Here is a 57671-nt window from a genome sequence, read left to right on the forward strand (position 1 = left end):
TGGTGGGTCGTGCAGGATTCGAACCTGCGACCAATTGATTAAAAGTCAACTGCTCTACCAACTGAGCTAACGACCCAATTTCCCTGCCGCTTTAACATCTTGCAAGATGTCTTGGCAACGGCGGCATATATTACTAATTTATCTTGGCAGCGCAACCTAAATTTTTTACTGATACGTTCAACTGCTTGTTCTTCACGCGAATGAGCCCAGAAATCGGTCAAATCGACTAACTTCTGGGCTCATTTTTCTGACTGTTAACCGCCTACGCGACTTTTCGCCTGTTTGGCCGCCGCACTGGTTGGGTATTGTTTAATCACCTGCTGGAACACGGCTTTGGCTTTATCGGCCTGCCCTTTCTCCTGCATGATGATACCCACCTTGTACATGGCGTCCGGCGCCTTCGGTGATTTAGCGTAATTCTTCACCACCACCGCAAAATAGTAGGCCGCGTCGTCTTTTTTACCCTTGTTGTAGAACAACTGACCCAGCCAATAGTTGGCGTTGGGCTGATAGGTAGACTTCGGGTACTGTTTTACGAAGGACTGAAAGGCAGAAATCGCCTGGTCATACTGTTTTTTTTCCAGCGCCAGAGAAACAGCGGCGTTGTAGTCGCTGTTCTCATCACCGCCGCTCGGCGTTGCAGACGCGGCTGCAGGCGCGCTGCTGCCCGCATCGGAAGATGCGCCTGCGGCTGCCCCACCGGCAGCGCCCGCGGCCGCAGAGGCGCTCTGAGCGCCACCCTGGCTGAGGCTATCCATCTGCTGATAGATTTGCTTCTGGCGTTCAACCACCTGATTCAACTGATACTGACTTTCCTGGATTTGCCCACGGAGAGAATCAATGTCGCGTTGGTTATCAGAGAGTTGTTGCTGGAGTTGGTTTAAAAGCTGGCCTTGAGCATTGCTGATGCGCTCAAGCGAGGTGACGCGGTCTTCGACCGAGCCGGAGCCGACATTACTGATTGGCGCTTGGGCAGTAGCGGCCCAGGGGGCCGCTACGCCAACCAGTAACGACAGACTCAACAGGTGACGTCTGAAGTTACTGTTCATGCGATTCTCTTAGTAAACCAGAACGGCACGACGGTTTTTAGCATAAGCCGCTTCGTCGTGGCCCAGTACTGCTGGTTTTTCTTTACCGTAAGAAACGATAGAGATCTGGTCAGCGGAAACGCCTTTACCCTGCAGGTACATTTTAACGGCGTTAGCACGGCGCTCACCCAGAGCAATGTTGTATTCCGGCGTGCCGCGTTCGTCAGCGTGGCCTTCAACGGTCACTTTGTAAGACGGGTTGTTACGCAGGAATGCAGCGTGCGCGTCCAGCATCTGAGCGAATTCGGAGCTAACGTCATACTTGTCCAGGCCGAAGTAAACGATGTTGTTCTTCTGCAGTTCTTGCATCTGCAGACGAGCTTGTTCTTCGGAAGACAGGTTGCTGCTGCCGTTTTCCATACCAGTGCCAGCGCCCATACCAGATTGGTCGTTGTTCGCGCTTTTGTTAGAACTACAAGCTGCTACAGCCAGAACTGGCAGTGCCAGCAGAAGCCCTTTCAGCACTTTGTTCAGTTGCATTTCTTTGATCCTTTTATAGTTTGCCATACATATTTACACATGCATCACAGATACGGCGACCAGGCAGGGAATTTGACCTGTCCATCAGTTGCCGGAAGACGCGCTTTGAAACGCCCATCAGTTGACACCAACTGCAGCACGGAGCCCATACCTTGCGTGGAGCTATAGATCACCATGGTGCCGTTTGGCGCAATACTAGGCGTTTCATCCAGGAAGGTGCCGGTCAAAACCTGAACGGCGCCCGATCCAAGATCTTGTTTGGCGATGTGTTGTGCACCACTGTTGGTGCTCACCATCACCAGGAATTTACCGTCGGAGCTGACTTCAGAATCCTGGTTCTGAGAGCCTTCCCACGTCAGACGCTGTGCGGCACCGCCGCTGGCGCTGATTTTATAAATCTGCGGACGCCCGCCCTGGTCGGAGGTAAACGCCAGCGACTGGCCATCCGGGAACCAGGTCGGTTCGGTGTTGTTGTTGCGACCATCGGTCAGCTGCGTGATTTGGCCGGAGCCGAGGTTCATCACGTACAGGTTCAGGCTGCCGCTCTTGGACAGCGCGAACGCCAGCCTGCTGCCGTCCGGAGAGAACGCCGGCGCACCGTTGTGGCGCGGGAACGAGGCGATCTGGCGGATAGCGCCGTTAGCCAGGGTCTGTACCACCAGCGCGGAACGGCCGCTCTCGAAGGTCACGTAAGCCAGTTTGCTGCCGTCCGGCGACCAGGCCGGCGACATCAGCGGCTCAGGCGAACGGTGCACCGTGAACTGGTTGTAACCGTCGTAATCCGCTACGCGCAGCTCATACGGGAATTTCCCCCCGTTGGTCTGCACGACGTAGGCGATACGGGTACGGAACGCGCCCTTGATGCCGGTCAGCTTCTCGAACACTTCGTCGCTGGCGGTATGGGCAGAATAACGCAACCACTGTTTGGTCACTTTATACTGGTTCTGCGCCAATACGGTGCCCGGCGAACCCGAGGTGTCCACCAGCTGGTAGGAGATCAGGTAGCTGCCGTCGGCGCCAGGCTGAACCTGGCCGACAACCACGGCGTCGATGCCCAATGCAGTCCAGGCCGCCGGCGTCACTTCAGACGCGGAGGTCGGTTGCTGCGGCATGCGCGCCACGTCGATCGGGTTGAATTTGCCGCTGTTGCGCAGATCCGCGCCGACAATCTTGCCGATATCTTCCGGCGGCGTGCCTGGGCCCGCCCACTTAAACGGCACCACGCCAATCGGGCGAGCGGAGTCGACCCCTTGGGTGATTTCAATGCGAACTTCCGCGTGCAACACGGACGCCCACAGAATTAAAAAACCTAGCGCTACTCGAAATGCCTGCTTCATCTCATCTCCCTTATCCAGGCGGGATGCCTGCGATAAATTAGCAGAATTTTAACAAACCAACTTACGTAAAACTACATAATCCCTGTTGGTTACCTTAGTACATCCCTGTGATCTTACTCAGTCAATCAACCGTTATTGCGGCTTGAATTCAAGGATAGAATTCTTAAAGTGCTGATAAACGGCATCGCTCGGCGGCTTCGGTATATGCGCCAACTTGGCGGCAGACACCGCTGCCTGACACAGAGCAGGATCGCCCCCCGCCGGTTGTACACTTATCAGCAGGCCGTCCGGCGCCAGCTTGATACGCAGGTCGCAGGTTTTGCCGGCGAACGAACTGGCGTCATAGAACTTGCTCTGAATCGCCCCTTGGATCTGCCCCATATAACCGCTGATATCCGCCCCGCTGGCCCCAGCCGCTTTGGCATTGCCCTGCCCGGCCGGTTTACCGTCACCTTTCGATTTAGCACCGCCGCCTTTCGGCGCGTTCTTGCCGTCCGCCAGACCGCCAAAGATATCGTCGACTTCCGCCGATTGCTTCGCAGCCTCGGCGGCGGCCTTCTTCTTGGCGTCCGCAGCGGCTTTCTTGGCAGCGGCTGCTTTCTCGGCAGCAGCTTTCTTCTCCGCTTCAGCGGCGGCCTTCTTCTCGGCTTCCGCTGCGGCTTTCTTCTCGGCTTCAGCGGCCGCTTTCTTCTCCGCGGCCTCAGCGGCTTTTTGCTCTGCGGCGGCAGCCGCGGCTTTCTTCGCCTCTTCCGCCTGTTTCTTGGCGGCGGCAGCGGCGGCCGCTTCTTTCTTGGCTTCCGCTTCGGCTTTCTTCTGCGCGTCCGCCTGTGCCTTGGCGACCTTGTCCGCTTCGGCCTTCGCCTTGGCGGCGGCGACTTCGGCGACCTTCTGTTGCTCTTTGGCCTTGGCTGCGGCGGCTTCCGCCGCTTTTTGCTGCTCGGCGGCCTGTTTCTGCTGCTCCGCTGCCTTCTGCTGTTGCTCAGCCTGCGCCTTGGCGTCCTGCGCAGCTTTCTCCTGCGCCGCCAAACGCTCTTTCTCCAGCTCCTTCAGGCGCTGCTGCTGCTCCGCCTGCTTCTGCTGAAGCTCTTCGGCCTGTTGCTCCGCCTTTTTCTGGCGCTGCTTCTCGGCACGCTGCGCATCGTTGCTCTGCTGCTGCTGGCGGTTGTACTGTTCCACCACCGCGCCAGGATCGACCATCACTGCGCCCACCACGGTGCCATCACCGCCACCGCCGGCGCCCATGTCGACCTTTTCCTGCAGCGATCCCCAAATCAGCAGGGCAATCAATATGAAGTGCAGAACGACCGAAACAATAACGGCGCGGTTCAGCTTATCGTTTTGCTCAGTTGCCTTTACCAAAATAGATTCCCAAAAACTGGTGTTGCTTATACGGGGTTCCTGGGCCACAGCGCAGGAACCGGGTTGCCGTTCGCCTTACGGTCAGATCGGCTGGGTCATCAGCCCCACGGAAGCCACGCCCGCCTGATGGAGAATATTCAATGCCTTGATAATCTCATCGTAAGGGACTTCCTTCGCACCGCCGATCAAAAAGACCGTTTTCGGGTTAGCCGCCAAACGCGACTTGGCTTCGGCCGCGACTTGTTCAGGCGGCAGCAGCTCCATACGGTTGTGATCCACCACCAGGGTGTATTGACCTACGCCGGAAACCTCAAGGATCACCGGCGGATTGTCATCGCTGGACACCGTTTTGGAATCGGTGGCGTCCGGCAGGTCAACCTCCACGCTCTGCGTGATGATTGGCGCGGTTGCCATAAAGATCAGCAGCAGCACCAGCAACACGTCGAGCAGCGGAACGATGTTAATTTCGGACTTCAGCTCGCGCCGACTACGTCCACGTACTCTCGCCATGCTACCTCCTACTTATTTGCTGTCGCTGGAGAAGGCCTGACGATGCAGAATAGCGGTGAACTCTTCCATAAAGTTGTCGTAATTCTGCTCAAGCTTGTTGACGCGCTGGTTGAGACGGTTGTAGGCCATTACCGCCGGGATAGCGGCGAACAGACCGATCGCGGTGGCGATCAGCGCTTCGGCGATACCCGGCGCTACCATCTGCAGCGTGGCTTGTTTCACCGCGCCCAGCGCGATAAAGGCGTGCATGATCCCCCACACGGTGCCGAACAGGCCGATGTACGGGCTGATCGAACCGACGGTGCCGAGGAACGGAATATGGGTTTCCAGCGTTTCCAGCTCGCGGTTCATCGAAATGCGCATCGCGCGCGACGCCCCTTCGATCACCGACTCCGGCGCATGGTTGTTGGCGCGGTGCAGGCGAGCGAACTCTTTGAAGCCGGAATGGAAGATCTGCTCGGAACCGGTCAGGCTATCGCGACGCGCCTGACTTTCCTGGTACAGACGGGAAAGCTCGATACCGGACCAGAATTTGTCTTCAAAGGCTTCGGCGTCACGCGTCGCCGCATTGAGGATGCGGGTGCGCTGAATGATGATCGCCCAAGAGGCTACCGAGAAGCATATCAAAATCAACATGATAAGCTTAACCAGCAGGCTCGCCTTCAAGAATAAATCTAGGATGTTCATGTCAGTCACTGCTTAAACTCCGCGACAATAGACTTAGGAAGCGCTCTTGGCTTCATTTGGTGTGGATCAATACAGGCAATCAGGACATCTGCCTGGCTCAGTAGGGCCCCGTCAGAATTGACAATGCGTTGAGCAAACGTGAGAGAAGCCCCGCGCAGAGAGGTGATTTCACTCTGGACTTCCAGTTGCTCGTCGAGACGAGCCGGAGCCAGATAATCCACCGTCATGCGCCGGACGACAAAAGCGACTTGTTCACTGAGCAGCTGCTGTTGATGAAAGTTGTGCTGACGCAGCATCTCTGTGCGCGCTCTTTCAAAAAAGGCGACGTAGCGGGCGTGATAGACCACACCACTGGCATCGGTATCCTCGTAGTAAACGCGAACCGGCCATCGAAACAACGTATTACTCACTCTACTTCCCAGCAATGCAATTTAACGCTGCTACTATACGCAAGACGGATCGGGTTGGGAATGGGTTACAAGATGGGAATGAAAATAATTATGGGCCGTGAGGGCCCATAACAAGGGGACATCGGGGAGATTATAAAGAAACGTAAAGTAATCCTGCGAACAAGATCACAATGGCGGGAAGCGGTGCGAAAAAAGCGCGCCAGACGCTGCGCTGTGGGCGGAATCCGAAACCGTGGATCACCCCGGCGCACACCGCCCAAATCAGCAACAGCCCTTCCCAAATCTCCAGCGAGCTGGTTTTGGCGGCGAAACGCGTCGGATCCCAGAACACGCACCCCGCCAAAATCAACGCCAGCACCAGGGAAAGGGCCCGGATCGGGCCCTTGTCGGTGACAGCGTACAGCTTGTCAATCACGGACGAGCTCATCACTTACCGTCTTGCTGAGCTTTGGTCGCTTCGCTCTGCTCAAGCGCCAGCGCCGTGATGATGCCGAAGGCGCAGGCAAGAAGCGTTCCGAGAATCCAGGCAAAATACCACATGGTTTAGCTCCTTATCCTTAGTACAGCGAGTGCTTGTTGTTTTCGATGTAGTTCTTGTCGAGGCGACCGAACATTTTGTAGTACGACCAGCTGGTGTACGCCAAAACGATAGGCACGAAGATCGCCGCCACGACGGTCATCACTTTCAGCGTCAACAGGCTCGAGGTCGCGTCCCACATGGTCAGGCTGACGTTAGGCACGGTGCTCGACGGCATCACGAACGGGAACATGGTGACCCCCGCGGTGAGGATGACGCAGGCGATGGTCAACGACGAGGTGACGAACGCCAGCGCGCCCTTCTCCAGACGCGAGAACAGGATGGTGAACAACGGCAGCACCACGCCCAGCGCAGGCAAGGCCCACAGCAGCGGATACTTGTTGAAGTTGATCAGCCAGGCACCGGCCTGATGCGCCACTTCTTTACGCATCGGGTTGGATTCCGCCAGGGTGTCCAGCGCCGACGTCACGACGAAGCCGTCGATGCCTTTCACCAGCCATACGCCCGCCAACAGGAAGCACACCGCCATGATCAGCGTCGCGATCTGTGCCGCAGCGCGTGAACGCAGGTGGATCTCGCCGGTGGTGCGCATTTGCAGGTAGGTCGCGCCCTGGGTGACCAGCATGGTCAGGCTGACCACGCCCGCCAACAGACCGAACGGGTTCAGCAGTTGGAAGAAGTTGCCGGTGTAGAACAGGCGCATGTACTCGTCCATGTGGAACGGCACGCCCTGCAGCAGGTTGCCGAACGCCACGCCGAATACCACTGCAGGCACGAAGGAGCCGATGAAGATGCCCCAGTCCCACATGTTGCGCCAGCGGCTGCTCTCCAGCTTGGAACGGTAGTCGAAACCGACCGGGCGGAAGAACAAGGCGGCCAGCACCAGGATCATGGCGACGTAGAAGCCGGAGAAGGCCGCTGCGTAGACCATCGGCCAGGCGGCGAACAGCGCGCCGCCGGCGGTGATCAGCCACACCTGGTTACCGTCCCAGTGCGGAGCGATGGAGTTGATCATCACCCGGCGCTCGGTGTCGGTTTTGCCGATGATGCGCACCAGAATGCCGACGCCCATGTCGAAACCGTCGGTGACGGCGAAGCCGATCAGCAGAACGCCAACCAGGACCCACCAAATAAATCGCAGTACTTCATAGTCAAACATACGTGGACTCCTGTTTAGCGCGCTTCCTGCACGGCGGCAGTCGGTTGTTCAAAGTGATAGCGGCCGGTTTTCAGGCTGCTTGGACCCAGACGCGCAAACTTGAACATCAGGTACAATTCAGCCACCAGGAACAGGGTGTACAAGCCGCAGATCAGCCCCATTGAGAACAGAATGTCGCCCGCGGTCAGCGAAGAGTTGGCGACCGCCGTCGGCAGCACCTCACCAATCGCCCACGGTTGACGGCCGTATTCCGCCACGAACCAACCCGACTCGATCGCGATCCAAGGCAGCGGCAAACCGTACAGCGCCGCGCGGTGCAGCCATTTTTTCTGGCCGATGCGGCCGCGGATCACGTTCCAGAACGACAGGCCGATGATCAACAGCATGATCACGCCACAGGCCACCATGATGCGGAAGGCGAAGTACAGCGGCGCCACGCGCGGAATGGAGTCCTTGGTCGCCAGCTGGATTTGCGCTTCCGTCGCGTCGGTGACGTTCGGGGTATAGCGCTTCAGCAACATGCCGTAGCCCAGGTCTTGCTTGGTTTTGTTGAATTCGGCACGCACCGCAGGATCGGTATTGCCGCCGCGCAGCTCTTCCAGCAGCTGGTAGGCTTTCATCCCGTTGCGGATACGCACTTCATGCTGCGCCATCAGATCTTTCAGGCCGGTGACCTGAGTGTCCGTGGAGCGGGTGGCGATCAGGCCAAGCGCATACGGGATCTGAATAGAGAAGGAGTTTTCCATCTTGTCCTGATCGGGAATGCCGAACAGGGTGAAGGAGGCCGGCGCCGGCTGAGTGTCCCATTCCGCTTCGATAGCGGCCAGTTTGGTTTTCTGCACGTCGCCCATTTCGTAGCCGGATTCATCACCCAGAACGATAACGGACAGAATGGCAGCCATACCAAAGCTGGCAGCGATGGCGAAGGAGCGCTTGGCAAAGGCGATGTCGCGGCCTTTCAGCAGGTAGTAGGAGCTAATGCCCAGAACGAACATCGCGCCGCAGGTGTAGCCGGAAGCCACGGTGTGAACGAATTTCACCTGCGCAACCGGGTTAAGCACCAGTTCGGAGAAGCTGACCATCTCCATGCGCATGGTTTCGAAGTTGAAATCCGAAGCGATCGGGTTCTGCATCCAGCCGTTGGCGACCAGGATCCACAGCGCGGACAGGTTGGAGCCGAGGGCCACGAACCAGGTTACCGCCATGTGCTGCACCTTGCTCAGACGATCCCAGCCGAAGAAGAACAGGCCGACCAGCGTCGATTCAAGGAAGAACGCCATCAGACCTTCGATAGCCAGAGGGGCCCCGAAGATATCGCCGACGTAGTGAGAGAAATACGACCAGTTAGTCCCGAACTGGAACTCCATGGTCAAACCGGTGGCCACACCCAGAGCAAAGTTAATCGCAAATAACTTTCCCCAGAATTTGGTCATGTCTTTATAGATTTGTTTGCCAGACAGGACATATACCGTTTCCATAATTGCCAGCAAGAACGCCATACCGAGCGTTAATGGGACAAATAAGAAATGGTACATCGCCGTTAAAGCAAACTGTAAGCGCGACAGTTCGACAATATCAAACATCTTGACTCCTTGCTCCTCGCAGGAAGACTCCGACACGCGGTTATCGGCACGCTTCTTTCAAAGCCGCCAGTAACGCCCCGCAGTGAATGCCCTTAAACACAACAAATTTGATCCAGCTTCTCCGCTTTCAACCGCACACTCAGCCAATAGCCCCTCGGGCCTCGACAAGCACGCCACTGAAAACCGACAACGGGTAACAAATGCAACAAGATCAACCATCCATAATCACAACATGGATGATACTCGCCCAATCCCACACAATAAATAGGTTTTTACGTGACGTGGGTTAGACTTTTGGTTACAGGTCAAATCTTAGCCGAAAGAGGTACTTCGGGCTAATTTGATCTGAGACAATTTAAGCCTATCCGCATCTTATTTCCATATTCATCAGCACATTTCGCATAATTTTCTTAGGGTCATGTTGCGCAATGGTTTAATTGTTTTTTAATGATATTTTTGTGTTAAACAAATGTAATTTAAAAGAGCCGCCATTGTATTATTACGCGCTTATTATGCGACATAATTAACCTTTTATTTCCAATAAGCCGTGACAGTGATAGCAGTCACAAAACAACAAATCTCTCTCCAATATTAGTCTATTTCTCGCGACGGGATCGTAAAGGTTGCGATTTTGTAGCAAAATGACCACTAATGTTAAAATTACATTGAGTGACAATAACTTATGAAAAAAATCATCTTTGCCTCTGTCTTGGGACTCTCGGGAAACGTCATGGCCGCCGAAACGGTAAATATCACCCTGCTGGGTACTTCCGATCTGCACGGCACCTTCGTGCCCTGGGACTACGCCAGCGACACGGAAAATCTGGCGGGCAGCCTGAGCCAGATAGCCACTCAGGTCAAACAGGTGCGGGCCGAGCAGCCCAACCTGATCCTGGTGGACGCCGGCGACACCATTCAGGGCAATTTCGTCGAAACCTTCAAGCATGAGGCCGTCAGCCCGATGATGCTGGGCCTCAACGCGCTCAATTATGATGTCTGGGTGATGGGTAACCACGAGTTCGACTTCGGCCTACCGGTGCTGGCTACGCCGCTCAAGCAGTTCAAAGGCGCGGCGCTGGCGGGCAATATCGTCTGGGACAACGGCAAGCCCTACCTGCCGGCCTACACCATCGTCGAACGCCAGGGGGTGAAAATTGGCATTATCGGCATGGACACGCCGATGACCGCCGAATTCGCCAAGGGCACCGATCGCATCAAAGGGTTGAACTTCACCGATCCGGTGCAGGCGGTGAAACAGGTCATCAGGCAAATCGACGGCCAGGTCGACGCCATCGTGCTGGTGGCGCATATGGGCATCGACAACGAGAACCAGCGCCCCGGCACCGGCGTGGCCGACATCGCCAACGCCAACCCGGAGCTGGCGGCGATCGTCGCCGGCCACATGCATGTTAAGATCGACAAAGCGGTGGTTAACGGCGTCATCATCACCGAGCCGGATAAATACGGCCGCGCGCTGTCGCGCATCGACCTGCAGTTTGAACGCCGCGACGGCAAATTCACGCTGATCGACAAAAACAGCTACACCTACCCGATCAAAGGGCTGGCGCCGGACAGCGCCATGCAAGCGCTCTACCAGCCGTACCATGACATTTTGCGCGCCAACGCCAACCGGGTCGTGGCGAAGCTGAGCGGCAGCGATCTGGTGCCCGCCGACGAGTTTCGCGGCATTCCCCAGGTTCACGTGCAGGATACCGGCATCAGCGCGCTGTTCCAGCAGGCCGCCCGCCACTATGCGCCGCTGGCTCAGGTGATCGCCCTGCAGATCGACAACGATCGCGCCAAATTGAATGTCGGCGACATCAAGGCCAAGGACATCGCCTTTAACTACCAATACGCCGGCGGCGAGATCACCGTTTATCAGCTCAACGGCAAAGCGCTTAAACGCTACATGGAGTGGTCCGCCGACTATTTCAATCAGCTGCAGCCGGGCGACGTCACCTACAGCTTTAACCCGGCGCGGCGATCGTCCAAATATTCCACCAACGATTTCTTCGACGGCGTCACTTACACCATCGATCTGCGCCAGCCCGCCGGTTCGCGCATCGTCGATCTGCGCCTGGCGGACGGCACACCGGTCACCGACGACATGCCGATCCGCCTGGGCATGAACAATTACCGCATGGGCCACCTGACGCAAAAGGGCGGCGCGTTGGAGGGGCAATCCTTCCCGGTGCTGTTTGACAGCAAAGCGCAATACGGTGAAGAAGAAGGCACCATTCGCCACCTGGCTCTGCGCTACCTGGCGGAAGTGAAACACGGCCAGTATCAGGGCGTGACGCCGCAGCGCTGGAAGCTGGTCGGCATGGAGGGGTACGAACCGCAGCGGGCGATCGTCAAACGGCTGCTCAATGAAGGCGTTATCCAGGTGCCGACCACCGACGATGGCCGCTACACCAACGTCGCCTCGATCAACGTCAAAGACGCGCTGTTCCGCAACGCCGACGATTACCGCACCGCCCTCACCTCGCTGGAAAAACAGCGGCAAACCGCCGCGGATCCGGTGCAACAGCGCCGCCTGCAGGATCGGATCGCGCTGATCAAAGCACTCAACGATTTCTGATCTTCGCCCATAAAAAAGGCCACCCAATGGGTGGCCAAACATGTCGAGATATTATTATTTCGTACTAAGATCTTAGCGCTTCAGCACCGCTTTTACCGCGTCGCCGATGTCCGCCAGGCTGCGAACGGTTTTCACGCCCGCCGCTTCCAGCGCAGCAAACTTCTCGTCCGCCGTGCCTTTGCCGCCTGCGATGATGGCGCCCGCGTGGCCCATACGCTTGCCTTTCGGCGCGGTTACGCCGGCGATGTAGCCGACAACCGGTTTGGTGACGTGTTCTTTGATGTAAGCTGCCGCTTCTTCTTCAGCGCTGCCGCCGATCTCACCGATCATCACGATCGCTTCGGTCTGCGGATCCTGCTGGAACATCTTCAGGATATCGATGAAGTTGGAGCCCGGGATCGGGTCGCCGCCGATGCCCACGCAGGTGGACTGGCCCAGACCGGCATCGGTGGTTTGTTTCACCGCTTCATAGGTCAGGGTACCGGAGCGGGAAACGATGCCCACTTTGCCCGGCAGGTGGATGTGGCCAGGCATGATGCCGATTTTGCACTCGCCCGGGGTGATCACGCCAGGGCAGTTCGGCCCGATCATGCGCACGCCGGCTTCGTCCAGCTTCACTTTCACGGTCAGCATGTCCAGGGTCGGGATGCCTTCGGTGATGGTGATGATCAGTTTGATGCCGGCATCGATCGCTTCCAGGATGGAGTCTTTGCAGAAAGGCGCTGGAACGTAGATGACCGAGGCAGTCGCGCCGGTCGCTTCAACCGCTTCGCGCACGGTGTTGAACACCGGCAGACCCAGATGCTGAGTGCCGCCTTTGCCCGGGGTTACGCCGCCAACCATTTTGGTGCCGTAAGCGATAGCTTGTTCGGAGTGGAAAGTCCCCTGGCTACCGGTGAAGCCCTGGCAAATTACTTTGGTGTTCTTATCGATTAAAATGGACATTATTTACCCTCCACTGCTGCAACAACTTGCTGAGCCGCATCAGTCAGGCTGGTCGCAGCAATGATATTCAGGCCGCTGTCCGCCAGTTTCTTGGCGCCCAGTTCGGCGTTGTTCCCTTCCAGACGCACCACGACCGGGACGTTAACGCCCACTTCGGCCACTGCGCCGATGATGCCGTCGGCGATCAGATCGCAACGTACGATACCACCGAAGATATTAACCAGAACCGCTTTCACCTTGTCATCGGACAGGATGATTTTGAACGCTTCGGTCACGCGCTCTTTGGTCGCGCCGCCGCCAACGTCCAGGAAGTTGGCCGGTTCGCCGCCGTGCAGTTTAACGATGTCCATGGTGCCCATCGCCAGACCGGCGCCGTTAACCATGCAGCCGATGTTGCCGTCGAGGGCAACGTAGTTCAGCTCCCACTGAGCCGCACGGGATTCGCGCTCGTCTTCCTGAGAAGGGTCACGCATTTCACGCAGTTCCGGCTGGCGGAACAGGGCATTGCCGTCGGCGCCCAGTTTGCCGTCCAGGCACACCAGATCGCCCTGCTTGGTGATCACCAGCGGGTTGATCTCAACCATCGCCAGATCGCGCTCCAGGAACAGCGTCGCCAGGCCCATGAAGATCTTGGCGAACTGGCTGACTTGCTTACCGGTCAGGCCCAGTTTGAAGGCCAGCTCACGGCCCTGATAAGGCTGTGGACCCGCCAGCGGATCGATGGTCATTTTGTGGATCAGTTCTGGGGTTTCTTCCGCCACCTTCTCGATTTCCACGCCGCCTTCGGTAGACGCCATGAACACCACGCGACGGGTAGAACGATCCACTACCGCGCCCAGGTACAGCTCTTTATCGATGTCGGTCGCCGCTTCTACCAGGATCTGGTGAACCGGCTGGCCCAGCGCGTCAGTCTGGTAAGTCACCAGACGCTTGCCCAACCAGGCTTCCGCGAAAGCACGGATATCTTCTTTGCTGTTGACGACTTTAACGCCGCCCGCTTTACCACGGCCGCCAGCATGAACCTGACATTTCACCACCCACGGGCCGGAGCCGATTTTGGATGCGGCTTCTTCTGCTTCACGCGGAGTGGTACAGGCGTAACCGGTTGGTGCCGGCATGCCATACCGAGCAAACAGCTGTTTTGCCTGATATTCGTGTAAATTCATGATGTTCTATCCATTCAGTTCTGAAGGTTTTTAGCCGGACCATTATTATGCGGTAAACCGCATGGTTTTCCGGCCACATAGCACAGAGTGCGGGCGCGGCACGCCGCGCCCGGCAAGGGTTACTAGACGTCCAGCAGCAGACGAGCCGGATCTTCCAGCATCTCTTTGACCGTCACCAGATAGCCGACGGATTCTTTACCGTCGATCAGGCGGTGGTCATAAGACAGCGCCAGATACATCATCGGCTGGATCACCACCTGACCATTGACCGCCATTGGGCGATCTTTGATGGCGTGCATGCCCAGGATGGCGCTCTGCGGCGGGTTGATGATCGGGGTAGACATCAGGGAGCCGAATACGCCGCCGTTGGTAATGGTGAAGTTACCGCCGGTCAGCTCTTCAACGGTCAGTTTGCCGTCGCGGCCCTTAACGGCCAGCTCTTTGATTTTCTTCTCGATGTCAGCCATGCTCATGGCGTCCACATCGCGCAGTACCGGCGTCACCAGGCCGCGCGGGGTAGAAACCGCGATGCTGATGTCGAAGTAGTTGTGGTAAACCACGTCGGAACCGTCGATCGATGCGTTCACTTCCGGGAAGCGCTTCAGCGCTTCAACCACGGCCTTGATGTAGAAGGACATGAAGCCCAGACGCACGCCGTGGCGCTTCTCGAAGGCTTCGCCGTACTGCTTGCGCAGGTCCATGATCGGCTGCATGTTGATTTCGTTGAAGGTGGTCAGCATCGCGGTGCTGTTCTTCGCTTCCAGCAGACGCTCGGCGACGCGTTTGCGCAGGCGGGTCATCGGCACGCGTTTTTCGCTGCGGCCGGCCAGAGCAGGCTGCGGTGCGGCTTCAGCAGCAGCGGCCGGTTTGGCAGCGGCGCCGCCTTTGGCCAGGTGCGCTTCCACGTCTTCACGTGTGATGCGGCCACCCACGCCGGTGCCTTTGATGGCGCCGGCATCGAGGTCGTGTTCGGCGATCAGGCGGCGAATCGCCGGGCTGAGCGCGTCATTGCTTTCTTCTTCCAGGCTCGCGGTAGCGCGCTGTGCAGGCGTGGCTTCTTTCTCCTGGCTCTTCTCAGCGGTCGGCTTGCCGGAGCTATCGCCCGGACGGATGCGGCCAAGCAGCTGGCGAGACAGTACGGTCGCGCCCTCTTCTTCCACGATAGCATCGAGAATGCCCGCTTCACTGGCCGGCACTTCCAACACGACTTTGTCGGTTTCGATTTCAACCAGGACTTCATCACGCTGCACGCTGTCGCCTGGTTTTTTGTGCCAGGTGGCTACGGTCGCATCGGCAACCGATTCAGGAAGGTCAGGAACCAGAATATCTACGCTACTCATTTAGCTTTCCCTTAAGTTTTTTATCATCTGCTTGCCGGCCCTCGGCCGGCAAGCGAGCGAACATTAGTCAATATTCAGCGCGTCGTTCACCAGAGCCTGCTGCTGCTTCTGGTGTACGGACATATAGCCCACCGCCGGAGAGGCGGAGGCCGGACGTCCTGCGTAACGTAAAGAAGCCCCGAACGGCACCACTTCACGGAAGTTGTGTTGGCTGCAGTACCAGGCGCCCTGGTTCAGCGGCTCTTCCTGACACCAGACGAAATCATGCACGTGCGAGTATTGTTCCAGCACGGCCTGCACGGCCTGATGCGGGAACGGATACAGCTGCTCGATACGCACGATGGCCACGTCTTTCTGCTCGTTCTTGCGACGCTGTTCCAGCAGGTCGTAGTAGACCTTGCCGGAGCACAGCACGACGCGCTTGACCGCTTTCGGATCCAAGTTGTCGATCTCGCCGATCGCCGGCAGGAAGGTGCCGTTGGCCAGCTCGTCCAGCGAAGAAATCGCCAGCGGGTGACGCAGCAGCGACTTCGGCGACATCACCACCAGCGGACGGCGCATACCGCGCAGCGCCTGACGACGCAGCATATGGTAAACCTGCGCCGGCGTAGACGGGACGCACACCTGCATGTTCTGCTCTGCGCACAGCTGCAGATAGCGTTCCAGACGCGCGGAAGAGTGCTCAGGGCCCTGGCCTTCATAGCCGTGCGGCAGCAGCATCACCAGGCCGCACATACGGCCCCATTTTTGCTCGCCGGAGCTGATGAACTGGTCGATAACGACCTGTGCGCCGTTGGCGAAGTCACCGAACTGCGCTTCCCAGATGGTCAGCGTGCGCGGTTCCGCCGTGGCGTAGCCGTATTCGAACGCCAGCACCGCCTCTTCAGACAGCACGGAATCCCAGACCTTGAACTCGCCCTGGCCGCTGTGGATATTCGCCAGCGGAACATAGACGGAACCGTTTTTCTGGTTGTGCACCACCGCGTGACGGTGGAAGAAGGTGCCGCGGCCGGCGTCTTCACCGGAGATGCGGATCGGGATGCCTTCATCCGCCATGGTCGCGTAAGCCAACGTTTCGGCAGCGCCCCAGTCGAACGGCTTGTTGCCCGCCGCCATCTCGGCGCGGTCAGCGTAGATTTTCGCCACGCGCGACTGCATTTCAATCGCTTCCGGCACGGTGCTGATGCGACGTGCCAGCTCTTGCAGGCGCTTCATCTCAACCTTGCTCGGGTACTCTTCGTCCCACTCGTGGTTCAGATACGGTGACCAGGTGAAGGAGTGCAGGTTCATCGGACGCCACTCTTCAACCACGCAATCGCCGCGGTCGAGCGCGTCGCGGTACAGGTTGACCATTTCCGTGGCATCTTCCAGGCTGGCCACTTTCTGCTCGGTCAGCACGTCAGCGTAGATTTTGCGCGGCGTAGGGTGTTTCTTGATCTTCTGATACATCACCGGCTGGGTAGCGCTCGGCTCGTCGGCCTCGTTGTGCCCATGGCGACGGTAGCAGACCAGATCGATCATCACGTCACGCTTAAAGGTGTTACGGAAATCCAACGCCAGGCGGGTGACGAAGGCCACGGCCTCCGGATCGTCCGCGTTAACGTGGAAGATCGGCGACTGAACCATTTTGGCGATGTCGGTGCAGTATTCGGTAGAGCGCGCATCCAGCGGGTTGGAGGTGGTGAAGCCAACCTGGTTGTTGATGACGATACGCACGGTGCCGCCCACTTCGTAACCGCGAGCCTGAGACATGTTCAGGGTTTCCTGAACCACGCCCTGGCCGGTGATGGCGGCGTCGCCGTGGATGGTGATCGGCAGCACCATGTTGCTGCGCGCTTCGTCCAGACGATCGCGACGGGCACGTACCGAGCCCATGACCACCGGGCTGACGATCTCCAGGTGCGACGGGTTGAACGCCAGCGCCAGGTGAACCATGCCGCCTTCGGTTTCCACGTCGGAAGAGAAGCCCTGGTGATATTTCACGTCACCGGTGCCGAGGTGTTCTTTATGCTTACCGGCGAATTCGTCGAACAGATCGGCCGGCTTTTTGCCCAGCACGTTGATCAGCACGTTCAGACGGCCGCGGTGGGCCATGCCCAACACCACTTCGCGCGTGCCGTTCTTACCGGCGTGGCGCACCATCTCTTTCAGCATCGGCACCAACGCGTCGCCGCCTTCCAGCGAGAAGCGTTTGGCGCCCGGGAATTTGGCGCCCAGGTAGCGTTCCAGGCCTTCCGCCGCAGTCAGCTCGTTCAGGAAACGGCGTTTTTCGTCGGCGGTAAAGCTGGCGCGCCCCACCACCGATTCGATGCGCTGCTGGATCCAGCGTTTCTCTTCGGTGTTGGTGATATGCATGTACTCAGCACCGATCGACCCGCAATAGGTCTGCTTCAGCGCGGCGTACAGATCGCCCAGCTTCATGGTTTCTTTGCCGATGGCGAAAGAGCCCACGTTGAAGGTTTCCTGGAAATCGGCTTCGGTCAGGTTGTGGTAAGCGGGATCAAGGTCAGGAACTTGCTCGCGCTGCCACAGGCCGAGCGGATCGAGGTTGGCATGCTGATGCCCGCGGAAGCGGAAGGCGTTGATCAGCTGCAGTACCTTGACCTGTTTGGCGTCGGTTTCCGGATCGGTGATGGTGGTATTGTAGCGCGCGGAGTCTTTCGCCAGGCGGCGGAAGTAATCGCGCGTTTGAGAGTGAAGCTGATCGGGTTTGACACCCGCGGTTGGTAGCTGTTGAAAAATGGAACGCCAGCTATCTTCAACGGAACCCGGATCGGTTAAGAAGTCTTCATAGAGCTGTTCTATGTAAGACTGGTTCGCGCCCGCCAGATAGGAGGAATCCAGCCAGGCCTTCATTGCGCCGTTCTGCATCATGATCCCTTAAGCTTTGAAGCTTTAGTTTTCGCCGTGGTTAACATAATTACCGTGATGAATACGGTTTGCCGTAAAACGGTTCACTCGACGTACTTGCGGCCATGACGGCCCGATACGTTCTGTTATGGACCTTGCGGTCCCTTACAAGGAACCTCTAAAAACCGGCGGAAGAACCAGGCTGCATAGCGCCGCAGCCGCGGGTCAGTTTTTAGAGGTTCCCTCCCCTATGGGATGTGCGCCGGAAAAGAGCCCGGCGCAGCATCTCATTCCGTTTATGCGCCGCGTTGCAGCAGCATGGACTTGATATGCCCGATCGCACGCGTCGGGTTCAAGCCTTTAGGACATACACTGACACAATTCATAATGCTATGGCAGCGGAAAACACTAAAAGCGTCGTCCAGATCATCTAAACGTTCTTGCGTTTCCGTGTCACGGCTGTCGATCAGGAAGCGATACGCCGCCAACAGACCGGCTGGGCCAATGAACTTGTCCGGGTTCCACCAGAACGATGGGCAAGAGGTCGAGCAGCAGGCGCACAGGATGCACTCGTACAGACCGTCCAGCTTGGCGCGTTGGTCCGGCGACTGCAGGTGCTCGCGCGCCGGCGGGTTCTTGCCGTCGTTCAGCAGGTATGGCTTGATCTTTTCATACTGGGTATAGAACTGGCCCATATCCACCACCAGATCGCGCACCACCGGCAGGCCCGGCAGCGGACGGATCACGATCTTGCCGTTGCCTTTGCGCAGCGACGAAATCGGGGTGATGCACGCCAGGCCGTTTTTACCGTTCATGTTCAGGCCATCGGAACCGCATACGCCTTCACGGCATGAGCGACGGAACGACAGGGTCGGGTCTTTTTCTTTCAACTGGATCAACGCATCCAGCAGCATCATGTCGCGACCTTCTTCCGCTTCCAGGGTGTAATCCTGCATGTGCGGCGCGTCATCGACATCCGGGTTGTAGCGATAAATGGAAAATTCGAGTTTCATCTGTCGATCTCCGCAATTAGTAAGAACGCACTTTCGGCGGGAATGCCGGGCGCAGCTTCGGTTGCATGTTCACTTCACGACGCGTCATGCTTTCCGATTGCGGCAGATACAGCGAATGGCACAGCCAGTTGGCGTCATCGCGTTCCGGGTAGTCGAAGCGGCTGTGTGCGCCACGGCTCTCGGTACGGAAGTTGGCCGACACAGCGGTGGAATACGCGGTCTCCATCAGGTTATCCAACTCCAGGCACTCGATGCGCTGGGTGTTGAACTCGCTGGAGGTATCGTCCAGGCGTGCGTTCTTCAGACGTTCACGGATCACTTTCAGTTCTTCCAGGCCCTTGGCCATCGCATCGCCTTCACGGAATACCGAGAAGTTGTGCTGCATGCAAGACTGCAGCGCTTTGCGAATTTCGACCGGGTCTTCACCGGAACGGGTGTTGTTCCAACGGTTCAGACGGTCCAACGAGGCTTCCACGTCGGAGTCGCTGGCGTCACGGCTCACGCCCTGCTCTTCCAGCGATTCCTGCAGGTGCATGCCGGCGGAACGGCCGAACACCACCAGGTCGAGCAGCGAGTTGCCGCCCAGGCGGTTGGCGCCGTGCACCGATACGCAGGCGATTTCGCCCACGGCGAACAGCCCCGGGATCACCACGTCTTCGCCCTTCTCGTTCACGGTCAGCGCCTGGCCGGTCACCTTGGTCGGAATCCCGCCCATCATATAGTGACAGGTTGGGATAACCGGGATCGGCTCTTTCACCGGATCGACGTGCGCGAAGGTGCGGGACAGCTCCAGAATGCCCGGCAGACGGGATTCCAGTACCTCTTTGCCCAGGTGATCCAGCTTCAGCTTGGCGTGCGGGCCCCAAGGACCGTCGCAACCGCGGCCTTCGCGGATTTCGATCATGATCGAACGGGCAACCACGTCGCGGCCCGCCAGATCTTTGGCATTCGGCGCATAACGCTCCATGAAGCGCTCGCCGTGTTTGTTCAGCAGGTAACCGCCTTCGCCGCGGCAGCCTTCAGTCACCAGTACGCCCGCGCCAGCGATGCCGGTCGGGTGGAACTGCCACATTTCCATGTCCTGCACCGGCACGCCAGCGCGCAGCGCCATGCCGACACCGTCGCCGGTGTTGATGTGGGCGTTGGTGGTGGACTGATAAATACGGCCTGCGCCGCCGGTCGCCAGCACGGTGGCCTTGGCTTTGAAGTAAACCACTTCACCGGTTTCGATGCAGATAGCCGTGGTGCCGACCACCGCGCCATCCTGGTTTTTCACCAGATCGAGCGCATACCACTCGGAGAAGATGGTGGTGTGGTTTTTCAGGTTCTGTTGGTACAGGGTGTGCAACAGCGCGTGACCGGTACGGTCGGCTGCAGCTGCGGTACGCGCCGCCTGCTCGCCGCCGAAGTTCAGCGACTGACCGCCGAACGGGCGCTGATAAATGCGGCCGTCGTCCAGACGAGAGAACGGCAGGCCCATGTGTTCCAGTTCCAGAATTGCTTCCGGGCCGGTTTTACACATATATTCGATGGCGTCCTGGTCACCGATATAGTCGGACCCTTTCACCGTGTCGTACATATGCCATTCCCAGTTGTCCTCGTGGCTGTTGCCCAGCGCGACGGTAATGCCGCCCTGTGCAGACACGGTATGGGAACGGGTCGGGAAAACTTTGGACAGCAGGGCACAGGTCGAGCCCGCTTGGGAAATTTGCAGCGCGGCACGCATGCCCGCACCGCCGGCGCCGATTACGACGGCATCAAACTCTCTGACTGGCAGTTTCATTTAAGCACCCCACACTACGATTGTTCCGTACAGTAAATAGACCAGCAACGCGACCACGACAGCCAGCTGCAACACCAGGCGAACCGCCAGCGGCTTGACGTAGTCCGTCAGCACCTGCCACAGCCCGATCCAGGCGTGCACCAGAATCGACAGCAAGGTCAGCAGAGTGAACACTTTCGTAATGGAAGTGGCGAAGAAACCGCGCCAAATGTCATAAGTGAGTTCCGGAGCCGTGACGAAAAAGCCCAGGATATACAGGACGTACAGGGTGATGATGATCGCGGAAGCACGCAGCAGCAGCCAATCGTGCACGCCGTTGCGCCCTAATGCAGAAACGTTGTTTACCATACGAGGACTCCAGCCAGAACTGACAGCACGACGGTCAGACCGATCGCCACCTGGGCGGAACGGGTACCGGCGGCCAAACTCTCTTCGATGTAGCCAAAATCCATTAACAAGTGACGGATGCCACCGCAAATGTGATAGGCCAGCGCCGTGAGGATGCCCCAGAATATGAATTTGACGATGAAGCTATTCATGATGGCGGCCGCCTGCAGGAACCCCTCTTGGGAAGAGAGTGACAGGCCCAGCAGCCAGAGGAGGATACCCACGGCAACGAAGGTAATTACGCCAGAGACTCGGTGTAAGATAGACGCTATCGCAGTTACGGGGAACCGGATCGTTTGCAGATCCAAGTTGACAGGTCGTTGTTTTTTCACGTATTTGCCCACACAGCTCTTATTATTTTCCTTCCTCCGGGCCTGGGCGGGGATCAGACAGCGTTAAGAGCCTAAAACCCTTACACGTCACGCGCTCAAACATCAACATCCTCTGTGCTCAAACGGCGCGCATTTATAACGCTGGGTGCTCCTACTTCAGGGTAATCCGGAGACCTGGCGGCAGTATAGGAGGATCACATTCTGATTACAATTCTCATACAACCGCTTTGATAACATTTCCCCCGAACAGTGATTCAGATCACGGATTTCACAATTAGTGCAAAATTAATTATCTGATTTGACAAGAGATCAACATTTCCATTACATATAGGGGCACAAACGGTCCTATGATGCGCTATGGGTCAGCAGATACACTTCCTCCCGGGTTCGAGTTATGCAACAGTGTATTTGGCGAACCTATCCCAATAGACGTTGTTTCCCGCTCGAGTTTGCCGGCGTCAAAAGCAAATAAAGCACATAAAAACAGATTATTGGGATAGGTTCACATCTCTTCGAACAGCTCATAGGTAAGATTAACAGACTATAACGAATTACTCTGAATCGTTAACAACTGGTCACCCGTCTCGTTCGCCTGGTCAGCACTCTGTACCCTACCCGCGCACAGTTGCGCAGTCGCTCACAGAGTTAGCGTCCGCACCATTTTTTGCGGGCAACCTGCAGAGATTTAAGGTATTTCAGTTGTTAGTGGTTTTTTAAAATAAGGCGCTAAGGAGACAGTAAATGACTGATAAGAAAGCGACGCTAACCATTAACGACAGCGAAGCTCCGATCGAACTGGGCGTATTGACACCGACACTGGGCCCTGATGTCCTCGATGTCCGCGCTCTGGGTTCCAAAGGTTATTTCACATTTGATCCCGGCTTTACCTCCACCGCTTCTTGCGAATCCAAGATTACCTTCATCGACGGCGACAAAGGCGTGCTGCTGCACCGCGGCTTCCCTATCGAGCAGCTGGCGAAAGAATCTTCCTACCTGGAAGTGTGCTACATCCTGCTGTACGGCGAGACCCCAACGCCGGAAGAGTTCGAAACCTTCAAGACGACCGTAACCCGTCACACCATGATCCACGACCAGATCACCCATCTGTTCCGTGGCTTCCGTCGCGACTCGCACCCGATGGCGGTGCTGTGCGGCGTGACCGGTGCGCTGGCGGCGTTCTACCACGATGCGCTGGACGTCAACAACGAACGTCACCGCGAAATCACCGCGTTCCGCCTGCTGTCCAAAATGCCGACCGTGGCCGCGATGTGCTACAAATACTCCCTGGGCCAGCCGTTCGTTTACCCGCGCAACGATCTGTCCTATGCCGGCAACTTCCTGCACATGATGTTCGCCACCCCGTGCGAAGAGTACGTGGTGAACCCGGTGCTGGAACGCGCCATGGACCGCATCCTGATCCTACACGCCGACCATGAGCAGAACGCCTCTACCTCGACCGTGCGCACCGCCGGCTCTTCCGGCGCCAACCCGTTCGCCTGCATCGCGGCCGGTATCGCCTCCCTGTGGGGGCCGGCACACGGCGGCGCCAACGAAGCGGCGCTGAAAATGCTGGAAGAGATCAAGACCGTCGAGCACATTCCAGAGTTCATCAAGCGCGCCAAGGACAAGAACGACTCCTTCCGCCTGATGGGCTTCGGCCACCGCGTGTACAAGAACTACGATCCGCGCGCCACCGTGATGCGCGAAACCTGTCACGAAGTGCTGAAAGAGCTGAACAAGAAGGACGACAACCTGCTGCAGGTCGCGATGGAGCTGGAACACATCGCGCTGAACGACCCGTACTTCATCGAGAAGAAACTGTACCCGAACGTCGACTTCTACTCAGGCATCATCCTGAAGGCAATGGGCATTCCTTCTTCCATGTTCACCGTGATCTTCGCCATCGCACGCACCATCGGCTGGATCGCCCACTGGAACGAAATGCACGACGAAGGCATCAAAATTGCCCGTCCGCGTCAGCTGTACACCGGCTATGCCGAGCGTGATTTCAAATCCCAGCTGAAAAACAAGTAAGCCGCTTTCCTGGCTGAAACCGCACAGCGCCGCCCCTTCGGGCGGCGTTTTTTTTGGTTATTTCTGGCAACCCGGGCACCAATAAAACGGCCGCGATGACAGCTCGGTGCGCACAATCATCGCGCCGCAGCGTTCGCAAGGCTCACCGCTGCGATGAAATACCTTGAAGCGAAACAGCGCGCCGTGATGCCGGTTGTCATCCGCCTGCCCGCGCGTCTGGTAGGAAAGGCGCGGCACTGCCAGCAACGCCTCCGCCAGACGGCGCAGCGCCTCTGGCGTCAAATCCTGCGGTTTATGCTGCGGCGCCAGTTCGGCCTGCCACAGGATTTCGGCACGCAGATAATTGCCCAATCCGGCAAGAAATGCCTGGTCGAGCAGCATGCCGCTCAGCTGCCTGCGGCGAAAACGCGGCGTCAGCAACCGCTCCGCCACGGCGTCTACCGTCAGCGACATGTCCAACACGTCAGGGCCGATGCGTTGCAAAAACGGGTGCTGTTCTATTTCCTCGCGCGGCCCGACGGTAATGTCGGAAGCGCTGTAGAGCAATATCGCGCTGCGGGCGGTTTCCAGTCGCACCCGCAGATCGCGTTTGGTCTCCGGCGTCTCTCCTGCCGCCGCCACTTTCCACACGCCATACAGCTGGTTATGGCTGTACATCGTCAGCCCATTGGAGAAATGGGTCAGCAGCGCCTTGCCGCGCGGCTCGATGGCGACGATACGCTCGCCGATCAGACGCTGGCGATAGTGTTTCAACTGAGGAAAAGCGAAATCGACGGCGGTCAACGGCTGATCGATCACCGCCGCCGCCAGTTTGTCCGCCGCCCGGCGAATCTCCGGTCCTTCCGGCATAGACCACTCCTTGCGTAGACCCGGCGCAGCCCGATGCGCCGGGGATTCTCTTGATTAATGCGTCGCGCCGCCCACCACTTTCAGATCGTGTTCCACCTGCAAAGCAATGGAAACGGCCAGCTCCAGCGCAAACAGCACCGTCGAAGCCGCCATGCTCGGCGCACCGGGGTGGGCCGCCGCCTGTTCCGGCAGGTACGGAATATGGATAAAGCCGCCCTTCACCTCACGCTGGCCGCTCAAACGGTGCAGCAGCCCATACATCACATGGTTGCACACGTAGGTGCCGGCAGTCTGCGAAACGGCGGCCGGAATGCCAGCTTCGCGCATCGAACTGACCATCGCTTTGATCGGCAAGGTGCTGAAATAGGCCGCCGGACCGCCGGCGACGATCGGCTCGTCCACCGGCTGCTGCCCCTGATTGTCGGGAATGCGCGCATCGTCGACGTTGATCGCCACCCGTTCAATCGTGATATCGGTGCGGCCGCCGGCCTGGCCGATAGCCAGCACCATCACCGGCTGCACCTCATCGATCGCCGCATTGAGCGCCTCCAGCGCCGCGCCGAACACGCACGGCAGCTGACGCGCCACGATGCGCGTGCCGACCAGCTCCATATCATTGAGCTGCTTCACCACTTCCCAGGAGGGGTTAAGGCGTTCGCCGCCAAACGGCTCAAAGCCGGTAATCAATACTTTTTGCATCCTTACTCCTACAGGAACATCAGGAAATACAGCAGGAACACGTTAACCAACAGCAGCAGCACGCCGGTCGGCACCTGCGCCTTGATCACCGCATTCTTGTCCGGCAACTCCAGCAGCGCCGCCGGCACAATGTTGAAGTTCGCCGCCATCGGCGTCATCAGGGTGCCGCAATAGCCGGAGAACATGCCGATCGCCGCCATCACCGCCGGGTTGCCGCCGTGTTGCAGCACCAGGATCGGAATGCCGATGCCTGCGGTGACGATCGGGAAAGCGGCGAAGGCGTTGCCCATCACCATGGTCAGCACCGCCATACCGATAGCGTAGACCGCCACGGCGATAAAGCGGTTATCGACCGCCAGATACTCCTGGGTCAAATGCGAGATCGCAGTGCCAACGCCGGCGACGGTAAACAGCAGACCCAGCGTGGCGAGGATCTGCGGCAGAATGAACGCCCAGCCGATCGAATCCAGCAGGCGCCGCGCTTCCTGCACCGGCTGCAACGCCTTCTCATGGGTCATTTTCACCGCGATCGCCAGGCCAATCAGGCAGCCGACGGTCATCGAGAACAGCGTGATCAGCGTCGCGTGGTTACCGCTGCCGAACACCGCGCTTTGCAACGCCGGCACGTTGTTGAACAGCAGCACACCGATCACCGTCACCACCGGGATCGCCAACGCGGGGATAAACAGCTTGTTGCCCAAACGCTTGGCGCTGGTCTCGCGCTCCTGCGGCGTTCGCTGATGATAGCTGCCGAGGCGCACACCGCCGAAGCCGGCGATCAGGGCCATCACCACCACCACCCCGCCAACGATGATGTGCAGCATGCGTTTCTCGTTACTGCCCTCGCCCAGTACGTCGCCCAGCAGGCGGTAAGTCCAGTCGCCGACCAGGAATACCAGGCCGTACAACCCCCAAAACAGCCCGGTGGTGATGCGGCGCGGGTTGGCGCGATCGCGGAAGGACATCACCGCCACAATCAGCAGCACCGCGCCGGCTAGCCAGTAGAGATATTGTTGCTGGAAGTTCATCGCGCCTCCCCCTTCGCCTGCAGCGCCGCCTGATTCAGCTGCGCCAGCTCGGTGCTCAGCTGTTTATCCATTCGATACAGCCGGAATGCGTGGATCAGGAAAGCGAAAATGGCGGTCGGAATGCCCCACAGCGCGATATGCAGCGGCTCGGTCTGGATGCCGCCGGACTCCAGCATAAAGTTGTGCATGAAGATGATCGCGCCGAAGGCCACGAAGATATCCTCACCGAAAAACAGCCCGACGTTGTCGGTCGCGGCCGACATGGCGCGCAGGCGGTGGCGCGTACGCTCCGGCAGTTCGCCATAGCGGTTTTCCGTTGCCCCTTCCGCCATCGGCGCCAGCAGCGGCCGCACCATTTGCGGGTGCCCGCCCAGGCTGGTCAGCCCCATCGCCGCGGTGATCTCGCGCACGAACAGGTACACGATCAGCAAACGGCCGGCGGTGGCGCTTTTGATCTTGGCGATCCACGCCTGCGCCCGCTCCTTCAGCCCGTGGCGCTCCAGCAGGCCGATCACCGCCAGCGGCAGCAGCAGGATCAGCGGCAGGTTGCGGGTGTTGAGAAAGCCCTCGCCGAGCTTTTCCAGAATGACGTCCAGCGGCATCAGCGCCGCCAAACCGGTGATGATACCGGCGGCGATCACCACCAGCACCGGGTTGAAACGCAATACAAACCCGACCACGATGGCGGCGATGCCGATCAGTGGCCAGAGATTCACAGCCTGTTCCATAGTCTTCCCTCGATATTTTCTAATAGTTTTTTGCTTGTGATGTTGTGTCTTGCTTTACGGCTTTATTGCTCCGCGCTGACGCGAACACCCTGTTGAACAAAACTGTCCCGCAGCTTGCGCGCATACGCCAGCGCATGCTCGCCGTCCCCGTGCAGGCAGACAGTTTCCGCCTGAACGGCGGCCCAGACGCCATCCACGCTGCGCACCCGGTGATGGCGCACCATCTCCAGCGTTTGCGCCAGCGCCTGTTCGTCATCCTCGATCAATGCCCCCGGCAAACCGCGCGGCACCAGCGTGCCGTCGGCCTGATAACCGCGATCGGCGAACACCTCCTGCCGGGTGGTCAGGCCGAGTTTTTCCCCGGCGCGGATCAGCTCGCTGCCGGCCAGCCCCACCAGCCGCAGCGCCGGATCGACCGCCTGCACCGCCCGGGCGATCGCTTCCGCCAGCGCCGGTTCAACCGCCGCCTGGTTATACAGCATGCCATGCGGCTTAACATGTACCATCACTCCCCCCTCAGCGCGGGCGATCGCCGCCAGCGCCCCGAGCTGATACACCACCTGCGCGTACACCGTTTCCGCCGGCAGCTGCATGCGGGTGCGGCCGAAGTTCTCCCGATCGGGAAAACTCGGATGGGCGCCGATCGCCACGCCGTACTGCAATGCCCAGCGCACCGATTGACGCATGGTCTGCGCATCGCCGGCGTGGAAGCCGCAGGCGATGTTGGCCGAGCTCACCAATTGCAACAGCGCCTGATCGTTGGCGCAGCCTTCGCCGAGATCGGCGTTCAAATCAACGATCATGTAACCCCCAGGCAATCTGTCGAAGGAAGAGATCCTGCTCGGCTTTGGCGCGCTGCGCCTCCGTCAGTGAGCAGAGAACGAAGTGGATCGGTTCGCCGAGACGGATCTGCGCCAAGTGGTAGAGATCGGCTTCGATCACGCAGGCGATACGCGGGTAACCGCCGGTGGTTTGCGCATCGGCCATCAGCACGATCGGCTGGCCGTTATGCGGCACCTGCACCACGCCGGGCATCAGGCCATGCGACAGCATCTCGCGGTCGGTGGTGCGCTCCAGCGGCGTACCGCCGTGCAGGCGGTAGCCCATGCGGTTGCTCTGCGGGCTGAGCTGCCAGGCGGTGCGCCAAAACGTATCCTGCGCCTCTTCGCTGAATTCGGCGTACTCCGGCCCCGGCAGCGCGCGGATGCGGTTGGTGAACAGCAGCTGTTTCACGCCGCAGCGATGTTGCGGTTGAGCGGCTGATTTGCCCAGCGGCAGCCGATCGCCGTCTTTCAGATTACGGCCTTCGTGGCCGCCAAAGGCGGCTTTCATGTCGGTGCTGCACGAGCCCAGCATTTCCGGCACGGCGATACCGCCCGAGATCGCCAGGTAGCTGCGCATGCCGCGTTTCGGCGTGCCTAGCGCCAGCCGCTGCCCCTTTTTCACCGGGTAGCGCCAGCCGGTCCACAGCGGCTTGCCGTCCAGCTGCGCGTCGCAGCCGGCGCCGGTCAGGGCGATCCAGCCAGAGTGGGTAAACTCGGCGCTGAACTGGCCGAGCGTGATCTCCAGCCCGGCGGCCTCCGGCGCGTTGCCCACCAGCAGGTTAGCGATCTTCAGCGCCGGTTGATCCAACGCCCCGCCGGTGCTGATGCCCAGGCGGCGGAATCCCTCGCGGCCCAAATCCTGCACCGTGGTATAGATGCCGGCACGCAGAATAATCAGCATACGCCCTCCTTCTGCGGCACGAAGCGCACGCTATCGCCCGGGCGCAGCAGCGTCGGCGGCATTTCATGCGGATTGAACAACGCCAGCGGCGTGCGGCCAATCAGTTGCCAGCCGCCGGGCGTCACCAGCGGATAGATGCCGGTCTGGCCGCCGCCGATGCCGACGGAGCCGGCCGCCACCGCCAGACGCGGTTCGGCGCGGCGCGGCGTCGCCAATTTTTCCGGCATGCCGCCCAAATAGGAGAAGCCCGGCTGAAAGCCGAGGAAATAGACCACATAGGCCGCCGCCGCGTGGCATTCCACCACCTGCCGCGGGGTCATGCCGGTATGGCGCGCCACGTCATCCAGATCGGGGCCTTGCTCCCCGCCGTAGACCACCGGAATATCCACCTGGCGCGACTCCGGCGTCAGGCGCTCTTTGCTTTCCCAACCCTGCTGCAGCAACGCAAGCATCGCTTCGGCGTCGGCCTGCGGCGTATGCAGCAACAGCGTCAGGTTGTTCATCCCCGGCACCACTTCCCGCACGTCGGGGTGGTGATTCAGCTTTTCCGCCAGCGCCCAGATGCGCTGCTGGCTCGGTAAGGTCACCGGCGGCGACAGTTCAAGCACTACCGCTCTTTCACCCAACAGGTAATAACGTGCTTGTTGCACCCTTATTCTCCTTATTATTATCGCGATGAAAAACACACCAGTTATGCGTGACGCGGCCCCGGCTGTCAATAGAACGCAACCATAAGGAAAATAAGGAAATAGCGCGATAAAAGGATTCAGCCGGCGCACAGGCCGGGCTGGATCCGGGGAAGAAAAAAATCAGGCGGGATTCGGGATATCGATAAAGGTCACATCAAAGCCGTGGTGCTGGGCCAGCCAGTCCCCCAACGCTTTCACGCCACCGCGCTCAGTCGCATGGTGACCGGCGGCGAAGAAATGCACGCCCATTTCGCGCGCGCTATGAATGGTCTGTTCAGACACTTCACCGCTGATGAACGCATCGACGCCGAAGCGCGCCGCGCTGTCGATAAAGCCCTGGCCACCGCCGGTGCACCAGGCCACCCGGCGAATGTGCTCAGGCGCGTTATCGCCGCAGTGCAGCACCGCGCGCCCCAGCCGGCTTTCGATACGCTGCTGCAGCGCCTCGCCGGTCAGCGGCTGTTCAAATTCGCCGTGTGGCACCAGCGGCTCGACGTCGCCAATCACCCGAATGCCCAGCGCCTGCGCCAGCTGCGCGTTGTTACCCAGCACCGGATGCGCGTCCAGCGGCAGGTGGTAGCCGTACAGGTTAATATCGTGAGTCAACAGCGTTTTCAGACGATTGCGCTTCATGCCGCGCACCGCCGGCGCCTCATTTTTCCAGAAATAGCCGTGGTGCACGATAATCGCGTCGGCCTGATGCGCCACCGCGGCATCCAGCAGCGCCTGACAGGCGGTGACGCCGGTCACGATGCGCTGCACGTGCGGGCGGCCTTCTACCTGCAATCCGTTAGGGGCGTAGTCCTGAAACGCCGCGGCGTTCAGTTCCGTATTGATCAGTTGTTCCAGATCGAGGTTACGCATTCTCTTCTCTCTTCATAGTCAAAATGTCTGCCGGTCGCCCTGCGCCATCAGGATGAATTTCACGCCCAGATCGTTGCCCTGCGCCAGCTGCTGCGCAATGGCGGCGCGCGTGTCTTCGCCCTGCTTCAGGCTGGGCTTGATGTGGCTGATCACCACCGGCAGACCGTTCAGCGAACCTTCACCGCCGCTGTACTGCGTCAGGTTCTTCAACTCCTTCAGCAGCCAGGCTGGCGTCAAATGGCCGTACAGATGTTTATCCTCCATCCCATTGGGGTACGAGGTTTCGATAATCATGCCTTTGAGCTTTTTCTGCTCGACAAGCGGCCCCAGCGTGCGCCAGACGGTATCGAGATCGCGTGATTGCTCCACCTTATCCGGCCCGGTATCGCCGAAGTAGGCGAAGAACTCGCTGCCGTTGGAAATCAGCAGCATCGACGACGGGTAGCGATCGTGGCTAAGCGGGTACATCACGCCGGTCAACCCGGTCAGGCCGAGGGTAAAGCGCTGCTGCGGCCGCACCGTTTGCAGCCGGTAGGTGCCCAGCCGCGAACCGTTGCCGGCGTCGGTAAAGTTCGGCCAGGCCTTCCAGTTGAAGTAGTGATTACGCAGGGTCAGCACGGTGTCCGCCTGGGCGTAAACGGTTTTTTTATTGTCCTCGGGCGAGCCGACGATCAGCCCCGCCACGTGGTCCAGATGGCCATGGCTGATAAAGTAACTGCCGATCAACTGCCGGAACACATAGCCCTGCGGCGTGTAAGGCGCGGCCAGCTCTGACGTCACCTGCGGGAAGCTGCCCTTCTCCAGCCCTTTGGCGATGCCCGGTAGCAGCGAGCCGGCGTCCAGCGCCACATACTGCGGCTGATTATCGCTGCGGATCAGATAAGAGGTCAGGTTGCCGTCGCTAACGCCGCCGTCGACGCCCAGCGCCACCACGTCAAAGCCGGCTATCGCCAGCGCCGAATAGCCGCTCAGGCACAGGGCCAGCACCTTTTTCATCATTGCGTCGCTCCTTGCAGTTGCCTCAAGACTCTCCCCGTTTCGCCGCCTCGAACGCCGCCAACGTCTCCATGCGGGCTTGTTTGTGATCGACGATCGGCAGCGGGTAGTTCAGCGTGCATCGCTGCTTTTCCGCCCAGCGATGGGGATGATGGATGTCATTGTCGGGCACATCCGCCAGTTCCGGCAACCATTTACGGATAAAAGTGCCTTGTGGATCAAAACGTTCACCCTGGGTGGTCGGGTTGAAGATGCGGAAATACGGCGCGGCGTCGGTGCCGGTGGAGGCCGCCCACTGCCAGCCGCCGTTGTTGGCCGCCAGATCCCCGTCCAGCAGTTGCGACATGAAATAGCGCTCCCCGGCGCGCCAGTCGATCAGCAGATCTTTCACCAGAAAACTGGCGCTGATCATGCGCAGCCGGTTGTGCATCCAGCCGGTGGCATTCAGTTGGCGCATGGCGGCATCGACGATCGGATAACCGGTTTCGCCCCGCTGCCAGGCCTGCAGCTTCGCCGCGTCATCGCACCAGCGCACCTTGTCCGTCCAGGCGATAAACGGCCGATGGCGACACAGCTCGGGATAGGCCACCAGCAGATGGCGGTAGAACTCGCGCCAAATCAGCTCGTTCAGCCAGGCGAAAGCGCCGCTCTCGCGATCTTCCAGCAGCTGCGGGCATTCGGCGCGCAGGCGGTTGAAGCACTGGCGCGGCGACAGCGCACCGATCGCCAGATAGGGCGACAGGCTGCTGGTGCCGGCGATGGCGGGCAGATCGCGCTGCCGAAGGTAATCCTGCACCTGCTCACGACAAAAGGCGCGCAGCCGCTGCAGCGCGGCCTCCTCGCCGGCGGGATAGTCATCCCCAATTTCCGCCGCGGGATAATCGAACGCCGCCGGCGCCTCAGGCGCAGGCAACGCGCCATCGGCACGGATCTTCGGCGCCGGCAGGCAGCTCACGTCGGACTCGGTCAGGCGCTGAATAAAGGCGTTGCGAAACGGCGTATAAACCTTGTACATCTCGCCGCCGCCGGTGAGCACGCTGCCCGGCGGCAACAGCAGGCTGTCATCAAAACCGTGGCACGTTACCCGTCCATTCAACTGCTGCTCCAGCCGCACATCGCGTCGCCGTTCATTCAGTTCATACTGGCGGTTGTAAAACAGCGCATCTACCTGCTCTCGCTCGCAATAGTCCGCCAGCCAGTCGATCGACGCGGCAAAGTCCGCACAGGCATGGCAATGCAGCGCAATGCCCTTTTGCGCCAGCGCCTGTTGCACCGCCTGCAGGCTGGCGTGGATCAGCGCCGCCTGCCGCGGCGCCATCTCATGTTGCCGCCACTGCTCCGGTGTGGCGATAAACACCGCCAGCACCCGGGCTTTCGGATCGCTGCAGGCGGCGTGCAGGGCTTTGTTGTCGGTGATACGCAGATCGTTACGCAACCAGACCAGATGCGTGGTCATAAAACTCCTTGTCAATCAATGGCCGTAACGCAAACGCAGCGCCTCCGGGTAAGGTTCGAAATAGCGTTGTTCCGCCAGATAGCGATCGGGGTATTCCGCCATGTAATGCTTGAGCAGCGCGATCGGCGCCAGCAGCGGCTGCATGCCCTGCCGGTAGCGATCGATCAGGTGCGCCAGCTCCTGGCGCTGCGCCGCGCTAAGCTGACGACGGAAGTAGCCCTGCACGTGCATTAACACGTTGGTGTGGTTGCGCCGCGTCGCTTTGTGCGCCAACAGCGCCATCAGGCGGCTGCGGTATTCCACGGCGAAGGCCTCCAGCGAGTCCCAGCGGTGAATATCGGCGACGAAGCGCCCCAGCTCGCGGTACGCCGGCTGCGAATGCGCCAGCAGCGACAGCTTGTAGCGGCTGTGAAACGCGATCAGCCCGCCGCGGGTCAGCCCCTGACGCCACAGCATGTTCAACTCATACAGCGCGTACACTCGCTCGATAAAGTTTTCCCGCAGCGCCGCATCCTGCAATCGTCCATCTTCTTCCACCGGCAGCCACGGCATCTGACGCAGCAGCTCGGCGGTAAACAGCCCAACGCCGTTTTTACGCGAGTCCTTGCCGTTCTCGCTGTAGACCCGCACCCGTTCCAGGCCGCAGCTCGGCGACTTGGCGCAGACGATATAGCCGCACAGGTGCTGCAACGCGGCCACGCGCTGCGCGGAGAAACTGCGCATCTCCTCGGTCAGATCCACGCCGGCGTCGTTGCTGTAGCGCATCGCCGGCCACGGCTGCGCCTGTTTCACCAGGCGCAGCGCCGGGCGCGGCGTGGGCAGGCCGATCGCCATTTCCGGGCAAACGGGCTCAAAGCGCACATAGGGCGCCAACTGTTCCACCGCAAAAGCCAGCCGCTTGTGGCCACCGTCGAAACGCACCGCGTCGCCCAGTAAACAGGCGCTGATGCCGATAGGGATCTTGTCGCTCATACCGCTCTCCCATGTTGTTGACCGATGAGGAAAGTGTAGAAGAATGGCTTGCCAAATACGACCTTGCGCTTGATAGGGGTGGCCAGAGGCATAAAAAAACCCCCGCCACAGGGCGAGGGTTTTTTCGTGAATCGGCAGCGACTCAGTAGAAATCGCAGGACGCCAGTTCCGCCTGCTGCAGCCAGACCGGCTTATCGCTGGTTTTTGACCAGACGCGGTGCAGGTAGCTGTAAAAACGCCCGCGATCGCTGCGGAACAGCATCACCGGCAGGGCCAAAATGCCCGCGATAACCACTGCGCTGCGGCGCAGGAGAATCCGATGCAGTGAATAAGCGTGATAGGTCGTAGACATGCGAACCTCCTTAAAAACGCCTGCCGTTGATTTGTCAGGGAAAACGGCGTGAGCGTATCAAATGAACAATCGGTAATTTGGTAACTGAGCAAAATTTTAGCGCACTTGATGAAAGTTTACTACTCATCCGACCACTAAATCGCACAAAAAATCGCTAATCACCGCAGCGATTCGTAATTTTGTTACAGTCAGGTTAATTTTTAACTTATCATGGGTTACATTGTGGTTATTATCCGGTTCCTGCTTCCACGCCTCTGCCCTTGCTTATTCACTCATCAGGCGCAATCTCGCCGCCAACCTGCTGCTTGAAATGCTCAATTTCCGCTGAAATTTCAGCCATTTTTATACTTTTTTTACACCCGCCCGCGCGATTTTTTCATCTTCTTTCTACCCCGCTCCCTACACTGCCTCTATCAAAAACAACACCTCTGGAGGTGTCCCGTGAGTTTCAGCGTTATTGGTGGTGCGCTGTTGGTCCTGCTGCTGTTGGCCTATCTGGTCTACGCCCTGTTTAACGCGGAGGATTTCTGATGGCGGCTTCAGCCTTTTTACTGATCGCCAGTTTCCTGCTGGTGCTTCTGCTGCTGGCCCGGCCGCTGGGCGGCTTTATGGCGCGCCTGATCGAAGGTGAGCCGCTGCCTGCGCTGCGCGGGGTGGAAGCCGGCGTCTGGCGCGCCTGCGGCATCCGCGCCACCGAGATGAACTGGTGGCAGTACGCGCTGGCGATCCTGGCGTTCAACCTGCTCGGCCTGGCGTTGCTGTTCGCCCTGCTGATGACGCAGGGCTCGCTGCCGCTCAACCCGCAAGGCTTCCCGGGCCTCTCCTGGGATCTGGCGCTCAACACCGCCGTCAGCTTCGTCACCAACACCAACTGGCAGGCCTACAGCGGTGAAAGCGCTCTCAGCTATTTCAGCCAGATGGCCGGGCTGGCGGTGCAGAACTTCGTCTCCGCCTCCACCGGCATCGCCGTGGCCTTTGCGCTGATCCGCGCCTTTACCCGCCGCGCCGGCAAGACCGTCGGCAACGCCTGGGCCGATCTGTTCCGCATCACGCTGTATGTGCTGCTGCCGATCGCGCTGCTGATCGCTCTGTTCTTCGTCAGCCAGGGCACGCTGCAAAACTTCCTGCCTTACCTGCACGTCACCACGCTCGAAGGTGCGCAGCAGACGCTGCCGATGGGACCAGTGGCCTCGCAGGAAGCGATCAAGATGCTCGGCACCAACGGCGGCGGCTTCTTCGGCGCCAACTCGGCGCACCCGTTCGAGAACCCAACCGTGCTGACCAACTTCGTGCAGATGCTGGCCATCTTCCTGATCCCCTGCGCGCTGTGCTTCTCCTTCGGCCAGTTGGCCGGTGAAAACCGTCAGGGCCACGCGCTGATCTGGGCGATGGCGCTGATCTTCGTGGTGGCGGTGGTGGTGGTGATGGTCGCCGAGCTGGCGGGCAACCCGCACCTGAGCACGCTGGGCGCCGACAGCAACATCAATATGGAAGGCAAAGAGTCGCGCTTTGGCATTCTCGCCACCAGCCTGTTCTCGGTGGTGACCACCGCCGCGTCCTGCGGGGCGGTCAACGCCATGCACGACTCCTTCACCGCGCTGGGCGGCATGGTACCGATGTGGCTGATGCAGATCGGTGAGGTGGTGTTCGGCGGCGTAGGCTCCGGCCTGTACGGCATGCTGCTGTTCGTACTGCTGACGGTATTTATCGCCGGTCTGATGATCGGCCGCACCCCGGAATACCTGGGCAAAAAGATCGACGTTTACGACATGAAGATGACCGCGCTAGCGATCCTGGTCACGCCGACGCTGGTGTTGCTGGGCAGCGCGCTGGCCATCGGCACCGACGCGGGCCGCGCCGGCATCCTCAACCCGGGCGCTCACGGCTTCAGCGAAGTGCTGTACGCCCTGTCCTCCGCCGCCAACAACAACGGCAGCGCCTTCGCCGGGTTGAGCGTCAATACGCCGTTCTACAACCTGCTGCTGGCCTTCGCCATGTTCGTCGGCCGCTTCGGGGTGATCCTGCCGGTGCTGGCGATCGCCGGTTCGCTGAGCGCTAAACAACGCCAGCCGGCGGGCAACGGCACCCTGCCGACCTATGGGCCGCTGTTTATCGGTCTGCTGATCGGCACCGTATTGCTGGTGGGTGCACTGACCTTCGTGCCGGCGCTGGCGCTAGGCCCGGTGGCCGAGCATTTGCAGCTTTGGTTGGCAAACTAACCGACGTCACAGAGAGAGAATAAGAGATGACTCGCAAACAACGCGCGCTGTTTGAACCGGCCCTGGTGCGCACCGCGCTGATCGATGCGGTGAAAAAACTGGATCCTCGCGTTCAATGGCGCAACCCGGTGATGTTCGTGGTGTATATCGGCAGCCTGCTGACCACCGCCATCTGGCTGGCGATCCTCGCCGGCCAAACCGACGGTGCCGCCGCCTTTACCGGCAGCGTCGCCCTGTGGTTGTGGTTCACCGTGCTGTTCGCCAACTTCGCCGAGGCGCTGGCCGAAGGCCGCAGCAAGGCCCAGGCGGAAAGCCTGAAAGGCACCAAGAAAACCAGCTGGGCGAAAAAGCTGGCCGGCCCGCGCCGCGACGGCGCCACGGAGAAAGTGGCCGCCGAAAGCCTGCGCAAAGGCGATATCGTACTGGTGGAAGCCGGCGATACCGTCCCGTGCGACGGCGAAGTGCTGGAAGGCGGCGCCTCGGTAGATGAAAGCGCCATCACCGGCGAATCCGCCCCGGTGATCCGCGAATCCGGCGGGGACTTCTCCTCGGTCACCGGCGGCACCCGCGTGCTGTCCGACTGGCTGGTGGTACAGTGCAGCGTCAACCCGGGGGAAACCTTCCTCGATCGCATGATCGCCATGGTGGAAGGCGCCAAGCGCCGCAAAACGCCGAACGAGATCGCGCTGACCATCCTGCTGGTGGCGCTGACCATCGTGTTCGTCCTGGCCACCGCCACCCTGTTCCCGTTCTCGCAATACAGCGTGGAAGCGGCCGGCAGCGGCAGCGTGGTCACCATCACCGTGCTGGTCGCCTTGCTGGTTTGCCTGATCCCCACCACCATCGGTGGCCTGCTGTCCGCCATCGGCGTGGCCGGGATGAGCCGCATGCTCGGCGCCAACGTGATCGCCACCAGCGGCCGCGCGGTGGAAGCCGCCGGCGACGTGGACGTGCTTCTGCTGGATAAAACCGGCACCATCACGCTGGGCAACCGCCAGGCTTCAGAGTTCCTGCCGGCGCCGGGCGTGAAAGAGCAAGAGCTGGCGGACGCCGCGCAGCTGGCCTCGCTGGCGGACGAAACGCCGGAAGGCCGCAGCATCGTGGTGTTGGCCAAACAGCGCTTCAACCTGCGCGAACGCGATCTGCAGGCGCTGAACGCCACCTTCGTGCCCTTCTCGGCCCAAACCCGCATGAGCGGCGTCAACGTGCAGGAGCGCATGATCCGCAAAGGCGCAGTGGATGCCATTCGCCGTCACGTCGAATCCAATCAGGGGCACTTCCCGCGGGCGGTGGACGATCTGGTGGAAAGCGTGGCGCGCACCGGCGGCACGCCGTTGGTGGTGGCGGAAGGCGCCCGGGTGCTGGGCGTGGTGGCGCTGAAGGATATCGTCAAGGGCGGCATCAAGGAACGCTTCAATGAGCTGCGCAAGATGGGCATCAAAACGGTGATGATCACCGGCGATAACCCGCTGACCGCGGCGGCGATCGCCGCCGAAGCCGGGGTGGACGACTTCCTGTCGGAAGCCACGCCGGAAGCCAAGCTGGCGCTGATCCGCCAGTATCAGGCGGAAGGCCGTCTGGTGGCGATGACCGGCGACGGCACCAACGACGCCCCGGCGCTGGCGCAGGCCGATGTGGCGGTGGCGATGAACTCCGGCACCCAGGCCGCCAAAGAGGCGGGCAACATGGTCGATCTGGATTCCAACCCGACCAAGCTGATCGAAGTGGTACACATCGGCAAACAGATGCTGATGACGCGCGGCTCGCTGACCACCTTCAGCATCGCCAACGACGTGGCCAAATACTTCGCCATTATTCCGGCGGCGTTCGCGGCCACCTATCCGCAGCTGAACGCGCTGAACGTGATGCACCTGCACTCCCCGGCCTCCGCCATCATGTCGGCGGTGATCTTCAACGCCCTGGTGATCGTGTTCCTGATCCCGCTGGCGTTGAAAGGGGTGAGTTACAAACCGATGAGCGCCGCGGCCCTGCTGCGCCGCAACCTGTGGCTGTACGGGGTCGGCGGCCTGCTGGTGCCGTTCGTCGGCATCAAACTGATCGACCTGATCCTGGTCGCGCTGCACGTCGCCGGTTAACCATTGAGGGAAATGAACATGACGTATTTACGACCTGCGCTGGTGATGCTGATCCTGCTGACGCTGATCACCGGCATCGCCTATCCGCTGCTGACCACCGGGCTGGCGCAGCTGCTGTTTTCGGGCGCGGCCAACGGTTCGCTGCTGTACCAGGGCGACAAGGCGGTCGGCTCCGCACTGATCGGCCAGAACTTCACGCGCGCCGACTATTTCTGGGGCCGCCCATCGGCCACCGGCGATTCGGCCTATAATTCGCTGGCCTCCGCCGGCAGCAACCTGGCGGCCACCAACCCGGCGCTGGATAAGGCTATCGCCGAGCGCGCAGCGCAGCTGCGCCAGGCCAATCCTGCGATGAGCGGCCCGATCCCGGTCGATCTGCTGACCGCCTCCGGCAGTGGGTTGGATCCGCAGATCTCGATCGCTGCGGCGCGGTATCAGCTGGCGCGGGTCGCGGCGGCGCGTCATTTGCCGCCGGAACAGGTCGCCAAACTGATCGAAGACAACACCGATCGGGCCACGCCCAACTTCATGGGCGAATCGGTGGTGAACGTGTTGAAGCTGAACCTGGCGCTGGATGCGTTGAAGTAACGCGCCGTATTCAGCATAGTGATAGGGTTCGGCATGCCGAACCCCTTTTTGCTTGGTAACACAAGGAATTGTCATGGTCGAAGAAGAACAGCAGCGTCCCGATCCCGACAGCCTGCTGGCGCTGGCCAATGAAAAACCGCGCGGCCGGTTGAAGGTATTCTTCGGCGCCTGCGCCGGCGTCGGCAAGACCTACGCCATGCTGCAGGAGGCCCAGCGCTTGCGCGCTCAGGGGCTGGACGTGTTGGTCGGCGTGGTGGAAACCCACGGCCGCAGCGAGACCGCCGCCCTGCTCGACGGCCTGGCGCTGCTGCCGCAAAAGCGCATCCAGCATCGTGGGCGACTGGTGCAGGAATTCGACCTCGACGCCGCGTTGGCGCGCCACCCAGCGCTGATCTTGATGGACGAACTGGCGCACAGCAACGCCCACGGTTCGCGCCACCCCAAACGCTGGCAGGATGTGGAAGAGCTGCTGGACGCCGGCATCGACGTGCTGACGACCGTCAACGTGCAACATTTGGAAAGTCTGAACGACGTGGTGGGCGGCGTGACCGGCGTGCGGGTGCGCGAAACGGTGCCCGACCACGTGTTTGACGAGGCCAGCGAAGTGGTGCTGGTCGATCTGCCGCCGGACGATCTGCGCCGACGGCTGCACGAAGGCAAAGTGTATATTCCCGGCCAAGCCGAGCGCGCCATCGAGCACTTCTTCCGCAAAGGTAACCTGATCGCCCTGCGCGAGCTGGCGCTGCGCCGCACCGCCGATCGGGTCGATGACCAGATGCGCGAATTTCGTGACACTCAGGGGCGCGAGAAAGTGTGGCACACCCGCGACAGCATTCTGCTGTGCGTCGGCCACAATAGCGGCAACGAAAAGCTGGTGCGCATCGCCGCCCGGCTGGCGGCGCGGCTTGGCTGCCACTGGCATGCGGTCTACGTGGAAACCCCCAAGCTGCACCGGCTGCCGGAAAACCAGCGCCGCGCCATTCTGCGCGCGCTGCGGCTGGCGCAGGAACTGGGTGCCGAAACCGCTACCCTAGCCGATCCGTCCGAAGAGCGTGCGGTGCTGCGCTACGCCCGCGAACATAACCTCGGCAAAATCATCATCGGCCGCCGCAGCGAGCAGCGCTGGAAGCTGCGCGGCAGCTTCGCCGATCGCCTCGGCCGGCTGGGCCCGGATCTCGATCTGGTGATCGTCGCGCTGGAGAGCGACGCCGCACAGCCGCCGCCGGGCAAGGAGCACGACGGCCGCAGCTTCAATGAGAAATGGCGCATGCAGCTGCGCGGCTGCGCGGTGGCGGTGGCGCTGTGCGCGCTGATCACCCTGCTCTCGCAGTGGCTGCTGCCGGGCTTCGATCAGGCCAACCTGGTGATGGTCTACCTGCTCGGCGTGGCGATCGTCGCACTGTTCTTCGGCCGCTGGCCATCGGTGCTGGCGGCGGTGATCAACGTCGCCAGTTTCGATCTGTTCTTCGTTCAGCCCGAATGGTCGTTCGCCGTCAGCGATATGCAGTATCTGCTGACCTTCGGCGTGATGCTCGCCGTCGGCATCATCATCGGCAACCTGACCGCCGGGGTGCGTTATCAGGCCCGGGTGGCGCGCTACCGCGAGCAGCGGGCGCGCCATCTGTACGAAATGTCACGCGGGCTGAGCCGCGCGCTGACCGTGGCCGACATCGCCAACACCAGCCGTCATTTCCTCTCCAGCAGCTTCCAGGCGAAAACCGTGCTGCTGCTGCCGCAGGAAGGCGGCCGGCTGCAGCAAATGGTCGGCGAGGAAGGCGGGCTGCTGTCGGTAGACGAAGCCATCGCGCGCTGGAGTTTCGATAAAGGCTTGCCGGCCGGCGCCGGCACCGACACCCTGCCCGGCGTGCCTTACCAACTTCTACCGCTCAATACCCCCAAGCAGACCTTCGGCCTGTTGGCGATCGAGCCCAATAACCTGCGCCAGCTGATGGTGCCGGAACAGCAGCGGTTGCTGCAAACCTTCGCAGTGCTGATCGCCAGCGCGCTGGAACGACTGCACCTGGCGCGCAGCGCCGAAGAAGCCAAGCTGGACGCCGAACGCGAACAGCTGCGCAACTCGCTGCTGGCGGCGCTGTCGCACGATCTGCGCACGCCGCTGACGGTACTGTTCGGCCAGGCGGAAATCCTCACGCTGGACCTGGCGGCCGAAGGCTCCAATCACGCCACCCAGGCCAGCCAGATCCGCCAGCAGGTGCTGAGCACCACCCGGCTGGTGAACAACCTGCTGGATATGGCGCGCATCCAGTCCGGCGGTTTCAGCCTGCGCAAAGAGTGGCAGTCGCTGGAAGAGATCGTCGGCGCTTCGCTGCACATGCTGGAGCCGCTGCTCAGCCAGCATCCGATCGAGGTCGAGCTGCCGCCGGAACAGATCCTGGTCAACTGCGACGGTAGCCTGCTGGAACGGGTGTTCACCAACCTGTTGGAAAACGCCAATAAATACGCCGGCGCCGAGGCCACCATCGGCATTCGCGCCCGCACGCTGCCCGAGTGGCTGGAAGTCGAGGTCTGGGATAACGGCCCCGGCATCCCCGCCGATCAGCTGCAGCTAATTTTCGACAAGTTTTCACGCGGCAATAAAGAGTCGGCGATCCCCGGCGTCGGCTTGGGGTTAGCGATTTGTCGTGCCATTATTGAAGTGCATGACGGCCGCATCTGGGCGGAAAACGGCGCCAACGGCGGCGCCAGCTTCCGCTTCGTGCTGCCGCTGGAAAAACCGCCCGAGATCGACGGCGACGCCTTCGATCTGTAATCAACGCAGGGGAAACGTGAGCATAACGCCAACCAACATTCTGATTGTTGAAGATGAAAAAGAGATCCGCCGCTTCGTGCGCACCGCGCTGGAGAGCGAAGGCCTGCGGGTATTTGAAAGTGAAACGCTGCAGCGCGGGTTGATTGAAGCCGGCACGCGCAAACCGGATCTGATCATCCTGGATTTGGGCTTGCCGGACGGTGACGGGCTGAGCTACATCCGCGATCTGCGGCAGTGGAGCGCCATTCCAGTGATCGTGCTGTCGGCGCGCAACGCCGAAGAGGACAAGATCGCCGCGCTGGATGCCGGCGCCGACGACTACCTCAGCAAACCGTTCGGCATCGGCGAGCTGCTGGCGCGGGTGCGGGTCGCACTGCGCCGCCACTCAGCTAACCAACAGGAAAGCCCGCTGGTGAGCTTTTCGGCGATTACCGTCGATCTGGTGAATCGCCGGGTGCTGCGCAACGACGAAGATCTGCATCTGACGCCGATCGAGTTTCGCCTGCTGGCGGAGCTGCTGGCCAACGCCGGCAAGGTGATCACCCAACGCCAGCTGTTGAGCCACGTCTGGGGGCCGAACTACGTGGAGCACAGCCACTATCTGCGCATCTACATGGGCCATTTGCGGCAGAAGCTCGAAGCCGATCCGGCCCGGCCCAAACACCTGCTGACCGAAACCGGCGTCGGCTATCGCTTCATGCCTTAACCCCGGTGGGCGCGGTTTGCCGCGCCTTTACGCCGCCGGGCCCTTCTTCAATCCGACCATAAATTCCTTAAACGCCTCACGCAGCGGAGCGAACACCGGGTGTTTGCGGTTTTCGATCATCACTTCGGAGAACAGCTTCAACCCCACGGCGAAGGCCGCGCTCTGCTCGGGGCCGAAGTTCAGATCGTCACGCGCCCGAATGCGCTCGACGATCTCGAGAATATCGTCGTGGTTGGTCACCTCAAAACTCAGCGGTGCTTTCTCGACGGGGTTGCCCTGGCGATCGCTCAGGGCTTCAACGGTAATGTTAAAACGGTGGCCGGGCATCAGTTCTTCTCCTGCTGCGTGGGTTGAATATGCATTTCGCTTTCGATCGCCGCCACGGCGGTCAGCAACGCGGCGTTGATGCGCTCCACCTGCTGCGGCGTGAGATCGGCGCGCATCACGTTGCCGCGCAGCAGGCTGCGCAGACGGTTCATGGCGTCGTAGATGCCTTCCGCCAGGTTGCCGTGCCGATGATGCTCGCGGCCGGCACCCGCCAGGCGCGCCAGAATGACGTCAACCACCTGTTGATGCTTTTGCAGTTCGCCCTCGCCCGCCGCAGTGATGCGGTAGCTTTTGCGGCCGTTGCCGGTGGTGAGCGGTTCAAGAAAATCCTGCTCTTCCAGCAGCGTCAGCGTGGGGTAAATCACCCCCGGGCTCGGCACATACAGGCCGGATGAAGCTTCCTCAATCGCCTTGATCAGCTCATAGCCGTGGCTGGGCTTGCGCGCCACCAACGCCAGCAGCACCAGGCGCAAATCGCCGTGCTCGAACAGGCGATGGCGCCCGCCGCGGCCGCCGCGCCCACCCCGGCCGTGCTCCTCGCCTTCGCCGCCGAAGTGATGGCGCCCGCCGCGATGACGGCGACCCTCTTCGCATTCATGATGGTGGTGGTGATGCCGGTGTAAACCTAATCGGTGAAACATAGGGTGATACCTCGCTTTAACAGTGAACATCAATACGAGGTTGTTTAGATATATCTAAACAGCGTCGATAGCGCTAATCTAGATCGATATATCTAAATGCGCAAGCACGTAACGTGAAAAAGATATATCTAAATTACAGGCATAAAAAAAGCGCTGTAAAAACAGCGCCTTTTATCAATCAAGAAAAGCGATTACTTGGCGGAAGCCAGCACTTCGCTGACGATCTCGACCGCTTCGTGCTCAATCTTCTCGCGGTGTTCCGCCCCGAGGAAGCTCTCGCAGTAGATCTTGTAAGCCTCTTCAGTACCGGAAGGACGGGCCGCGAACCAGCCATTGTCAGTCATCACTTTCAAGCCGCCGATCGACGCGCCGTTGCCCGGCGCCGCGGTCAGACGTGCGGTGATCGGATCCCCGCCCAGCGTACTGGCCTTGACCATCTCCGGCGACAGTTTGGACAGCGCCGCTTTCTGCGCATGGGTTGCCGGCGCCTGGATGCGGTTGTAGCTCGGCGCGCCGAAGCGCTTGGCCAGATCGTCATAATGATGCTGCGGGTTCTCACCGGTTACCGCGGTGATTTCAGCCGCCAGCAGGCACATGATGATACCGTCTTTGTCGGTCGACCACGGCTGGCCGTTGAAGCGCAGGAACGAGGCCCCGGCGCTTTCTTCGCCGCCGAAGCCCAGGCTGCCGTCGAACAGGCCGTCCACGAACCACTTGAAGCCGACCGGCACTTCCACCAGCTTGCGCCCCAGGTCAGCCACCACGCGGTCGATCATCGCGCTGGATACCAGCGTTTTACCTACCGCCACATCGGCGCCCCACTGTGGGCGATGTTGGAACAGGTAGTTGATGGCTACCGCCAGGTAGTGGTTCGGGTTCATCAGCCCCTTCGGCGTGACGATGCCATGGCGGTCGTAATCCGGATCGTTGGCGAACGCCAGATCGAATTTGTCGCGCAGCGCCAGCAGGCCGGCCATCGCCGACTCGGACGAGCAGTCCATGCGGATGATGCCGTCATGGTCCAGGTGCATAAAGCGGAAGGTCTGATCGATGGAGTCGTTCACCAGCGTCAGATCCAGCTTGTAGTGTTCCGCCACCCGCTGCCAATAGGCGATGCCGGAGCCGCCGAGCGGATCCACGCCCAGCTTCAGGCCGGCGCGTTGAATGGCCGGCATGTCGACCACGTCAACCAGGCCTTCGACATAAGGCTGCACCAGATCTTTGGCATGCAGGTGGCCGCTGTTCCAGGCCTTATCCAGCGACTGACGCTGAACGCCTTTCAACTGCTGCGCCAGCAGTTCGTTGGCGCGCTTCTCGATCACTGACGTCAGGTTGGTGTCAGCCGGGCCGCCGTTCGGCGGATTGTATTTGATACCGCCATCTTCCGGCGGGTTATGGGACGGCGTAATGACGATGCCGTCGGCCTGAGCGCCGCCGCGGCGGTTGTGGCACAGAATGGCGTGCGATACCGCCGGCGTTGGCGTGAAGCCGTTGTTTTCCTGCACGATCACATCGACGCCGTTGGCGGTCAGCACTTCCAGCACGGAAATGAAGGCCGGCTCGGACAGTGCATGGGTGTCTTTGCCCACGTAGCACGGGCCGGTAGTGCCTTGCTGATGACGAACTTCGGCGATCGCCTGAGCGATGGCGAGGATGTGCGCTTCGTTGAAGCTGTGGCGCTGCGCGCTGCCGCGGTGGCCGGAGGTACCAAACTTCACCGCATGTGCGGCATTGCCGGCTTCCGGTTGCAGCACATAGTACTGCGACGTCAGCTGGGCTACGTTGATCAGATCGCTTTGGCGGGCGGGCTGCCCGGCACGTGGATTATTCGCCATCGACATATCTCCCTCATCCCTGTCGGTGACCGGGCAAATACGTCGCGCACGGCCATCATGACGGGCTGTTCGCTAAATTAGACGGTACCGCAAACTTTCTCGATCAGTTCCGCCGGGAACTGCATCGCCTGCATGATGTGTTCGATCATGCTGCGCTTGCGGCCGGTATTGGTATTGGTGATCACCCAGTAAGGGGTGCCCGGTACATGCTTCGGCTTGGTGTGCGTGCCGTTGGCCAGCAGGGTCTGCTGATCGCCGGCGAAATAGGTGCGGGTACGGCCGGTCAACGCCTCGGTAGCGGCGGCGAAACCGGCGGCATCGAGGGTGTACAGCGTGGACAGCACCAGCATGAAACGGTTGACCGCTTTGTTCTGCTCGGCGTATTCATCCGACAGCAGCAGTTCACGCACGGCGCGTACGCGATCGCGCGGACGCTGAGCCGGCACCGCTTTTTCCAGCTCGACGGACTGTGACGCACTGGCGGCAGGCAACGCGCGCACCGGTTGCCCGGCGGTGAATTTCAACATGCGGCGTAAAATATCGGACGCGCTTTCACCGATGTGTTGCGTGTGGCTGGCAATATAACGGTAAAGCTCTTCGTCGACTTCAATAGTTTTCATCTTTATCCAATACTGTTTTTTCTACTTAGAACCTGAAGCCAGATCCTGCATTCAAGCCATGGGATTATAAGGTTAAAAGCGCTGGGGCGAACACAACAATGTGCCTCCGGACGGCAAATGCAGACTAATACCTATAGCCGGCACTGCCAAGCCCGCGCCGCGAAAATTCCGCATGATTCATCGTGCGATTCAATCATGATACCCTAATCTGAATCTCTCTCAGTATGAACTTCGCCATGAAATTACATTATCAACTGCTGGCCGCCGAGTCAGACGCGCTGCCGGTGCTGCTGATCCACGGGCTATTCGGCAATCTGGACAACCTGGGCGTGCTGGCGCGCGATCTGCATAAACAGCACAGTGTGATCAAGGTCGATCTGCGCAACCACGGCCTCTCCCCGCGCGCCGACGACATGAACTACCCCGCCATGGCGCAGGATCTGCTGGCGCTGCTCGACGAACTGCAGCTGGAAAAAGCGATCGTCATCGGCCACTCGATGGGTGGCAAAGCGGCGATGGCGCTGACCGCCATCGCGCCCGAGCGCATCGCCAGGCTGATCGTCATCGACGTCGCGCCGGTGGATTACCAAACCCGCCGCCACGACGAGATCTTCGCCGCGCTGAAGGCCGTCAGCGCCGCCGGCATTACCCAGCGCCAGGCGGCTGCCCAGCTGATGCGCGACTACCTGCAGGAAGAAGGCGTGATCCAGTTCCTGCTGAAGTCCTTCCATAACGGTGAATGGCGCTTCAACCTGCCGGTACTGATCGAACGCTACGCAGACATTACCGGCTGGCAGGAAGTCCCGGCCTGGCCGCATCCGACTCTGTTCATTCGCGGCGGCCTGTCGCCGTACGTGCAGGACAGCTACCGTGCGGATATCGCCCGCCAGTTCCCGCAGGCCCGCGCACACGTCGTCGCCGGCACCGGCCATTGGGTGCACGCCGAAAAACCGGAAGCGGTGCTGCGCGCCATCCACCGTTTCCTCGGCGAAGCCTGAAAAACGCACTCACCTGGCGAAAAAACGCGCTAAAGATAACGGCTTAGCGCGTTTAGCCCGCAGTTAGGCATTGTCGCCGCTCCATCTGCTGGGGTAATATGGCGCGCTATAATTTTGCCGCCGCGCCAGCGCGTTCGCGAACGCCGGTTCGGAGGTGAATTTGGGTTAGGGTTTATTGGCCCGAAGTGTGTTAACCGATGCCTCCGGAAGCGTGCGAGCGCTTTTTGATGCAAACTCCCTTGCAGTACCGCTACCTATGGCAAAAGAACAAACGGATCGCACGACGCTGGATCTGTTCGCAGATGAACGCCGTCCGGGGCGCCCGAAAACCAACCCGCTTTCCCGCGATGAACAGCTTAGAATCAATAAGCGCAATCAGTTACGGCGCGATAAAGTGCGTGGATTGCGACGCGTAGAGCTGAAAATCAACGCGGACGCGGTGGATGCCCTGAACAAACTGGCGGAACAGCGCAACATCAGCCGCAGCGAACTCATCGAGCAGATGCTGTTGGCGCAACTGGCGGAAGAACAGCCGGAACATTGATCTCTTCGGCCGCACGCGCGGCGCGGCGTTAAGGACAACGCCGGATCGACCCCGCTTTTCTTCATTCTCCGGCATCGCATAAATGCGATAAAACCCCGGCGCCACTTTCTGGCATGATACGCATTTACCGGTAAGAGACTGCGCCTGTCGGCGCCCGCCCCGGAGGCGAAAGGCTCTTGCCATGGCATCATTTTAATCGGCGTCAGCGGCGGCAGTGCTGGCATCGAGTAATGCAATTACTTGAATTTAAAGGTTATACGCGATATGGCTACTGTAGGCATTTTCTTTGGCAGCGACACTGGCAATACCGAAAACATTGCCAAAATGATCCAGAAAATTCTCCAGAAACAGTTTGGCGACGACGTCTCTGAAGTGCATGACATCGCTAAAAGCAGCAAAGAAGACCTGGAAGGGTTCGATATCCTGCTGCTGGGTATCCCGACCTGGTACTACGGTGAAGCGCAGTGTGACTGGGATGATTTCTTCCCGACGCTGGAAGAAGTCGACTTCAACGGCAAACTGGTGGCGCTGTTCGGCTGCGGCGACCAGGAAGACTACGCGGAATACTTCTGTGACGCGATGGGCACCATTCGCGACATCATCGAACCGCGCGGCGCGGCCATCGTGGGCCACTGGCCGACCAAAGGCTACCACTTCGAGGCCTCCAAAGGCCTGGCGGACGACGATCACTTCATCGGTCTGGCGATCGACGAAGACCGTCAGCCGGAGCTGACCAACGAGCGCGTGGACGCTTGGGTGAAACAGATCGTCGAAGAGCTGAGCCTGGCCGATATCGTCGGCTAAGCCCCGGCACTGGCGAAAGGTTGAACAAAGGCCCTGTAAAGTGCATAGTGTGCCCACAGGGCCGTCATCGGCAGCAGGGATTGCTGCGATAGAAGCTACAGATTTGTAACTTCCCACCCCGTCACGGTAGACTGAGATATCGGTTTATCCCATCCATCAAGGCGTTGCATGCAAAACATGCAATAGTGCAATTATATCTTTGTTAACAACCGGCGGTTTCCATTTAGTACAACCGGTTCTATAATGAGACGCATTAACTCTTTGTGCCGACCGATGCCACAGGCGAGTACGCCTCAACTTGATTAGCATAGTAACAGGACTGAATTCGCATGACCGACAACAACATCGCATTGAAGAAGGCCGGCTTAAAAGTCACGCTTCCGCGACTCAAAATCCTGGAAGTACTGCAAAATCCGGAATGCCATCACGTCAGTGCGGAAGATTTGTACAAAAAACTGATTGATATGGGCGAAGAGATCGGGCTGGCAACGGTTTATCGCGTACTGAACCAGTTTGACGATGCGGGCATTGTGACACGTCACAATTTCGAAGGCGGCAAGTCCGTGTTCGAGCTGACCCAACAGCATCACCACGATCACCTGATTTGCCTGGACTGCGGCAAAGTGATCGAATTCAGCGACGAATCCATCGAAGTGCGCCAGCGTGATATCGCCAAGCAGCACGGCATCAAGCTCACCAACCACAGCCTGTACCTGTACGGCCACTGTGAAACCGGTGACTGCCGCGAAGACGAAACGCTGCACGACAAGAAGTAAGCCTGACCGGCTTTGAAAAACCGCCTCACACCGAGGCGGTTTTTTTATGCCCGCCGTACAACGGACAAAAAAATCCCCGGACAAGCCGGGGGAAAATCATGTCATGAAATATCACAATTGCAGCGGCACTGCTACTCCACGTACTACTCTCACTACAACGTCCGCCCTACGCCGACACGCGCGAGCGAACGCATTCCCCCTTCGTTATACGGCCGCCGCCAGGGCAGCAGGCCGTTGCACCGGGCTTAGACCTTCTCGGCGCGGCTGTAGCGCTTGCCGTCCGGGCTGACCGAACGCACCTGCACCTCACCGGAGATCGCCGGTTTGGCCTTGGCGTCATAGCGCTGCCACTGCTTGCCGCCGTCGGTGGAGTACTCGATGCCCAACCCCGGCAGCGCGATATTCGCCTCCAGCTTGCCGCCCGCTACGTGTGCGCCCGGCACCGGCAGACGGTAAGCGACGCCACCCTTGTCCAGCTTGGCCAGTTCCCGCTGGCCCAGGATATTGGCGAAGCGCAGCCAGTCTTTCTCCAGCGTCTTGGTATCGACAAAGTGGGTTTCCCCGCCTTTGTATTCGCGGCCGGCGCGATAGTCCTGCTCCCAACCGGCGCGGTGCCAGGCACGTTCTGCCACCGAGAGCGCGCGTGGGAAGATCATGTATTCCATCTGCGGGTCGGTGCGCTGGGTTTCGCTCCACAGCTGAGCGGACAGCCCGTAGGCGCCCGGCCACGGCTTGTCGCTCTTGGCGTTGAAGTGGTTGCCGTCTCGGTCAACCGAGGTTTCCGCGTTCTGCGGCATGTTGTCCGGCGCGAAGCTGAACACCTTGCGTTCGTCGCTGAAGCGGGTACCCCAGTAGTAACCGCGCTCGTCCGGGTTCACTTCGTAAGGGAAGTCCATATAGACGTAGTCCGGGTTGGAGACCACCACTTCATACCCTTTGTTGGCCCAGTCGTTGACGCTATCGAAACCGCCCCAGTACAACGTGTCCCAGAAGTTGACGCCCACGCGCGAGGTGGCGAACGCCTTCGCGCTCTCGGCGTCTTTCAGGCCGTCTTGCCAGGCCTGCATTCTGTCGATGCCGTGCGCTTTCACCAACTTGCTGACCTCTTGGCCAAAGTAGCTCGGCAGGTGCTCCATGTCGGCCACCTTGCCCTCTTTGATCATCGTCTGGCAAACCTGCGACTTGGCCCACGGCTTATCTTCGTTGCTCTGATCGATGATGCCTTTGCCCGGCTCCGGTTTCGCCTTGTCGGTATAGCCGGCGCCCAGGCGAATGTTTTTCGCTTCGTCGCCGCCGAAGTGCCAGGTCTTGATCGGCTGGCCGGCCTCTTTATGCATCTGGGCGATCTCGCCGATCACCTTGTCGACAAAGCGCTGGGAAGAGTCCAGGCACGGGTTCAGGTAGCTCTGGCGGTTAAAGAACTGCACGGAGGTGGTGTTGGAGGTATCGGTCGGATCCACCAGGCGGAACTCGTTGGCCTCCTGCTCTTTGCCGGCGGCATGCAGTTTCTTGTAGCGCGCTTCCATCGAGACCACCGCCGCGCGGGCGTGTGCCGGCATGTCGATCTCCGGGATCACCTCAATCTGGCGCGCCTGGGCATATTTGATGATGTCGATATAGTCCTGACGGCTGAAGAAGCCGCCGTAGACGTCCGGCCCCTGGCCGTACTGCGGCAATAGGCAGGTGGTTTCGCTCAGATCGTGGCAGCGCTGGCCGCCGACTTCCGTCAGCTCCGGCAAACCGGGGATCTCAATACGCCAACCTTCGTCATCGCTCAGGTGGAAGTGGAATTTGTTGAGCTTGTAAGCCGCCATCTGATCCAGCAGGCGCAGCACCGCGTCCTTCTTATGGAAGTTGCGCGCCACGTCGAGGAAAATGCCGCGATACTGGAAGCGCGGCGCGTCGCTGGCGTCCAGCGTGGCGATCTTGCCGCTGCCGTCGCTCGGTACTAACGACAGGATCGACTGCAGCCCGTAGAACACCCCGGCCTGATCGAAGCCGATCACCCGCGCCTCTTTCTTGCCAATTTTCAGCTCATAGGCGCCCGGCACCGCCATCGCGCCTTTAAATTTGCCCGGCTGGATGTCGGTTTTGATTGGGTAACCGTTGGCCTGAACCGGCACGCCCAGCAGCGCGAAGCGCTGGTTGACGACGTCCGCCGCCGGCTTAACCAGCGTGCTCAGATCCGGCGATACCCCTTTGCGCAGATCGACGTCCTGCGCGTAGACCTTCACCTGCATCGGCGTCGGCACGATCTGGCCGCGCAGCGCGCCGGCAGGCAGCGTCTGCAGATCGGCATTGCTGACAAAGCGCGATGCCGGCGTCATCAGAATGTTTTTGTCGTCCTTGGTGCGCTTCCACTGGTCGCCGGTGAACGGCGCCACAAACTGGTCCAGGTTTTCGGTGTCGGTATTCGCCAGCATTTTCGGCTTGGCGTCGCCGGACGTGGCATACCAGCGCGGCAGGAAGTCGTTTCTGAACAGCTGCCAATATTCGGCGACCACCGGGATTTCCACCGCCTTACCGGCCGGGAAGCCGCTGAATTTGGCGGTCGGCTCCAGCTTGTACAGATCGCCGGTGAGGTGAGCGATCTTGAACTGGTCGTTGTCTACCCGCAGGGTCTGGCGCGGGCTGTGGAAATAGATGACCCAGTCTTTGCCGTCGATCGCCTGGCCGTCGTTGCTGAGGGTGAACAACACCCGGTTGCAAGAGGCCCAGTCAGCGCCCAGCGCCGCGCAATCCACGCCGTTTTCGCCGGCGCGGTTATCCAGCATTTTCACGTTCAGCTTCAGCTGGCTAAGCTGATCCACCAGCTGTTGATCGGCCATGGCGCTCCCCATGCCGCCCAGGAATCCCATCGTTGCCGTCAAGGCGGCAAGCGCGCTCAGTTTGAATGCGTTCATCTTCTTATCCTTCTTAATTATTGTTATCGCGAATTTCTTGCCACAGCTTGCCGCACTTGGCGTCGTAAGCCTGACCGTTACCGCTGTGCACCGCCATAATGCAGTTCTGATAATCCATCACCCGCACCGTTTCCTGCGCGGCGAACTGCTGGTGCTGCTTCTCTTGTTTCAGCACGTTCAGCACCGCCTTACAGGGCTGCAGACGCTCCGGCGAGCCTTCGGCAGTGTTGATGCAGGCGCTGTAAGCCTGCTTCAACTTGGCGTCTTCCGGCGGCGCGGTGGGTTGCGCGCAGGCGCTCAGGGCCGCAGCGGCCGCCAACATCAGCATGATTTTTTTCATCGTTGAATTCCCTTAACTGCCCCGGCGGCGAGGCCGGGGAACGCATCAGAAGATGGTGAATGGCGCGATGACCATGAACTTGACGTCTTTCTCGTCCTGGAAGATGTTGCCGTAACCGCCGCCCCAGCTCGGGATGTTGGTGTGGTTGTCATACTGGGTGTAGTGCAGTTTGATCAGGGTGCCCTTGGCGCGCCCTTCCTGGATGGTATACATCGCGTCCAGGCTCCAGGCGCTCTCTTTCAGGCGCTGGCTCTGATCGTAGATCGGGTTGGTGCTCGGCTTGGCGTCCCAGGCGTAAACGTAGGAGCCGCCGACCGCCATGCCCGGCAGGTTCCAGTTGCTGAGGTCATACATCACGCCGGCGTACACCGCTTTCTCGCCGTTGGCGTTAAAGTCGGAGCGGTTATCCCACCACACGTCCAAACGACCGTTGGACGAAGCATAGGTCGGGGTCATGCGCTGCAGGAAGAAGCCCTGGTTGCCTTCCGCCTTGACCATGGTGCCTTCCAAACGCCAGTTGAACTGCCCGGTGGTGTAACCGAAGGTCAGCGCCTGCAGCCAGGCCAGACCGTCGTAGATGCTGTTCGGATCGTTCTTGTCGCTGATGCGGTCTTCCGCACCGTAGAACTGGTAACTGGTGGTCAGCGGGTTGCCCAGCAGATCGAATTTGTAAGACGCCTTGGTGAAGTATTGATTCACATACCCCTGTGCCTGGCCGAAGGCAGCTTCCAGCACCAAATCGTTTTTGAAATCGTACTTGGCGCCCAGCGAGTGCAGGTAGGAGACGCGGGTTTTCTTATCATTCTGGCGGAAGTCGTCCATCTCGATATGCCACGGCGCCTTGTATTTGTCGGTCCACATGTAGGAGAAGCTCAACGCGCCGGCATCGCCATAGTCGAACTTGGCGCCGGCTTCGGCCCCCTGATAAGTGCCCGGCATAAAGCTCCAGTGCGGTGCCAGCAGGGTTTGGCCGCTCGGCTGAATATAGCCGGCGCGCGCCCAGACCGGGCCGTATTTGAATTTGGCGGCGGCTTTGTACAGGCTCACGCCGCCTTTGTCACCGGAATAGTCTTCGTCGTAGGTACGGTTTTTAGAGGAGAACGCGATCTCGTTCGGGTGGCCGCTGGCGCTGGATTCCGCCAGCTCGATGGCGGTAAAGGCGCCGACGTCCAGACCGAACATGTCCCAGGCGTAGCCCGACGCGAAATCCAGGCTCAGGTTGGCGGTGGAGTGCGACAGGTTGGTAGTGTATTGGTTGTAATCCTTGCTGTCCGGATTGAGATCTTTACGGTCGCGCTCACGTTGCCAGTAATAAATGCCGCCGGTCAGCGTGGAATCATCGATAAACCCTGCGGCTTTCGCCTCAGGCGCCATGGCAAACCCTGTTCCCAACAGCGCGCCCGCGACTGCGAGCGCCAGCGTTTTACGCTGAGCACCGTGCGTACCCATAGTGAAATTCCTCTTTGACTTAACTTAAAAGTTGCAGCCGCCTGTGTTCACCACTGCCCTGCACGACTGCCAATAAAAAACCCGAACGGGTAAAAAATATTGCCGACGAGATGTTATTCCCACAGCACTAATTGCTACAGACAGACTATTTTTCGCGACGCGAATTATCAAATGAAAAATGCGGAAGATTTGTCAAAGTATGACAAGGAGCACATATCAGTGATATTTTGTTACGCCGGCAATCATGGAAGGTGTCGAATAAAAAATTCAATTAAATCAGAATAAATTGAGATACAAGGTCAACCAGAGACGATTAATGGTTTCAGCCTGACTAAATTCGTCAGGCAGACGATAAAAATTGAGAGCGCTCTCTAAATGAAATTAATTCGCATCACGAATATATAAGTGAAGATTAAGATTAATAAGGCCAATATCAGAAAACTTATGGCCTCACGCGCTGCGATTAATTAAACGCAGCCCAGATAAATGTGAGAGGAACAGATTATTCGCTAAATCGCAGGTATAAAAAAGCGCGGCCTAAGCCGCGCTGATTCATTAATTTTCGAGGCGAATAAGATTAGCCTTCGATTTTCGCCCAGGTGTCACGCAGGCCGACGGTGCGGTTAAACACCAGATGCTCGGCCGACGAGTAACGGTTGTCGGCGCAGAAGTAGCCTTCACGCTCGAACTGGTAGGCTTTCTCCGGCTGTGCGGCCGCCAGGCTCGGCTCAACGAAGCCGTGCTTGATCACCAGCGATTCCGGGTTGATGGTGGAGAGGAAGTCCTCCGCCGCGCCCGGGTTAGGCACGCTGAACAGGCGATCGTACAGGCGAATTTCCGCCGGCAGCGCGTGCGCCGCAGACACCCAGTGGATCACGCCCTTCACCTTGCGGCCGTCGGCAGGATCTTTGCTCAGCGTTTCCGCATCGTAGCTGCAGAAGATGGTGGTGATCTCGCCCGCTTCGTCCTTCTCGACGCGCTCGGCCTTGATCACGTACGCATTGCGCAGACGCACTTCTTTGCCCAGCACCAGACGCTTGTACTGTTTGTTGGCTTCCTCGCGGAAGTCGGCGCGATCGATATAGATTTCGCGGCTAAACGGCACATCGCGGCTGCCCATTTCCGGTTTGTTCGGGTGGTTAGGCATGGTGACCATTTCCACCGCATCGCCCATGTTCTCGATGACGATTTTCACCGGATCCAGCACCGCCATGGCGCGCGGGGCGTTCTCGTTCAGATCGTCACGGATGCAGGATTCCAGCGCCACCATCTCGACGTTGTTGTCTTGCTTGGTCACGCCGATGCGCAGGCAAAACTCGCGGATAGAGGCGGCGGTATAACCGCGACGGCGCAGACCGGAAACGGTCGGCATACGCGGATCGTCCCAGCCCTCAACGATCTTCTCGGCCACCAACTGGTGCAGCTTGCGCTTCGACATGATGGCGTATTCGAGGTTGAGGCGCGAAAACTCGTACTGACGCGGGTGGCAAGGAATGGTGATGTTATCCAGCACCCAGTCATACAGACGGCGGTTATCCTGGAATTCCAGAGTACACAGCGAGTGGGTGATCCCTTCCAGCGCATCGGAAATGCAGTGGGTGAAATCGTACATCGGATAGATGCACCATTTATTGCCGGTCTGGTGGTGTTCGGCGAACTTGATGCGGTACAGCACCGGATCGCGCATCACGATAAACGGCGAAGCCATATCGATCTTGGCGCGCAGGCAGGCGGCGCCTTCGGCAAACTCGCCGTTGCGCATCTTCTCGAACAGCGCCAGGTTCTCTTCCACGCTGCGATCGCGGTACGGGCTGTCTTTGCCCGGCGCGGTCAGCGTGCCGCGATATTCACGGATCTGCTCCGGCGACAGCTCATCGACGTAGGCCAGGCCCTTGGAGATCAGCTCAACCGCATACTGATGCAGCTGATCGAAATAGTCTGAGGAGTAACGAACGTTGCCGCTCCACTCAAAGCCCAGCCACTCCACGTCGTGCTTGATTGACTCCACGAACTCGATGTCTTCTTTCACCGGGTTGGTGTCATCGAAACGCAGGTTGCACTGGCCCTGATAGTCCTTGGCGATGCCGAAGTTCAGGCAGATGGACTTGGCGTGGCCGATATGCAGATAGCCGTTAGGCTCCGGCGGGAAGCGGGTATGTACCGACGTGTGTTTCCCCGACGCCAGATCTTCATCGACGATCTGACGGATAAAATTGGTTGGGCGGGCTTCAGCCTCACTCATTTCACTGTTCCTCAATGCAAAGCGCTACACATAACCGCCTATGATCCAACAAGCCACGTCTGGAAACAACCGTTTGTTTCACGAAAAATGCGGCGCGTTGCACCATCGGCGCGCAGCGCACCGCCATGGGGCGAAACGGAATAAAAAAAGCGGGAAGAGATCGCTCTCTTCCCGCCAAGTCGGGGCAAACTCCGCCATGATGCGTGACCGGCCCCGGATACTACTCAGGTAAAAACGGCCTTACTTTTGGATCTCGTACAGCTTGGTCTGACCGGCGACCACCGAGCCGCTGGCCAGCGCCGCCAGGCCGGCGTAGTCGTCAGCGTTGCTGACCACCACCGGGCTTATCATCGAGCGCGCGTTAGCGTTCAGGTAATCCAGATCCAGTTCCAGAATCGGTTGACCGGCTTTCACTTCCGCGCCCTCTTCCACCAGGCGTTTGAAGCCCTGGCCTTCCAGCGCGACGGTGTCGATCCCCATGTGTACCACGACCTCAGCGCCCTTGTCGGTTTCCAGGCAGAACGCGTGGTTGGTATTGAAGATTTTCACCACGGTGCCATCCGCCGGCGCCACCACGATCTTGTCGGTCGGGCGAATCGCCAGGCCGTCACCGACCGCCTTGCTGGCGAAAGCTTCGTCCGGCACCTGATCGAGCGCCACGACTTCACCCGTCACCGGCGCCACCAGCGTTTCAAACGCGACTTTCGGTGCGTTCGGCACCGCCTGCGGTTTGACTTCCGCGGCAGGGGCCGCCGCCGGAGTCACCGCAGCCGCTACCGGGCCGGCCGCAATTACGTTGCGCATTGCGCTGGCAATCAGCTCGGCACGGGTGCCGACGATCACTTGTACGCTCTGCTTGTTCAGACGAATAACGCCCGACGCACCAAGGCGTTTCGCCAATGCGTCGTTCACCAGCGCAGAGTCCTTCACGTTCAAACGCAGGCGGGTGATGCAGGCGTCGATGCCGGTCAGGTTGTCGGAGCCGCCGATCGCGCCGACGTAGCGACGGGCCAGCGTGGTGGTTTCGTTCTCGTCTTTACCGGCGCTGCTGTTGACGTTGACGTCATAACCGTCGGTTTCGTCACCGGCAACCGCCAGCTCGCGGCCCGGGGTCATCAGGTTGAACTTGTTGATGGTGAAGCGGAACACCACATAGTAGATAACGAAGAACACCAGGCCCTGCGGGATCAGCATGTACCAGTGGGTCGCCAGCGGGTTACGCACCCACAGCATCATATCCACCAGGCCGGCGCTGAAACCGAAGCCTGAAATCCAATGCATGTTAGCGGCGATGAACACCGAGATACCGGTCAGTACGGCGTGGATCACGTACAGCACCGGTGCCACGAACATGAAGGAGAACTCCAGCGGTTCGGTGATGCCGGTAAAGAAGGCAGCGAATGCCCCTGCCATCATGATCCCCAGCACCTTCGCCTTATTCTCAGGACGCGCGCAGTGATAGATGGCCAGCGCCGCGCCCGGCAGACCGAACATCATGATCGGGAAGAAGCCCGCCTGATAACGGCCGGTGATGCCAACAACCGCTTTACCCGCGTCAATCGACTGCTGGCCGCCGAGGAAGTTAGGGATATCGTTGATGCCGGCCACGTCGAACCAGAACACCGAGTTCAGCGCGTGGTGCAAGCCGACCGGGATCAGCAGGCGGTTGAAGAAGGCATAGATACCCGCGCCGACGGAGCCCAATTTTTGGATGTGTTCGCCGAAGCTCACCAGAGCGCCGAACACGACCGGCCAGACGAACATCAGGATGTAAGCGACCAGGATCATCAGGAAGGAAATGAGGATCGGCACCAAACGGCGGCCGCTGAAGAACGACAGCGCCTTAGGCAACTCGACACCGCTGAAGCGGTTG

Annotated in this window: 52 protein-coding genes and 1 tRNA gene (1 of these 53 running past the window's edge); 12 read left to right on the top strand and 41 right to left on the bottom strand. The window is 59.7% G+C overall.

Annotation, left to right across the window (positions count from 1 at the left end; all coding sequences use genetic code 11):
- From FOT55_RS10880 to cydA, 12 genes are all read right to left on the bottom strand, one after another.
- A tRNA-Lys gene (locus tag FOT55_RS10880) sits at positions 1 to 76 on the bottom strand.
- A gap of 178 nt (positions 77 to 254) precedes the next feature.
- Positions 255 to 1049 carry a cell division protein CpoB gene (gene cpoB / locus FOT55_RS10885; RefSeq protein WP_004939852.1) on the bottom strand — a complete coding sequence of 265 codons (795 nt, stop codon included), beginning with the start codon at positions 1047 to 1049 and terminating at the stop codon, positions 255 to 257.
- Between the two features lie 9 nt (positions 1050 to 1058).
- Complete coding sequence (gene pal, locus FOT55_RS10890) at positions 1059 to 1568, bottom strand: peptidoglycan-associated lipoprotein Pal (RefSeq protein WP_025160033.1); 510 nt, start codon at positions 1566 to 1568, stop codon at positions 1059 to 1061.
- Between the two features lie 44 nt (positions 1569 to 1612).
- The gene (gene tolB / locus FOT55_RS10895; RefSeq protein ID WP_025301887.1) at positions 1613 to 2905 is read right to left on the bottom strand and encodes a Tol-Pal system beta propeller repeat protein TolB; all 1293 of its coding nucleotides are present in this window, start codon (positions 2903 to 2905) and stop codon (positions 1613 to 1615) included.
- Between the two features lie 132 nt (positions 2906 to 3037).
- A complete protein-coding gene (gene tolA / locus FOT55_RS10900; protein WP_147823469.1) occupies positions 3038 to 4264 on the bottom strand; it encodes a cell envelope integrity protein TolA in 1227 nt (408 codons plus the stop codon).
- Between the two features lie 81 nt (positions 4265 to 4345).
- Entirely contained in the window at positions 4346 to 4774 is a 429-nt protein-coding gene (gene tolR / locus FOT55_RS10905; protein WP_004939859.1) for a colicin uptake protein TolR, read from the bottom strand.
- Between the two features lie 12 nt (positions 4775 to 4786).
- A complete protein-coding gene (gene tolQ, locus FOT55_RS10910) occupies positions 4787 to 5470 on the bottom strand; it encodes a Tol-Pal system protein TolQ (protein WP_004939862.1) in 684 nt (227 codons plus the stop codon).
- On the bottom strand, positions 5467 to 5871 hold the full coding sequence (gene ybgC, locus FOT55_RS10915) for a tol-pal system-associated acyl-CoA thioesterase (protein ID WP_004939863.1): 405 nt from the start codon (positions 5869 to 5871) through the stop codon (positions 5467 to 5469). Before ybgC ends, tolQ begins: the two co-directional genes overlap by 4 nt.
- Positions 5872 to 6001: 130 nt before the next feature.
- Entirely contained in the window at positions 6002 to 6298 is a 297-nt protein-coding gene (gene ybgE, locus FOT55_RS10920; protein WP_025301885.1) for a cyd operon protein YbgE, read from the bottom strand.
- The gene (gene cydX / locus FOT55_RS10925) at positions 6298 to 6411 is read right to left on the bottom strand and encodes a cytochrome bd-I oxidase subunit CydX (protein WP_004939868.1); all 114 of its coding nucleotides are present in this window, start codon (positions 6409 to 6411) and stop codon (positions 6298 to 6300) included. Before cydX ends, ybgE begins: the two co-directional genes overlap by 1 nt.
- A 17-nt stretch (positions 6412 to 6428) precedes the next feature.
- A complete protein-coding gene (cydB, locus tag FOT55_RS10930) occupies positions 6429 to 7568 on the bottom strand; it encodes a cytochrome d ubiquinol oxidase subunit II (protein ID WP_019454033.1) in 1140 nt (379 codons plus the stop codon).
- A 14-nt stretch (positions 7569 to 7582) separates the two neighbouring features.
- Entirely contained in the window at positions 7583 to 9151 is a 1569-nt protein-coding gene (cydA, locus tag FOT55_RS10935; RefSeq protein ID WP_019454034.1) for a cytochrome ubiquinol oxidase subunit I, read from the bottom strand.
- Positions 9152 to 9833: 682 nt separating this feature from the next.
- Between cydA and FOT55_RS10940 the strand changes: the two genes are divergently transcribed.
- The gene (locus FOT55_RS10940; protein ID WP_147823470.1) at positions 9834 to 11732 is read left to right on the top strand and encodes a bifunctional metallophosphatase/5'-nucleotidase; all 1899 of its coding nucleotides are present in this window, start codon (positions 9834 to 9836) and stop codon (positions 11730 to 11732) included.
- Positions 11733 to 11804: 72 nt separating this feature from the next.
- Here FOT55_RS10940 and sucD read toward each other — a convergent pair whose 3' ends face one another.
- The 8 genes from sucD to sdhC all read right to left on the bottom strand — a co-directional run bounded on the left by sucD (position 11805) and on the right by sdhC (position 21560).
- The gene (gene sucD, locus FOT55_RS10945) at positions 11805 to 12677 is read right to left on the bottom strand and encodes a succinate--CoA ligase subunit alpha (protein ID WP_004939878.1); all 873 of its coding nucleotides are present in this window, start codon (positions 12675 to 12677) and stop codon (positions 11805 to 11807) included.
- Positions 12677 to 13843, bottom strand: coding sequence for an ADP-forming succinate--CoA ligase subunit beta (gene sucC, locus FOT55_RS10950; protein WP_025301883.1), 1167 nt, complete (start codon positions 13841 to 13843; stop codon positions 12677 to 12679). Before sucC ends, sucD begins: the two co-directional genes overlap by 1 nt.
- Before the next feature lie 122 nt (positions 13844 to 13965).
- Positions 13966 to 15183, bottom strand: coding sequence for a 2-oxoglutarate dehydrogenase complex dihydrolipoyllysine-residue succinyltransferase (gene odhB, locus FOT55_RS10955; RefSeq protein WP_033637469.1), 1218 nt, complete (start codon positions 15181 to 15183; stop codon positions 13966 to 13968).
- A 63-nt stretch (positions 15184 to 15246) separates the two neighbouring features.
- A complete protein-coding gene (sucA, locus tag FOT55_RS10960) occupies positions 15247 to 18054 on the bottom strand; it encodes a 2-oxoglutarate dehydrogenase E1 component (RefSeq protein ID WP_147823488.1) in 2808 nt (935 codons plus the stop codon).
- A 275-nt stretch (positions 18055 to 18329) separates the two neighbouring features.
- Positions 18330 to 19046 carry a succinate dehydrogenase iron-sulfur subunit gene (locus tag FOT55_RS10965; RefSeq protein ID WP_025301880.1) on the bottom strand — a complete coding sequence of 239 codons (717 nt, stop codon included), beginning with the start codon at positions 19044 to 19046 and terminating at the stop codon, positions 18330 to 18332.
- A 16-nt stretch (positions 19047 to 19062) separates the two neighbouring features.
- Entirely contained in the window at positions 19063 to 20829 is a 1767-nt protein-coding gene (sdhA, locus tag FOT55_RS10970) for a succinate dehydrogenase flavoprotein subunit (protein ID WP_015376974.1), read from the bottom strand.
- Entirely contained in the window at positions 20830 to 21177 is a 348-nt protein-coding gene (gene sdhD / locus FOT55_RS10975) for a succinate dehydrogenase membrane anchor subunit (RefSeq protein ID WP_004939891.1), read from the bottom strand.
- On the bottom strand, positions 21171 to 21560 hold the full coding sequence (sdhC, locus tag FOT55_RS10980) for a succinate dehydrogenase cytochrome b556 subunit (RefSeq protein WP_004939893.1): 390 nt from the start codon (positions 21558 to 21560) through the stop codon (positions 21171 to 21173). Before sdhC ends, sdhD begins: the two co-directional genes overlap by 7 nt.
- Before the next feature lie 729 nt (positions 21561 to 22289).
- Here sdhC and FOT55_RS10985 point away from each other — a divergent pair.
- Entirely contained in the window at positions 22290 to 23582 is a 1293-nt protein-coding gene (locus FOT55_RS10985) for a citrate synthase (protein WP_016928730.1), read from the top strand.
- A 57-nt stretch (positions 23583 to 23639) separates the two neighbouring features.
- Here the strand turns inward: FOT55_RS10985 and nei are convergent, their stop codons facing one another.
- From nei to FOT55_RS11045, 12 genes are all read right to left on the bottom strand, one after another.
- A complete protein-coding gene (gene nei / locus FOT55_RS10990) occupies positions 23640 to 24431 on the bottom strand; it encodes an endonuclease VIII (protein ID WP_025301879.1) in 792 nt (263 codons plus the stop codon).
- 54 nt (positions 24432 to 24485) lie between these two features.
- The gene (pcp, locus tag FOT55_RS10995; protein ID WP_016928732.1) at positions 24486 to 25130 is read right to left on the bottom strand and encodes a pyroglutamyl-peptidase I; all 645 of its coding nucleotides are present in this window, start codon (positions 25128 to 25130) and stop codon (positions 24486 to 24488) included.
- Between the two features lie 8 nt (positions 25131 to 25138).
- Entirely contained in the window at positions 25139 to 26158 is a 1020-nt protein-coding gene (locus FOT55_RS11000; protein ID WP_025301878.1) for a DUF979 domain-containing protein, read from the bottom strand.
- Positions 26155 to 26886 (bottom strand): DUF969 domain-containing protein, encoded by a 732-nt coding sequence (locus FOT55_RS11005; RefSeq protein ID WP_060432599.1) that lies wholly within the window; start codon positions 26884 to 26886, stop codon positions 26155 to 26157. The genes FOT55_RS11000 and FOT55_RS11005 overlap by 4 nt, the downstream gene beginning before the upstream one ends.
- 62 nt (positions 26887 to 26948) lie before the next feature.
- The gene (gene pxpA, locus FOT55_RS11010) at positions 26949 to 27689 is read right to left on the bottom strand and encodes a 5-oxoprolinase subunit PxpA (RefSeq protein WP_147823471.1); all 741 of its coding nucleotides are present in this window, start codon (positions 27687 to 27689) and stop codon (positions 26949 to 26951) included.
- The gene (gene pxpC / locus FOT55_RS11015; protein ID WP_049208635.1) at positions 27679 to 28611 is read right to left on the bottom strand and encodes a 5-oxoprolinase subunit PxpC; all 933 of its coding nucleotides are present in this window, start codon (positions 28609 to 28611) and stop codon (positions 27679 to 27681) included. Before pxpC ends, pxpA begins: the two co-directional genes overlap by 11 nt.
- Entirely contained in the window at positions 28605 to 29261 is a 657-nt protein-coding gene (gene pxpB, locus FOT55_RS11020; RefSeq protein ID WP_025301874.1) for a 5-oxoprolinase subunit PxpB, read from the bottom strand. The genes pxpC and pxpB overlap by 7 nt, the downstream gene beginning before the upstream one ends.
- Before the next feature lie 159 nt (positions 29262 to 29420).
- On the bottom strand, positions 29421 to 30164 hold the full coding sequence (locus FOT55_RS11025; RefSeq protein ID WP_025301873.1) for a type 2 GTP cyclohydrolase I: 744 nt from the start codon (positions 30162 to 30164) through the stop codon (positions 29421 to 29423).
- An 18-nt stretch (positions 30165 to 30182) separates the two neighbouring features.
- Complete coding sequence (locus tag FOT55_RS11030) at positions 30183 to 31163, bottom strand: MBL fold metallo-hydrolase (protein ID WP_043136583.1); 981 nt, start codon at positions 31161 to 31163, stop codon at positions 30183 to 30185.
- Between the two features lie 22 nt (positions 31164 to 31185).
- Positions 31186 to 32616, bottom strand: coding sequence for a deoxyribodipyrimidine photo-lyase (phrB, locus tag FOT55_RS11035; RefSeq protein WP_060432598.1), 1431 nt, complete (start codon positions 32614 to 32616; stop codon positions 31186 to 31188).
- A gap of 15 nt (positions 32617 to 32631) precedes the next feature.
- Positions 32632 to 33588: a YbgA family protein gene (locus tag FOT55_RS11040; RefSeq protein ID WP_025301870.1), complete on the bottom strand. Its 957-nt coding sequence runs from the start codon at positions 33586 to 33588 to the stop codon at positions 32632 to 32634.
- Positions 33589 to 33730: 142 nt separating this feature from the next.
- Complete coding sequence (locus FOT55_RS11045; protein WP_004939916.1) at positions 33731 to 33940, bottom strand: YbfA family protein; 210 nt, start codon at positions 33938 to 33940, stop codon at positions 33731 to 33733.
- Between the two features lie 441 nt (positions 33941 to 34381).
- On the opposite strand from FOT55_RS11045, the gene FOT55_RS11050 reads away from it, so the two are divergent.
- The 6 genes from FOT55_RS11050 (at position 34382) to kdpE (ending at position 42319) form a co-directional block, all read left to right on the top strand.
- Positions 34382 to 34471 (top strand): K(+)-transporting ATPase subunit F, encoded by a 90-nt coding sequence (locus FOT55_RS11050; protein WP_016928742.1) that lies wholly within the window; start codon positions 34382 to 34384, stop codon positions 34469 to 34471.
- Complete coding sequence (gene kdpA, locus FOT55_RS11055) at positions 34471 to 36159, top strand: potassium-transporting ATPase subunit KdpA (protein WP_147823472.1); 1689 nt, start codon at positions 34471 to 34473, stop codon at positions 36157 to 36159. The genes FOT55_RS11050 and kdpA overlap by 1 nt, the downstream gene beginning before the upstream one ends.
- A 26-nt stretch (positions 36160 to 36185) precedes the next feature.
- The gene (gene kdpB, locus FOT55_RS11060) at positions 36186 to 38255 is read left to right on the top strand and encodes a potassium-transporting ATPase subunit KdpB (protein WP_060432596.1); all 2070 of its coding nucleotides are present in this window, start codon (positions 36186 to 36188) and stop codon (positions 38253 to 38255) included.
- A gap of 18 nt (positions 38256 to 38273) precedes the next feature.
- On the top strand, positions 38274 to 38843 hold the full coding sequence (kdpC, locus tag FOT55_RS11065) for a potassium-transporting ATPase subunit KdpC (protein ID WP_025301867.1): 570 nt from the start codon (positions 38274 to 38276) through the stop codon (positions 38841 to 38843).
- Positions 38844 to 38916: 73 nt separating this feature from the next.
- A complete protein-coding gene (gene kdpD, locus FOT55_RS11070; protein ID WP_049208642.1) occupies positions 38917 to 41613 on the top strand; it encodes a two-component system sensor histidine kinase KdpD in 2697 nt (898 codons plus the stop codon).
- 16 nt (positions 41614 to 41629) lie between these two features.
- Entirely contained in the window at positions 41630 to 42319 is a 690-nt protein-coding gene (kdpE, locus tag FOT55_RS11075; RefSeq protein WP_016928747.1) for a two-component system response regulator KdpE, read from the top strand.
- A gap of 27 nt (positions 42320 to 42346) precedes the next feature.
- Here the strand turns inward: kdpE and FOT55_RS11080 are convergent, their stop codons facing one another.
- The 4 genes from FOT55_RS11080 to seqA all read right to left on the bottom strand — a co-directional run bounded on the left by FOT55_RS11080 (position 42347) and on the right by seqA (position 45742).
- Positions 42347 to 42646: a DUF3861 domain-containing protein gene (locus tag FOT55_RS11080; protein WP_004939927.1), complete on the bottom strand. Its 300-nt coding sequence runs from the start codon at positions 42644 to 42646 to the stop codon at positions 42347 to 42349.
- Positions 42646 to 43287 (bottom strand): PadR family transcriptional regulator, encoded by a 642-nt coding sequence (locus FOT55_RS11085; protein ID WP_049208644.1) that lies wholly within the window; start codon positions 43285 to 43287, stop codon positions 42646 to 42648. Before FOT55_RS11085 ends, FOT55_RS11080 begins: the two co-directional genes overlap by 1 nt.
- Before the next feature lie 191 nt (positions 43288 to 43478).
- The gene (gene pgm, locus FOT55_RS11090) at positions 43479 to 45122 is read right to left on the bottom strand and encodes a phosphoglucomutase (alpha-D-glucose-1,6-bisphosphate-dependent) (protein ID WP_016928750.1); all 1644 of its coding nucleotides are present in this window, start codon (positions 45120 to 45122) and stop codon (positions 43479 to 43481) included.
- Between the two features lie 77 nt (positions 45123 to 45199).
- The gene (gene seqA, locus FOT55_RS11095; RefSeq protein ID WP_025301864.1) at positions 45200 to 45742 is read right to left on the bottom strand and encodes a replication initiation negative regulator SeqA; all 543 of its coding nucleotides are present in this window, start codon (positions 45740 to 45742) and stop codon (positions 45200 to 45202) included.
- Between the two features lie 224 nt (positions 45743 to 45966).
- On the opposite strand from seqA, the gene ybfF reads away from it, so the two are divergent.
- From ybfF to fur, 4 genes are all read left to right on the top strand, one after another.
- Positions 45967 to 46740 (top strand): esterase, encoded by a 774-nt coding sequence (gene ybfF / locus FOT55_RS11100; protein ID WP_025301863.1) that lies wholly within the window; start codon positions 45967 to 45969, stop codon positions 46738 to 46740.
- Positions 46741 to 46996: 256 nt separating this feature from the next.
- On the top strand, positions 46997 to 47284 hold the full coding sequence (gene ybfE, locus FOT55_RS11105; protein WP_004939936.1) for a LexA regulated protein: 288 nt from the start codon (positions 46997 to 46999) through the stop codon (positions 47282 to 47284).
- Between the two features lie 264 nt (positions 47285 to 47548).
- Positions 47549 to 48088, top strand: a complete 540-nt coding sequence (gene fldA, locus FOT55_RS11110; protein ID WP_025301862.1) for a flavodoxin FldA — start codon at positions 47549 to 47551, stop codon at positions 48086 to 48088.
- Between the two features lie 329 nt (positions 48089 to 48417).
- Positions 48418 to 48864, top strand: coding sequence for a ferric iron uptake transcriptional regulator (gene fur / locus FOT55_RS11115; protein WP_019454058.1), 447 nt, complete (start codon positions 48418 to 48420; stop codon positions 48862 to 48864).
- A gap of 245 nt (positions 48865 to 49109) precedes the next feature.
- On the opposite strand, the gene FOT55_RS11120 is transcribed toward fur, so the two are convergent.
- The 5 genes from FOT55_RS11120 to nagE form a co-directional block, all read right to left on the bottom strand.
- Positions 49110 to 51767 (bottom strand): beta-N-acetylhexosaminidase, encoded by a 2658-nt coding sequence (locus tag FOT55_RS11120; RefSeq protein ID WP_147823473.1) that lies wholly within the window; start codon positions 51765 to 51767, stop codon positions 49110 to 49112.
- 13 nt (positions 51768 to 51780) lie between these two features.
- Positions 51781 to 52107: a ChiQ/YbfN family lipoprotein gene (chiQ, locus tag FOT55_RS11125; RefSeq protein WP_025301860.1), complete on the bottom strand. Its 327-nt coding sequence runs from the start codon at positions 52105 to 52107 to the stop codon at positions 51781 to 51783.
- 45 nt (positions 52108 to 52152) lie between these two features.
- Entirely contained in the window at positions 52153 to 53556 is a 1404-nt protein-coding gene (gene chiP, locus FOT55_RS11130; RefSeq protein ID WP_063991102.1) for a chitoporin ChiP, read from the bottom strand.
- Between the two features lie 577 nt (positions 53557 to 54133).
- A complete protein-coding gene (glnS, locus tag FOT55_RS11135) occupies positions 54134 to 55798 on the bottom strand; it encodes a glutamine--tRNA ligase (RefSeq protein ID WP_025301858.1) in 1665 nt (554 codons plus the stop codon).
- A gap of 240 nt (positions 55799 to 56038) precedes the next feature.
- Positions 56039 to 57671 carry the 3' portion of an N-acetylglucosamine-specific PTS transporter subunit IIBC gene (gene nagE / locus FOT55_RS11140; protein WP_060432592.1) on the bottom strand. The gene runs 404 nt beyond the window's last position, so 1633 of the gene's 2037 nt are visible here — the last part of the coding sequence; its start codon lies off the right edge, out of view; it ends in the stop codon at positions 56039 to 56041.

Source organism: Serratia bockelmannii, from assembly GCF_008011855.1.
Taxonomy (GTDB): domain Bacteria; phylum Pseudomonadota; class Gammaproteobacteria; order Enterobacterales; family Enterobacteriaceae; genus Serratia; species Serratia bockelmannii.

Bases quoted from the DNA above. Each gene is read 5' to 3' on its own strand.
- cpoB (WP_004939852.1), bottom strand. From the start codon at position 1,049: ATGAACAGTAACTTCAGACGTCACCTGTTGAGTCTGTCGTTACTGGTT.
- pal (WP_025160033.1), bottom strand. From the start codon at position 1,568: ATGCAACTGAACAAAGTGCTGAAAGGGCTTCTGCTGGCACTGCCAGTT.
- tolB (WP_025301887.1), bottom strand. From the start codon at position 2,905: ATGAAGCAGGCATTTCGAGTAGCGCTAGGTTTTTTAATTCTGTGGGCG.
- tolR (WP_004939859.1), bottom strand. From the start codon at position 4,774: ATGGCGAGAGTACGTGGACGTAGTCGGCGCGAGCTGAAGTCCGAAATT.
- ybgE (WP_025301885.1), bottom strand. From the start codon at position 6,298: ATGAGCTCGTCCGTGATTGACAAGCTGTACGCTGTCACCGACAAGGGC.
- cydX (WP_004939868.1), bottom strand. From the start codon at position 6,411: ATGTGGTATTTTGCCTGGATTCTCGGAACGCTTCTTGCCTGCGCCTTC.
- cydB (WP_019454033.1), bottom strand. From the start codon at position 7,568: ATGTTTGACTATGAAGTACTGCGATTTATTTGGTGGGTCCTGGTTGGC.
- cydA (WP_019454034.1), bottom strand. From the start codon at position 9,151: ATGTTTGATATTGTCGAACTGTCGCGCTTACAGTTTGCTTTAACGGCG.
- FOT55_RS10940 (WP_147823470.1), top strand. From the start codon at position 9,834: ATGAAAAAAATCATCTTTGCCTCTGTCTTGGGACTCTCGGGAAACGTC.
- sucD (WP_004939878.1), bottom strand. From the start codon at position 12,677: ATGTCCATTTTAATCGATAAGAACACCAAAGTAATTTGCCAGGGCTTC.
- sucC (WP_025301883.1), bottom strand. From the start codon at position 13,843: ATGAATTTACACGAATATCAGGCAAAACAGCTGTTTGCTCGGTATGGC.
- odhB (WP_033637469.1), bottom strand. From the start codon at position 15,183: ATGAGTAGCGTAGATATTCTGGTTCCTGACCTTCCTGAATCGGTTGCC.
- sucA (WP_147823488.1), bottom strand. From the start codon at position 18,054: ATGCAGAACGGCGCAATGAAGGCCTGGCTGGATTCCTCCTATCTGGCG.
- FOT55_RS10965 (WP_025301880.1), bottom strand. From the start codon at position 19,046: ATGAAACTCGAATTTTCCATTTATCGCTACAACCCGGATGTCGATGAC.
- sdhA (WP_015376974.1), bottom strand. From the start codon at position 20,829: ATGAAACTGCCAGTCAGAGAGTTTGATGCCGTCGTAATCGGCGCCGGC.
- sdhD (WP_004939891.1), bottom strand. From the start codon at position 21,177: ATGGTAAACAACGTTTCTGCATTAGGGCGCAACGGCGTGCACGATTGG.
- FOT55_RS10985 (WP_016928730.1), top strand. From the start codon at position 22,290: ATGACTGATAAGAAAGCGACGCTAACCATTAACGACAGCGAAGCTCCG.
- nei (WP_025301879.1), bottom strand. From the start codon at position 24,431: ATGCCGGAAGGACCGGAGATTCGCCGGGCGGCGGACAAACTGGCGGCG.
- pcp (WP_016928732.1), bottom strand. From the start codon at position 25,130: ATGCAAAAAGTATTGATTACCGGCTTTGAGCCGTTTGGCGGCGAACGC.
- FOT55_RS11000 (WP_025301878.1), bottom strand. From the start codon at position 26,158: ATGAACTTCCAGCAACAATATCTCTACTGGCTAGCCGGCGCGGTGCTG.
- FOT55_RS11005 (WP_060432599.1), bottom strand. From the start codon at position 26,886: ATGGAACAGGCTGTGAATCTCTGGCCACTGATCGGCATCGCCGCCATC.
- pxpA (WP_147823471.1), bottom strand. From the start codon at position 27,689: ATGATCGTTGATTTGAACGCCGATCTCGGCGAAGGCTGCGCCAACGAT.
- pxpC (WP_049208635.1), bottom strand. From the start codon at position 28,611: ATGCTGATTATTCTGCGTGCCGGCATCTATACCACGGTGCAGGATTTG.
- FOT55_RS11025 (WP_025301873.1), bottom strand. From the start codon at position 30,164: ATGCGTAACCTCGATCTGGAACAACTGATCAATACGGAACTGAACGCC.
- FOT55_RS11030 (WP_043136583.1), bottom strand. From the start codon at position 31,163: ATGATGAAAAAGGTGCTGGCCCTGTGCCTGAGCGGCTATTCGGCGCTG.
- phrB (WP_060432598.1), bottom strand. From the start codon at position 32,616: ATGACCACGCATCTGGTCTGGTTGCGTAACGATCTGCGTATCACCGAC.
- FOT55_RS11040 (WP_025301870.1), bottom strand. From the start codon at position 33,588: ATGAGCGACAAGATCCCTATCGGCATCAGCGCCTGTTTACTGGGCGAC.
- FOT55_RS11045 (WP_004939916.1), bottom strand. From the start codon at position 33,940: ATGTCTACGACCTATCACGCTTATTCACTGCATCGGATTCTCCTGCGC.
- kdpA (WP_147823472.1), top strand. From the start codon at position 34,471: ATGGCGGCTTCAGCCTTTTTACTGATCGCCAGTTTCCTGCTGGTGCTT.
- kdpB (WP_060432596.1), top strand. From the start codon at position 36,186: ATGACTCGCAAACAACGCGCGCTGTTTGAACCGGCCCTGGTGCGCACC.
- kdpC (WP_025301867.1), top strand. From the start codon at position 38,274: ATGACGTATTTACGACCTGCGCTGGTGATGCTGATCCTGCTGACGCTG.
- kdpD (WP_049208642.1), top strand. From the start codon at position 38,917: ATGGTCGAAGAAGAACAGCAGCGTCCCGATCCCGACAGCCTGCTGGCG.
- FOT55_RS11080 (WP_004939927.1), bottom strand. From the start codon at position 42,646: ATGCCCGGCCACCGTTTTAACATTACCGTTGAAGCCCTGAGCGATCGC.
- FOT55_RS11085 (WP_049208644.1), bottom strand. From the start codon at position 43,287: ATGTTTCACCGATTAGGTTTACACCGGCATCACCACCACCATCATGAA.
- pgm (WP_016928750.1), bottom strand. From the start codon at position 45,122: ATGGCGAATAATCCACGTGCCGGGCAGCCCGCCCGCCAAAGCGATCTG.
- seqA (WP_025301864.1), bottom strand. From the start codon at position 45,742: ATGAAAACTATTGAAGTCGACGAAGAGCTTTACCGTTATATTGCCAGC.
- ybfF (WP_025301863.1), top strand. From the start codon at position 45,967: ATGAACTTCGCCATGAAATTACATTATCAACTGCTGGCCGCCGAGTCA.
- ybfE (WP_004939936.1), top strand. From the start codon at position 46,997: ATGGCAAAAGAACAAACGGATCGCACGACGCTGGATCTGTTCGCAGAT.
- fldA (WP_025301862.1), top strand. From the start codon at position 47,549: ATGGCTACTGTAGGCATTTTCTTTGGCAGCGACACTGGCAATACCGAA.
- fur (WP_019454058.1), top strand. From the start codon at position 48,418: ATGACCGACAACAACATCGCATTGAAGAAGGCCGGCTTAAAAGTCACG.
- FOT55_RS11120 (WP_147823473.1), bottom strand. From the start codon at position 51,767: ATGAACGCATTCAAACTGAGCGCGCTTGCCGCCTTGACGGCAACGATG.
- chiQ (WP_025301860.1), bottom strand. From the start codon at position 52,107: ATGAAAAAAATCATGCTGATGTTGGCGGCCGCTGCGGCCCTGAGCGCC.
- chiP (WP_063991102.1), bottom strand. From the start codon at position 53,556: ATGGGTACGCACGGTGCTCAGCGTAAAACGCTGGCGCTCGCAGTCGCG.
- glnS (WP_025301858.1), bottom strand. From the start codon at position 55,798: ATGAGTGAGGCTGAAGCCCGCCCAACCAATTTTATCCGTCAGATCGTC.